Raw genomic sequence first — 56,958 nt, forward strand, 5'->3', positions numbered from 1 at the left:
CAGCTTCGAGTTGCTGCGGCACTCCTTGGTGACCCGGCTCATCAGCTCGCGGGCGAGGACGAGCCGGTCAAGGTCCTTGTGGGCGAGGCTCAGCGCCTCCTCCAGCACCTGGCAGAAGCCCTCCAGCTTCGCCTGAGCCCCTTCCCTGCCCTGCGGCCGGAACTTCGACTGCTTGAACCCGGCGGCCAGCGGCAGCAGATGGCTCGTCAGACCTCGGGCGCGCAAGATGGCGGCGGCCATAATCAGCCCGAGCCACGGCAGGCGGGTGTAGAGGTTGAGATCGAGCCACGCGTTCCACGCCACCGCGGCTGCGGCGATGGCTGGCCACGAGCTGGTGCGCTTGACCACGTCAAGCCACAGGTCCTCGGCCTCGGCTTCATCCTGATCCGGGTCATAGACCAGATGCGAGCGGCTGTCCGCAGCGGGGTCTCGCCAGCAAGCACCTGGTTGGTGCGATCCAGCAGGGCATCGATCTCGGCAAAATGCGCCTTCCACAGATCAGCATCGTTGGCATAGAGCAGATACGCCTCCTCATCGTCCGGGTTCGGCTTCCTGACCTTCGAGCGCACGCTGGTGTCCTCGGCCACACCGCCGAGACCGCGCAGGGCGGCCAAGCCGTCAATGGAGACCGGCCACGGTGCCTTCCTGGCCGTGGCGGTACGCCGCGCGCGCAGGGCGGCCGCGGCCCGGGTGAGCTCGTGGGTCGGATGGCGCACGTCCATGCCGGCATCGTGCAGCACCAGGTCGCCGACATCGACGAGGTGTCCGTCGAGAAGGAGAGCGCGCACGGCCTCCGTCATGTCGCAGCGCGACTGCCAACCGGCAGCCAGGCCGGAGGCCTCCAGGCGGGCATCGAAGCGGAGAATGGCGATCGTGAGCTGCTCCAGACGACCGGCGATGCTCTCCCACGGCAGTTCCAGCACCGGAAGGGCAGGCGCGTCCAGACGCTCCAGGTCAGTGAATTCCATCGGATTGCCCCCTCGCCCTGTCCGGCCAGCCACGCTTGCGCCCCCCAAGCTAAGTGATTGATCTAAGAAGCTATAGCTTAGCCGAGAGAAGCGAAGCAAGGTTTGGCTACGACGTAGGGTGAGACATTCCAGCATTCTGCAAAGCGGCATCCGCCCAGTTCAGGAGAGGTGTGTCGAGCGAGCCGTTCTGGAGGCGCTTCCGCGAGCCTTGATAGCACTGAAGGGCTCGAAAAGCCCTTAGTTTAAGCCATTTTGGCAGGCTGGTGGGAAGTCCTTCCTTCCCGGGCTGGTTAACAAAATGGCTTGAGAAACGTTTGCAAACGATCGTTAGTACACACCATATGAAATTGTACAAATCGTCTTCCCGTCGCTTGAAAACGGCGCCCTACACGTTTACATACACGCCATGGCACATGCGATTACGATGAGAGAACTCCAGAAACTGTCGGCGGCTTCGATCGAGCGGCTGCCGGGCGCTGTCCCCGTGCAGAGCGATGGGCGGACCGTTGCTCTGCTCGTCCCCCTGCGCCCCGCTTCCGAAGCGGCCCGGGCACGGTTTCGCCAGGCGCTGGCACAGGCGCAATCCCAACGCTCTCCCGAGGAGCAGGCTGCCCTTGACCGCGAGTTCGGCCCTTGAGCCGACCGCGCGGCGTTCCAGCCGCCTTGGTGGTCGACGCCAATATCCTTGTAGCCGCGGTCCTGGGGTCAATGACCGGTGCACACCTGGACCTGATCTCAGGTCGGCGGAGCCTGCTCATCAGCGAAGAAGCCTTTGATGAGGCCTATCGGGTAATCGGGCATGTCAGGCCCAGCGATCTCGCCGTTCTGGAAAGCCTGCTTGAGCTCGTGACCATTATCGCCCGTGAGGACGTCGCCGACGAGGATAGGACAGCAGCTGCAACTGCGCTCAGCAACGGGCCGGCGTCCCGTAACGGCAGCGTCACCGATGCCCACTTGCTGGCTTTGGCGTGGACCCTCGATGCCGACGTATGGAGCCACGATCGTGATTTCGCGGGGACCGGCTGGCCCTCATGGTCGACCGCCAATCTGTTGTCAGCCATATAAGCTTCGAACATCATCTTCTCTATAGTAAGCCCGAGAACCGAACCAGATTAGCGACTCTGATGGCCCCCTCCCCTGCTCCGAAACGGCGCCTGATCGGCTATGCCCGCGTGTCGACCGAGGACCAGATGACGGACGCCCAGCTCATCGAGCTCAAGGCGGCCGGGTGCCTGATGATCCATCAGGAGCAGGGTTCAGGTGCGTCTCGGGCCCGTCCGGTTCTCGCTCAGCTGCTCAAGGAGATCCGGGCCGGGGATGTGCTCGTCGTCGTGCGCCTCGACCGGCTGGCACGGTCAGTGAGCCACCTGCTCGAGGTCATCGAAGGGCTGGAAAAGAAGGGAGCGCATTTCAAATCGCTCCAGGATCCGATCGATACGTCGACTCCCCAGGGCATGTTCTCGCTACAGGTTCTCGGTGCGGTGGCGCAGCTCGAGCGATCGCTGATCTCCGAGCGCACCAAGGCCGGACTACGGGCTGCCAAAGCCCGCGGGAAGGTTCTCGGCAACCCCGGGGTTCGCGAACACCGCCCGGAAACTATCCGCCGGCTGACACTTGCCCGAGAGAAGCGGTATCTCGACCCGCTCATTGCCTCGGCCGATCGCTGGATGCCCACGGTGAAGCGCATGCGGCCGAGGCACTCGTGGACCGACGTCGTTCGGGTTCTGAATGGATGGGGCCAGGACTGGACGGAGGAGCGCCTTCGGCGTGCGGTTCGAAAACTAGTCTCGCAGCGAATGGCTGATCCGGTGCTCCTTCAGAATTCCCCTCGCCGCTCCTCTGACGATCGCCTCTCGATGCTGATTGCTGGCATCGCCATGGCCGATCCGGATCTGTCGCTGCGGGAGATTGCGGTGCAACTCGAACGCATGCGAGAGCGAACCCCGCGAGGTGGGACGAAATGGAACGCCTCTTCCGTCAAACAGCAGCTCGATCGAGCACGAAAGGCCGGGATGGCTCTACCGACGTCGCTGGAGGGGGTGGTTTAGCACCGCGGATGATCCGGTTAATCTGTGAAATTGCTCCCCGACTGGGCCAACAGGCGCGGGTTAACTGCCAAAGATTGGGTCTCAAGCTGGGCTTATATTCATCCCTCACCAATCCGCATCTGACCCATCGAAGCCTGACAGTTCGGCCGCGAGTTCCTGCAGCGCCCGATCCAATGGGCTTCGCCGTCCGCCGGTTCTAATGGAGCGCCCAGCCCCCTGCCCTCCCCGTGTTAATCGCCGCCTGACGGTCCTTACCCCTCTCACGATCAGGTGGGCAAGCTCATCGTCGCCGAGCTCGTTAACCATATCTTCGATCTCGTGGCGGCTTGCCCGCTTTGCCAAAGACGTAAGTGACACGGCCTCTACAGGCTCCTCCTCAAGAGTGTTCCTCGGGATAGGAGGGGCTGGACGCTTGGCGGCAGCAGGTTTGGGTGGGGAGGCTCCGAATAGGTCCCCCTGCCTCTCGTCCCAGGATTGTCGCCGCATCGGCCCCGTCCCAAAGGTTGGCGTCCCCTGCCCTGCAGGATGGTAAGGCAGACAACCCGTCTCTGGATCCACGATCCACCCCGTCCTCTTGGTCCTTACTATAACCGCACGGGGCAGATCATCGATCCAGCTCCGCAGCGGCCAACGACGCGACCTCTAGATCAATAGCTGCCAACGGATTACCGTCGCCCAAGAACCACACAGCCGATAGCCCAGTCCAGGCTAGGATCCAGCGTAGTAGCCGTCGCTGCTCCAGCCCTGCGGCAGAGGTGACGAGTTCCAGACGACGCGCGAAGCGGCCGGGCATAGTTGCGACCGGGTGTGTAGGATCCGCCAGATCGGGGTTTGTAAAGATGTTGGCGAAGTCGAAGCCGCGCTCCCCGACCAAGCGCTTCGGATCAATGGCGACCCAGCCGCGTGCTCCGAAGTCCAGCACGTTGTCGTGGTGCAAGTCACCATGCAGGACCCCGACCTCACGGGGTTTAGCCAGCAGCGTACAGGCCGCCTCAGCGCAATGGACCAGAATGCCCCCATGCGTGGCGGCTGCCGGCTCCAGGTCGCGAAACCAAATCGCCAGTGGGATCAGGTCACGACGCGGATTCGGCCTGGGGGCGTGCAGCCGGGCAGCGGTAGCACATAGAATGCGGCAGGCTTCGTCATCGTGCCCTGATCGGGCCATTTCAGCGAGAGAGTCAGAGCCGGTAGCGCGCTCCAACAATAGGGCCTCATTATCCCGAGCCAGAACCCGCGCTGCGCCTTCTCCGTCCCACCATTCCATCAGCACGCCGCCGAAGCGCTCGTCCTCCTCATGGGATATCTTGAGCATGGCGGGCTCGCCATCCTGTGTTACTGGCAACAACCGAGCGGCTGGGGTGGTGATAGGATCGCCGTCGGGAACCAGGTTCCAGAGAGTCAGGGAGGGCTCAAACCTCGGTCAGACATATCACAGCGTATGGCCGCTTAGGAGACGCGGACCGCTACGGTTGGTGGGTGCGAAGCGCCAGATTTTGTCCAGGAAGAGTGCAGGTGAGGACTTGATCGGTTGTCCGCGGACAACTAGGCGCCGGACCTCAAGTTCGTCCCGCTGCAACAAGCACGCCCGAGATTTTTATTTCGAGGGTTGTCCGCGGACAACCCATGGCTCCGACCCGTTCCACACTGGGTCCGCCCTTTAAGAAATGGCGGACCCCACACGGCTCCTTTCAGTCGGTTGTCCGCGGACAACCGATCTCCCGGTCGAAAGTTGGCAAAGTTACTGCACGACGGATCCTACACAGGACAAGATCATTCCGTTAGCTTAACTCTCGTTTTGGGACGGCGATGGAATAGGGTAGGGGGCCGCCGGCGCCTCGATTGATGGGTTGTCCGCGGACAACTACACTGTCCCGCCGATCTCACTCCAAATCGGACCTACGACCGAAAAGGCTCCCAGACGTTCCCCTTAAGAGCCTCAAGATCGTGTTCTGCGGACTGGCTGACGGTAATCGCTCTGCCGCGTCGGGTGCCAACTACGCGCAACCCGGCAATCGCTTTTGGTCGGCCCTCTCTCAGGTAGGGCTGACATCTAGGCAGCTCCAGCCCCTCGATTTTTGGAATTGCCCAAGTTCGGCATTGGCTCCCGCCGATCTCGCAAAAGGCGTCCGAAACCGCCACCGGTCTCGCGGATAGCGAATACCACATTAGGTCTTTCGCATGACGGATGGCCCAGCCCGGATCCAAGTTCATTGCTTTCAACGGGAATGAGGCCGCAGCCAGATTCCTCAAGCGCCGAACTGGGAAGAAACCTACTGGATTTCAGATAGAACGGGTTGGGAAATCGCGTATCTACGTCGTTCGATAAGCGTCAGGGCTGGCATCACGTTACCGGCAGATTGCGCCGTGGCGTGAGCTAGCACGGGCATCCTCCATGCTATGCCACCTGAAGGAAACGGCTCATTAACCATATATCTGCACTCTCATTGAGCCACGCCGCTATGGCGCAATCACACAGTTGCCCGCACCGCGAGTAGAACTGCACTTGACAACCCAAGACGGGTTGTCCGCGGACAACCGGCGGCTGATGTTCAACCGGCGCATTCGATGCGGATGCCTCCAGCAGCTTGGCCGGCGCCTTTCTGAGAGAGGCCGTGTCTGTCAAAGAGGGGAGGGGGCGGTCACCGCTGCTTCCAATGCTTCGCTTCCGTCGAGGATATTTCGACCTATTCAGCTCACTTGAGCAAAATTCGAGCGTGCTATTAACCGGTTTTTAACATCCCAAGGGCGTACTGAGGTCAGCGCAGATTTACCGATCTAGGGCCAATTCCGCGCGGAAACGCAAGGAACCGTACATGACAGCAGTTCAGCAGCCTTCATCCATTCCTGTAATCCCACCGGCTCTCGACACCGCTTCCAATAAACAGCAGATCGTCCTTGACGCCGACATCCTCGCGAAAAAGCTACAGGAACACACCCAGAGGATCTTTCCTCCAGTTGCGAAGAAGGCCATCCGCCGCTTTACCTCAAGCGAAGCCTCGAAATTCTTAGGCATTCATGAGGGCTATCTTCGGCAACTTGCGGCTGAGGGCAAAGCTCCCCTCCCAGAGATGCAGCCAAATGGCCGGCGGACTTTCTCGATCGAGGAAGTGAACGCAGTCCGAGAGTTCCTCGAAGGGGCAAAGTCCAACCGCCGTTATATCCCTCATCGAGTTGAGGGCGAGAAGCTCCAAGTCATTTCGGTCATCAATTTCAAGGGCGGAAGTGCGAAGACGACAACGACGGCCCACTTAGCTCAGTATCTTGCTCTTCGCGGCTATCGCGTGCTTGCTATCGACCTGGACCCGCAAGCCAGCCTTTCGACACTCTTCGGGAACCAGCCGGAACTCGACGTGCGGGACAACGAAACGCTGTATGGGGCAATCCGGTTCGACGAGCATCGCACCCGGATTGAGAACATCATTCGGTCGACCTACCTCCCGGGCCTCCATTTCATCCCCGGCAATCTCGAACTCATGGAATTTGAGACAACCGCGCCTGCCGGAAGAAACTCCAAGATCTTCTTCATGCAGATCCTGGAAGCTCTGGAGTCGGTGGACCAGCACTACGACGTTGTTGTCATGGATTGCCCACCGAATCTCGGTTACCTGACCATGGCAGCTCTATGTGCTGCAACATCGCTTCTTGTGACAGTTCATCCGCAAATGCTTGATGTGCTGTCCATGGCTCAATTCCTCAGGATGGTTGGCGAAGTCACGACCACTCTTGGAAGGCACCGCAACGACTATGACTGGCTGCGCTACCTTGTTACTCGATACGAGCCAAGCGATGGACCTCAGAACCAGATGGTCGGGTTCATGCGGTCTCTGTTCGGACATCGCGTGCTGCAGAACAGCATGCTGAAGAGCACCGCGGTTGCGGATTCCGGGATCACAAAGCAAACCTTGTACGAAGTCGATCGGACCAAATTCAACAAGGGTACTTACGACAGAGCTTTGGAGGCCTTGGACCTCGTTAATGGCGAAATCGAAGATCAAATCCGTAAGGCGTGGGGGAGGCAGTAATGGCGCGCAAGAATCTTATTTCCTTTGGGAACGATGATGCTGATGGCTCCCCCAGCGCGAACCTTGGGACTGCCGGAGCACCTGCTCCCAACCCTGTAGGGGAACTTCAGGCCGAGGCCGCTGCTGCAATTACCGGTGATCGTCCTCTCGCCGACCGGCCACTTACTGATCGGCCACTAGCTTCTCGTCCCCTCGCAGACCGTCCTCTTGCAAGCAACGTTGCTAGCGAGCAGATCGCCGTGCTCCCAACCAAGCTTCCATCTCTCAAGACCTCGCCTCTTCGAGCAATGAAGGAAGCTGTCGACTCTGTTGGTCGCGTTGAGGAACTCGAGGAGCAGCTTAGAGCTGGTCACACGATTATCGATCTCGATCCTTCCGAGATTGATGCGTCGTTTGTTCCTGATCGAATGGCCTACTCAGACGAAGCCCATAAAGAGCTCGTTGCAGCCATCAAGTCTGAAGGGCAGCAAGTTCCGATCCTGGTGCGGCCACACCCTGAGCACTCTGGGCGGTACCAGGTAGCCTACGGCCACCGCCGACTTCGAGCGATCAAGGAACTCGGCACAAAGATCAGAGCCGTCGTTCGCGAACTCACCGATGAGCAACTCGTCGTTGCTCAAGGCCAAGAGAACAATGCCCGCACAAACCTGAGCTTCATTGAGAAGGCCCGTTTTGCATCACGCCTGGAAGAGCGCGGCTTCCGGCGGGAAGTAATAATGCAGGCACTTTGCGTCGACAAATCTATGCTTTCAAAGATGCTCTCAGTCGCAAACTCAGTTCCCGGTCACATCATCGATACAATCGGCCCTGCACCGAAGATCGGCAGAAGGAAATGGGAAGACCTTTCCGGATTGATCAAGCCACGCACCATTGACAAGGTTCGCAGTGCAATTGAGCGTGCCGAGAAGGCGGGCAGGGACAGCGATGCCATTTTCGAAGCTGCGTATAGGGCACTCATTACAAAGGAACCTGGCTCAAAACCTGAAACATGGACTGCTCCCGACGGCGCCCGTCTCGCGAAGATTTCAGTTACGGAAGACAGGTTCTCTCTTGTCATTGATCGGAAGGTATCACCAGAATTTGGGGACTTTCTCAAATCGCGACTAGAAGATCTTTACGACGAGTTCCAAGGCGCCAAGCAAGCTTGATCCCTGCATTCTTGAGGGCAGTTGCGTTCGACTGCCCTCACTCATGAGCGGGCAATTATCGACCGCACTCCCAGAAGGATTGGAGCAATCAGAAAGTGGGCTCGTGGTATACCGACCAAGGCGGCAGCAGGGGAGGGTGCCGAACTTGGAGGGCTTGCTATCGACAAACGGGTTTTTGTACAAAGTCATAAGTCAGGTGCGAAGGATCGTTTGATGACGTGGTTTGGGAGACTTCCTTAACCAGCCGGGGAGGGGTGGGCTTTCCTCGAACGAGCGGAAATGGCTTAAAACAAGGGCATCCGAGGCTACACAGCAGTGCTTTGCTCTGTAGACCCGTTCGTCAACGGGCCTCAGCTGGCGATTTCTGACGCTCTGCCCGATTGCAGCCTCTCGCAGCCGCCGACGGACGTCGCTCAAAGCGTAGCTAATGCTTGCTTCCCTTTACGCACGCAAGCTATGCTGTGTTCTCCCAATAACTTAGCCGTGGGGCGCAGCCAGGAATGGTCGTAACCGGGGCATTTTCGGGGGCAGGGATTCCTCCGACCGGGCATTCATGATTCAATCCAGGCATGACATCGCGGCACGGTAGGTCCAGCAAGCCTCTGTCCTCGACGGCCCTGCGCCAGCTGGTCTCGGATCTGGCCGGCAAGATCGATCGACTGGAGCAAGAGGTCGAACGGTTGCACCTCGACAACAGCAACCTGCGCCTCGACAACCAGGCCCTGAAGGATGAGATCGCCCGGCTCAAGAACCTGCCGCCGCGCCCACCGTTCAAACCGTCCGGCATGGAGAAAGCCACCCAGCCGCGGCCTGCCAGTCCAGGCCGGCGCCCTGGACGCGGTGCCAAACGCGATCAGGTCACGCGCGAGGTGGTGCTGCGGGTCGAGGCTCCGCCCGGCTCGCGCTTCAAAGGCTACAAAACGGTTATGCACCGAGAACTGGTGCTCACCGCCGAGGTGGTGCGCTACAAGCGGGAGCGCTGGGTGACGCCCGAGGGCGAGACCCTCATCGCTCCGATGCCGATCGGCGTCAGCGGCGGGTTCGGACCTAGCGTGCGGCGCTTCTGTCTCGCCCTGCATATAAAAGGCCAAGTGACCACCGAGCGCCTCACCGATCTGCTGAACGGCATCGGCCTTGCGATCTCTAAACGGCAAGTCGTGCGCCTGCTCACCACTGATCTGGAGACCTTCGCGCAGGAAGACCATGCGGTCCTGGAAGCCGGCCTCGTCTCCTCGCCTTACATCACCGTCGATGACACCGGCGCGCGGCATGCCCGTCGTCCCGGCGTCACCACGCAGATCGGCGGCGAGCGCTTTACCGTCTTCCGCACGGGGAAGTCGAAGTCGCGGCTGAACTTCCTGTCGTTGCTGCGTGCGGGTCATGAGGACTACGTCGTCAACGAGGCGACGCTGGAGTATCTGCGCCGCCAGCCTGTCGAGGCCACCGTGGTCGCCCGGTTGACCAAGCTCCAGGGCCAAGTGTTCAGCTCGCAGATGGACTGGCTGGAGCATCTGGCGCGGTGCTCGATCAATACGTGCAGGACAATGGTGCAAAGTTCGGCGCGCCTCGGGTGGGCCTGAGACGCCGGGGTCGACCCGGAAGATCACCCGAACAACATCATCGGCCACCTCGATGCGCTTGACGAGAGTACAGATAATGTCGCGCTTCGTTGCCCAATCCGCACTGGCAAGCCGGTCATGCACCATCTCGGCAAACAGCTCGAGTTTCCCCACCACGAGCTGGAGCGATCGGATCTGCTCAGCGGCCTCCTGTTGGGCCTTGGCTTCGGCTTCCAGCCGGGCTGTCCGGCGGCGCAACTCAGTGAGGCGCGGTTCGAACTCGGGCTTCTCGATCAAGCCCTCCGTGTAGCTGTCGATCAGCCGCTCGATGGCGCGGCGCGCCTTCGCCAACTGACGGCCGAGAGCATCGAGTTCGAGTTGGTGCGGGGTGGCCTGGATCGCATCCAGGCGGCGCTGATACTCTTCGATGACCCGTGTCGGGTTGTCGAGCAGCCGACAGACCTCGCTCCATACCGCCTCATCGAGCCGATCGACCGCAACCAGGCGGGCATCGCATCGCCGCTCGCCGTGGAACCGGGTGCGGTCGGTGCCGCAACAGCGATAGTAACGCCAGGGTCCACAGGGATGATACCCGGTAAACCCATAGCCACACTTCTGGCAGACGAGCAGACCTCGCAGCAGATACTGAACGCCTGAAAGCCGCTCACGATTGCGCTTTCGGTTGTCCTCCAACCGCTCTGCGACACTCGCAAAGAGTTCCTCGTCAACAAGGGCGGGCACCGCGATGCTGATGTGCCGTTCGGCCGCGGCTGGCACTAAGGTCTGTGGGGATTTGGGCTTCCCGTTCGGGCGCGACTGTGATTCACGCTCTGGATGGACCGCTTTGTACTGACGGACGCCCAATGGGCGAAGATGGAGCCGCATTGTCTTGGGAAGCCGAGCGATCCTGGGCGCAGCGGCACGGACAATCGGCTGTTTATCGAGGCCGTGCTCTGGATTGTGCGCACCGGCAGTCCGTGGCGTGATCTGCCTGCGCTCTTCGGCAACTGGAGCACCGTGTTCCGGCGCTTCAGCGACTGGCGCAAGGCCGATGTTTTCAAACGGATCTTCGATGCCATGTCCGAGGAGCCGGACATGGAATATGCCATGGTCGACGCCACCATCGTCAAGGTTCACCGCCACGGGCAGGGCGCAAAAGGGGGACTCAGAGCCAGGCCATCGGCCGCTCCAAGGGCGGCATGACGACCAAGATTCTGGCCCTGACCGATGCCTTGGGCAACCTCGTGCGCTTTCGCCTGATGCCGGGCCACCGGTTCGACAGCATGGGCGTTGCCCCGCTGATCGACGGCGTCGCGTTCGGGGCCCTCATCGCGGACAAAGCTTTCGACAGCAACGCCATCGTCGCCGATCTCAACGTGCGCGGCGCCAAGATCGTCATCTCTCAGCATCCGCGCCGGGCCAAACCCATCCCGATGGACGCCGAAATGTGCAAATGGCGCCACCTCATCGAGAACTTCTTCTGCAAACTCAAAGAGTTCAAGCGGATCGCCATGCGCGCATGCAAAACCGATCAAAGCTTCGAGGCCATGATCTACCTCGCCGCCGCCGTCATCAACTCACGATGAATCCCCACAGGCCTTAGTCGATAGGGCTTGCGCGGCATTCCATCGTGGCCGCGCGGCGGATGAAGCGGTGGCTGCCACGGCACACACTGGCGGCGGCCATAAACGGCCTGACCCACATAGGCCGGATTGCGCAGCATGGTGTGGATCACGGCCCGGGTCCAGTGCGGTTGGCCGGTCGGGCTTGGAATCCCGCTGTCGCGCAGGCGCCGGCAAACCCCGGCCAACGTCAATCGCTCGTGCCCGACCCAGGTAAAGATCTGGCGCACAATCCGCGCCGCCTCCTCGTCGATGTCATAGCGGGCGTCCCCTCCGCCAGCCTCACGCGTGATGTAGTGGTAACCAAAGGGCGCGCGGGTCAGGACACTGACGGCGCCGGTTTGGGCGCGGTGGCGCTTGCCGCGCCGGCTGCGCTCCAGCACCTTGGCTCTCTCGTACTCGGCGAACATGCCCTGCAGTTGCAGCAGCAAGCTGTCCTCGGGCGTGGTCCCGATCGGGCGATTGAGGAAGACCACCTGGGTGCCGGCGTGGGCGAATTCCTCGATCAGCAGAAATTGATGGGCATAGCTGCGGGCGAGACGATCCGGAGCATGAATGTAGACCAGATCGATGGCCGACAGCGCCACGAGGTCGCGCAAACGCTCCAGAGCGGGACGGATCAGGCTAGCGCCGCTGTGGCCGTTGTCGATGAACCGCAGATCGTCCCGGACGCAGTGGCCGTCCTGCGCCACTCGTGCGGTCAACTCGGCCAGTTGGCTGTCGGTGGTGTGATCCTCAGCCTGCTGGTCGGAGGAGACGCGGGCGTAAAGGGCGACCTGCAGGGTCTGCGGGGCCGAAACGGCTCTCAGGTGCTGAGTTCTCATCGCATGCTCCCTCAGAAATGGGTGTCAGCGGGCTTGATGGCAGGGAACGGGTACGCAGGGGCAGGAGGCGCTCGTAGGCGCGTCCCAAAGCGTCGCGACTGCCTCGCCTGACCTCAAAGCCGACCTCAAGGCGCAGGGGGCGGCGCCTCTTGCTAAGCTTGGCCATCGTGGTCTTCTTCCTTCAGCCTGATCTGGTGCATCCAGATCAGGCTGAAGACTTCAACGTCGGTCCCGTCGAGCGATGACGCAGGGCCTCGCGAGCAATCGTATGGACAAAGCTGATCGCAAACTTTGCACCATTGTCTATTGATCCGGTCCTCATTGTCTTGAGCATGCGGCGTAGCGGACGGGTTTGTGGCTGAAATAGCTTCGGACGCGCCGGGGCGATTTCGAGAGGCGACGCATATGGCTGACCGTTGCCCGCTTGAGCTGCTGTTTGCTGCGCGCGGGCGCCTGGCGGGTGACAACCTGCTTCAGGTCGGCGTTCAGGCACTCCTCCGGGTTCAGCTCCGGGCTGTAAGCCGGCAGGTAGAAGACCTCGATCTTCGCCCGATGCGCGGTAAGCCAGTCGCGGACCCGGGCGGCGCGATGCACCCGCAGCCGGTCCAGGATCAGGAACACCTTGCGCTTTGCCTCGCGGATCAGGCGTTGCAGGAAACGGATCAAGATTGCGGCATTCACCGCCGCGTCGACAATCATCCAGCGCAAGGCGCCGCGATTGCTCACCGCCGCGATCAGGCTCAGCCCGGCGCGCCGATGGCAGACCCGGATCACCGGCGTCCGGCCCCGGGGCGCATAGCCGCGGCCGCGCACGTCGTCGGCGCGCAGACCGGTTTCGTCACCCCAGAAGATGGTGCCCCGCGCCTGCCGGGCCGCCGCGACGATGGCCGGGTACTCCCGCCGCAGCCAGTGCCGCACCGCGGCCGGGTTCTGCTCGTACGCCCGCCGGAGCGGCTTCTGCGCGGTGAAGCCCCAGCGCGCCAGATACTTGCCCACGGTTCGCACGGCCAGCGCAATCCCACAGCGCTGCCAGATCACCGCACGCACCGCCGCCCGGCTCCACAGGGCGAACGGCAGGTCCAGTTCGTCCGGGGTGTGCCGGCAGATCAGGCGCTGAATCTCGGCCTCCTGGGCGGCATCCAGCAGCCGTTGCTCATCCGGCTTGCGCCCGCGTGGCTTGCTCACCAGCCCCTGCGCGCCCTCGGCCGCAAACCGCTGGCAGATGTCGAAGACCCCGGTTGGCGACAGCCCAACCTGGGCCGCGATCGCCCGGTAGGTCAGCCCGCGCTCCCGGAGCCCAATGACTTGCCGCCGGCGCTCCTCTTGAGCCGCCGCCGGCAGCTTGCGCATGTCCACGTGCTTCATGCTGATGAAGCTGGAGCCAACCAAGACCCTTTCAAGACAATGAGGACCGGCTCAATAACACGTCAACATCTTCGACCGGCCCCTGCTCCAGCTGCTGAACGAAGCCGCCACGTGGGGTGCGCTCCGGCATCACGGGCTGATGGAAAACACCGTCGTGGTCTCCGACGATGCCGGCCAGTTCCGCGTTGCCACGCATGCTCTATGCTGGATTCATGCCGAGCGCCACCTGCAGAAGCTGATGCCAGCCTCGCCCAAGCAGGCCAAAGCGGTGGAATTGGTCCGCCAAGCGATCTGGTGCTTTTACCGCGGTCTGAAGCTGTGGAAGCAGAGTCCCGCACCGGGCAGTGAGCGGGGGTTCCGGCGCCAGTTCGACAAGATCTTTGGCTTGCGCACGGGCTACAAGGACCTCGACGCGCTGCTGGCCCGCCTGGCGCGACGCAAGAACGAACTGCTGCGGGTGCTTGAGCGGCCGGAGATCCCGCTGCACACCAACGCATCCGAGAACGACCTGCGCGCCTGCGTGATCAAGCGCAAGGTCTCCGGTGGCACGATGAGCGCCGATGGTCGCGTGGCGCGAGATGTCATGCTGGGCCTGCTGAAGACCTGCCGCAAGCTCGGGCTGTCGTTCTTCGCCTATCTCGGGGACCGTCTTGGACTGAACACGGATCAGCCGAGGATCCCGCCACTCGCCGTCCTCGTGACCCAAGCGGCACCGTCAGGTTAACGGGCTGAAGTCACCGAGCCTCACGGGATCGGCGTATCAGAAACCAGCAGCGAGACCAGTCACCTCGGCCCAAGTCACCTCGGCCCAAGTCGTAAAGGCTTGAACTCGGGACTTGCGATAATCAGCGGCATTGGTGTTGGCGGGACGGCGGAAGAGGTTTCCAACCTGATCGTGAACCGAGAGAAAGCGCTGGGCCTGTCCGGCTGATTTGAAGCGCTTCATCATGCGTTCGCGTCGTCGGGTTGGCGGATGACTATTCTCTGCGCGGTTGTTCAATCCTCGCTGCTGCCGATGTTCGACGCCCGGCATGATCTCTCGCTTCGCGGCGGCATAGCTGGCCAGCTTGTCCGTGATCATCACACGCGGCGCCGCGCCCTGCCTCTTGAGCAGCTTGCGCAGCAGGCGCTTGGCAGCCTTTGCATTCCGGCGACTTTGAACCAGGATGTCGAGCACGACGCCATGCTGGTCGACCGCGCGCCAGAGCCAATGCTTCCGGCCCGCAATGCTGATCACGACCTCGTCGAGGTGCCACTTGTCCCCAGGCGCGGGCAGACGCCGCCGGATTTGATTGGCATAACCCTGCCCGAATTTCAGCGCCCACTGCCGCACGGTCTCGCGGCTGACCTCGATGCCGCGGGCCGCGAGCATCTCCTCGACCATGCGCAGGCTCAGGGGAAACCGGAAATAGAGCCAGATCGCGTAGCTGATCACTTCAGCCGGGAAGCGGTGGCGGGCGTAGCGAGGATGACGAGCATTTTTCATCCCTCACATATGCCTCAATCCGGTCACCCACCGGTTAACATGACGGTGCCGTCAGGCACTCTGTATGTACATGAGAATAGTAGCACTTGCAGATAGAAGCAAAGCGATAATCCAGCTAAGAAATACCCCTCTCAAGCAGGTTGTTAACTGGTCGTTGGCTGTCTTTGAATTTAGGATGAGGGCGAACTGCTCATCGACGGAACTTGGATATGCTGGTCGATCCGGGGATTTATGATCATCATAAGCCATGATAGACAATTCGGCACCGTCAACTTGAGCCGAGAAACGCGCTTTCAGGCCATTCTGGCCAACCCTAACCCATTGATGAGGACGTCGCCGGCTCCCGGCCGATATGTTCAACAAGGCACGTAGAGCTCGTTAAGGCGACGGTGCCGTCCTGACATGTTGCTTTCCTTCGTTCGTTCCATTCATCGCGGGTACCCGCGACATGAATGCCGGTCGGCAGCTCCTGCCGCCGTACGACGAGGAAGTTGCAAAAGGCGTGCCAACGGCGCCGCAAGCGCCTCAGAAGAAATGTTGTGGAGATTATTCAAGGGCTTCCATGAGAGTGCGGCAGGACGCTGGGCCGAAGGCTACCGTGTCGCGGATCTGACAAACCCGACAGCAGGCGTCGGTTGCCCGACAGTTATCCAGGACTGGCGGACAGGTTTTCTCCGTGGGAACAGCGCAATTCGCGCGTCATTTAACCGCGTTCGGCTATGTCCGATGTCCGACACTGTCAGACATGCAACATAGCCGTATGAGAGGCATCATGCTGTTGTGAAATCATTCTCTCCTTTGGCACGGTATATGCTGAGCAATCCACGCTGAGCTGCGAACGCGGCACAGACTGAGGAGAAATCGTCCCATGATCACGCTGACCGACAATGCCGTCGCCGTGAAGACAGTGCTTTCCCGGGCCGCCGAGCCGGCGTCAAGGTGTTCGTGGACGCAGGCTCTCAAACCGGCGATGTCACGGGTAACTTGGTGTCAGGACGTTCTGCGGTAGATCCAGCAGCATGACCCTGCCCGCCATCAGCTATAAGCGCCATCGGTTCCCACCTCAGATTATCGCTCACGCGGTGTGGCTCTATTTCAGGCTTCCACTGAGCTTGCGGCTTGTCGAGGAGATGCTGTTCGAGCGCGGTATTCTCGTCTCGTACGAAACCGTCCGGCGGTGGGCCCGGAAGTTCGGGCCGGATTACGCTCGCCGCCTCAAGCGCAAGAGACCGAGCCGCTGTGATATCTGGCACCTCGACGAGGTCGCGGTCACCATCGCCGGCCAGAAACACTGGTTGTGGCGGGCTGTGGACCAAGACGGATATGTCCTCGACGAAATCGTCGAGACGCGGCGTGACACCAGGGCGGCCAAGCGATTGCTGACCCGGCTGTTGAGAAAGCAAGGCGTAGCGCCGAAGCGTATCATCACCGATAAGCTGCCCTCGTACGGAGCGGCCAGGCGACAAATCATGCCTAAGGTCGACCATCGCTCACACAAGGGATTGAACAACAGGGCCGAGAACTCGCATGTCCCACTGCGGAAGCACGAGCAAATGATGCGGGGCTGGATCTGTTGCAAATTCGGTTTCTTCTTGTCTTTTGCAACTGAGCTTCGAAGGCTCGTGACTAGAAAATCAACCACTTACGGTGACAACCAAAGCGCCAGAATGGACCCTGAAATGGCTATACTCGAAGTTTGCAACAGATCCTGCGCAGGATCGGTCGCGGGCACTGCATGCTGCAGCAACCGGGAGGGACAGGCGAAGTCCGTCTCGTGAACCAACTCTTCGGTCTTGCCGCCTGAGCGATCCACTTCGCCTGGGTTCGTTATGCTCTTTCCAAGGTCATGCAACAAAGCCGGCTGAGGGCATTCTCCACCGGATCCGTGCAACACGGTCGCAACAAGGCGTTCAAAAATTCATTGCAGTTCCGCATTGTACGCATTGTATAAGCGCACTGTTGAAGTCGCTTTGTGCAATGATAATTCGATCCTCGAGTTGCTGAAGTGCTCTGACCTGCCCCATAAGTCTGCTATCAGTGGTGACGCGAGGATAACGTTTGATCATCTCGTAGAGCCGGGCAGTCGCCGCTGAAGGCCGGAGCTCGGCCCTTACACAAGTTCTGCAACGCTGGCCGTCTGCTATAGAGCCGCCATCTGCCATGACAGCAAGAATGCCGTCTCGGGCGGCAGCAACTTCATCCAACAATTCGCGTTCTGCTGGGAGCCTCTCCCTCATGACCTCGACCAGAGAGTCAACCTGGTGGGAGCGCTCCAGATTTAGGCTCAGAACTTGTCTCCATGCCAAGCGCGCGCGCTCACAAGATAGCCGAACATCTGAGTCGCAACCTGCCTGAAGGAGGCCGATAAGGCTGATCACTCCAACCAGAACCGAGCGCTTGATCACTGGCAGTTTCCAATCAATTCATCGACTCGTGAGTTGCCAGCCTGGGCACCAATTGCCACCTGCCGACGGAGGGCGCTGATCATCGAGCCAATCTGTCTTCCAGAACGCTAGAACTTGGATGACTTCGACCTACTCCCGCGACACCTTCGAGCGCCGAAAGGATCGCCGCATTGTCGCTTTCGGTCCCGCCCGAGGTGAAGGCGATCTCATGGGCGAACGCTGCGCCGATCCCCGCTTGCAAGGGCTGCTCCCGAATGGCCTTGATCCATTGGCAATGGTCGGGATCTGAGATCGAACGGGATCCGAGGTTGAGGATGAACATCCGGCATGGAGCAGCACCCGTCAGGTCATCGCCGTTCATGGGGTGGAGTGAACACCCGAGTCCCTCTGCCCATGGAGTCAGGAACGCCATCAAGCCCGTTCGCCTGAGGTTCAACGAATCGACAATCGCGACTGCCGAACCTTGGGTGTCGTCTGGTTCGGGAGTATCCATTGCCTGCATCCTTCTGCTCCACGTACTTATCGCTGGCTTGGATCATGATGCGCAAGCCTTCCGCCGGCTCGGCGGCCCGGGAAAGCACTGTCTTCACGGCGACGGCATTGTCGGTCAGCGTGATCATGGGACGATTTCTCCTCAGTCTGTGCCGCGTTCGCAGCTCAGCGTGGATTGCTCAGCATATACCGTGCCAAAGGAGAGAATGATTTCACAACAGCATGATGCCTCTCATACGGCTATGTTGCATGTCTGACAGTGTCGGACATCGGACATAGCCGAACGCGGTTAAATGACGCGCGAATTGCGCTGTTCCCACGGAGAAAACCTGTCCGCCAGTCCTGGATAACTGTCGGGCAACCGACGCCTGCTGTCGGGTTTGTCAGATCCGCGACACGGTAGCCTTCGGCCCAGCGTCCTGCCGCACTCTCATGGAAGCCCTTGAATAATCTCCACAACATTTCTTCTGAGGCGCTTGCGGCGCCGTTGGCACGCCTTTTGCAACTTCCTCGTCGTACGGCGGCAGGAGCTGCCGACCGGATCTTGAGGCCCGAGAGCGGTGAGACGATCGATGCCGCGTCCATAGGGGAGGTTTGCATGAAAGCCATGTTTGTCGCGGGGCTCGTCGTCCTGCAACTCGGTGCTGCGCCGGCAATCGGTGCCGCTCCGCCGCAGGAACCAAGCGCGCCGGTTGCGAGCGCGCGCGAGATTGTGGCGGGCGTAAAGATTCCCTATCAGAGCTTCACCCTCGACAACGGGCTGCGCGTCCTCGTCCACACCGATCGCAAGGCGCCGGTGGTCGCCGTGTCGGTCTGGTACAACGTCGGCTCCAAGCACGAGCCCAAGGGCGAGTCCGGCTTCGCGCACCTGTTCGAGCATCTGATGTTCGGCGGCTCGGAGAATGCCGACGCCAGTTTCTTCGAGCCGATGCAGCAGCTCGGCGCGACAAACCTGAACGGCACGACCTCGTACGACCGCACCAACTACTATGAGACAGTCCCAACCGGCGCACTCGAAAAAACGCTCTATCTCGAGTCCGACCGGATGGGACACCTCCTTGGCGCAATCACGCAGGCCAAGCTCGATAACCAGCGCGGCGTTGTCCAGAATGAAAAGCGCCAGCGCGACAATCAGCCATACGGCCTCGTCCAATATGCCCAAGCCGCAGCCCTGTTCCCGGCCGATCATCCCTACGGTCATCCGCCGATCGGGTCGATGGCCGATCTCGATGCCGCCAGCCTGGACGACGTGCATGGCTGGTTCCGCCAGCACTATGGGCCGAATAATGCGGTCCTCGTCCTTGCCGGCGATATCGACCTTGCGACCGCAAAGCCGCTGGTCGAGAGATATTTCGGGCCCATCAAGCGCGGCCCCGACAGCAGCCCGATCGCAGTCGCCTTCCCAACCTTGCCCGCGCGCAAGGACGAGACGCTGCAGGATCGGGTGGCGACGACGCGGCTCTACCGCACTTGGGTGGTGCCGGGGCTCAACGACCCTGATGCGGTGCCGCTTGCGATCGGCGCATCGGTGCTCGGTGGCCTTGCCAGCTCCAGACTCGATAATGTGCTGGTGCGCGACGAGAAGCTCGCGGTCAGCGTTTCGGCCGGCTTGCAGACGTTTGCTCAAGTGAGCCTGTTCGCGGTGAGCGCCCACGTCAAGCCTGGCGTCGATCCCGCGGTGGTTGCGAGACGTCTCGACGCAATCATCGCCGATCTGATTGCTGAAGGCCCGACTGCTGGTGAAGTTGATCGTGTTGCGATCCAGAATGCCGTCGACACAATCAAGTCGCTCGAATCCGTCGGCGGCAAGGCAGGAACGCTGGCCGAAGGGCTGCTCTATTCAAACGATCCTGATCACTATGCCCAAGATCTCGATGCGTACGCCGCGGCCACGCCCGCGACGGTCAAGGCAGCGTTGGGCCAATGGCTGTCCCGCCCGGTCTATGCCCTGACTGTGACGCCAGGCGCGCGCCCGGCCGATCGCGAGGCCCAGGCCGTCACGAAGGCGAGCAAGCCGGCTTCGGCCGTGTCACAGACCCAAGTCCCGGTCGTGAAGCGCGCGCCGGCCCCTGCGGTTGGCGAGATCGCCGACCTGACCGTCCCGCCGGTTACGCGGGCGCGGCTCTCGAACGGGATCGAAGTGGTTTACGCGCAGCGTCGCGCCCTTCCGACGACGCAGGTCGCGCTGAGCCTCGACGCCGGCTATGCCGCCGATCCCAAAGCCAAGCGTGGCACGGCGGCCTTGACCACGGCGTTGCTCCAGGAGGGGACCACAACCCTCAGTTCGCTTGGGATCGCTGAGCGGCAGGAGACGCTGGGCGCGTCGATCACCGCCGGGTCGTCGATGGACCGCACCCGCATTACCCTATCAGCCCTGACCGCCAACCTCGGCCCGTCGCTCGACCTGTTCGCCGATGTCGCCCTGCATCCGGCGTTTGCCCCCAATGAGGTGGACCGCGGCCGAACTCAGATGCTTGCCCGGATCGCCGAAGAAAAGACCGAGCCGGGGACGATTGCGGCGCGTTATTTGGCCCCCGCTCTTTATGGCCGCGATCATCCCTATGGCATGCCGGGGACGGGCGATGCGCAGGCTGTCGCGACGATGACCCGTGATGATGATCTGGCGGAATTCCACCGCGCCTGGTTCCGGCCCGAAAAGGCGAAGCTGTTCGTTGTCAGCGATCTTCCGCTCGCCACCCTGCAGCCGCTGCTCGAAGCCCGCTTTGGCACCTGGAACGGGACCGGCCCCGCCGGGACCAAGCGTTTCGATATCCCAACCCCGGCGCCGCGCCCGCGGATTGTGCTCGTCGATCGAAAGGATTCGCCGCAGTCGCTGATCACGGCCGCCGTCGTCCTCGCCGTCAAAGGGACCGATGACACGCTGGCGCTCGAGAGCGCTGCCGAGGTGGTCGGTGGCAGCTTCCTGTCGCGCATCAACATGGACCTGCGCGAGGAAAAGGGGTGGTCCTATGGCGTCTGGGCAGAACTTGAGCAGGTGCGTGATCGCATGACCTACACGATCAGCGCGCCCGTTCAGGCTGACAAGACCGGTGCGGCCATCGCTGCGCTGCTGGCCGACCATCAGGCGTTTCTCACGGGCAAAGGCGTCACCGCAGAGGAGCTGGAGCGCACCCGGTCCGGCATGATTCGCGCGCTGCCTGGAGCGTTCGAGACGGCAGGTGCGGTGCTGGGTGCGATGCAGGAGAACGATCGCCTCGGCCGGCCTGACGATTACTACCAGCAGCTCCCAACGCGGGTCCGTGCGCTGGATCCGGAGCGGCTCGACGCTGCCATGCGCGGAACGGTCGACCCTGCGCGGATGACGTGGGTCGTCGTTGGCGACGCTGCCTCCGTCCAGCCGCAACTCGAGAGCCTGGCATTGCCGGTGGAGGTGGTTGCCGCGCCCTGATCTGCACGGCTTCGCGTCACCTGTCAGTTCCCATCACGTTCTACAATCCCATCCTCTATGTTGAGTTCAGGAAAGATGGCAGTTCAATTGACCCAGGTCCTTGGTGGGCGAAATCGCAAAGCGAAAAGGTTCGCAAATAATGCGCAAACTCTCCCTATTGATTCTCGGTGCAGCCATCGGCGCGGGCGGCGCGACCATGGTGTCAGACCAGCCTGCTGTCGGGCATGAGCGCGGTTGCCGCCTCGGCTGACACGTACCGGCAGCTGAGCCTTTTCGGAGACGTTTTCGAAAAGGTCCGCACGGATTACGTCCAGAAGCCTGAAGAGTCGAGGCGGTTCTGTTGCAAATCCGGATCAGAGACGAGAAAGGATCAGGTGCTTGTGGAGAGCTCATGCGGCGAGCAGATCGAATTGCTGGCGAGCCGCACGTCGACGAGCTCTTTGATCAGGCGGTAGGGCACCGAATACCAGTGGCCGTCGACCTCGACATGATAGTCAGGGGCCACCCGGCAGCGCTTCCAGCGGGCGAAGGCATAAGGCTCGTCGGGCAGAGGGCTGCCGAGATCACGGCTGACTACACCGCCATGATCTATGCCGCCACAGTCGAGGAGATTGCGGAGCGGCGCAGGGCCTTTCTGCGCAAATGGCGGCTGCGCCACCCGGCGGTGGCCAACAGCCTGGAGGAAGCGGGCGAGGCGCTGTTTGCCTTCACGCAGCTGCCGCCCTCGCAGTGGAAGTCGGCCCGGACGACGAATGCCATTGAGCGGCTGCACGAGGAGTTCAAGCGGCGGATCAAGACCCAGACCGTGCTGCCCTCGGATGCCACCGCCGCCATGTTGTTCTGGGCTCTGCTCGCGTCCGGTCAGATCACGATGCGCAAGGTTGACGGCTGGAAGACGCTCACCCAAGCATCAGCCCCCCAGGAGGCGATTGACCTCGCCGCCTGACCCAATACGATGTTCATACCGGAGATCGCGCCACCTAAATTTCTACACAACTCGCGACGGCACCCGTCCCTATCCCATGACAAGAATCCGCTGGCCGCTGGGCGATAAGTCGCGTATCCGGAACGTCTCCAATTGGTCAGAGGCGCTCGGAGAGCATCTTTATACCAAAGCCGATAAGCAACGTTCCCGCAAACCTGTCGATCCAGGCCCTGGACTTCCTGTATGCCGCTTGAGCGGGAGGAGACGACATCAGCATGGCTACGAATCCGTACCACACCATCTCCAGTACAAAGCCGCCAAGCAGGACGATGAGCTTTACAGATGTGTCCGCATCAGCGGAAATTGCAACGGCATACAATCCGAGGAAGAACACGATGCCCTTTGGATTGGTCAATTCCACCAGTGTCCCTACGCGAAGACCGGACCAAAACGTCCTACTGGAGGGAGGCACGCTGTCATCGCATGCTGCCGACGATGACCAATTGGAAATGCCAAGATATACTAGATACGCGCCTCCAACGATCTGAATAGCCGACGCGACCCAGTCCACACGCACGATCAGCACGGCAAGCCCAGTCATGGACAGAACTGCGTAAAAGGTCGCTGCGAGCGATAGACCTAAAGTGGCCCCCAAAGCCGATGGCAAGGCGCCCGACATCGCCAAGCGCGATACCAAAGCAAAATTTGGGCCTGGGCTTATGATTACGCCAGCATATATACTCAAGGTTGTAAGAGTTGTCCAAACATTGTCTTGCATTCTTCGCCCCGTTCCTTGTTAAACATACGATCGCTGTGGCTGTTCAGGTTTCCCAGAATTCTTGAGAATGACCGACAGCTTCTCCAATGCTGTCGTAAGATCGGGCAGTTCGGGACCGCCCACGCAAAGCCGCACCCCGCCGTCATTGGCATTGGGATCTACCTTGGTGGCTGTCGGCGGTGTCACGCGGATTCCAACCGCGAGGTTTGCTGCCACGAAGCTCTCGGCTTCGTGATGGGACATTGGAAACCAGATATGAAAACCCTCATGATCAGGGAAAACGGCCACCTCGCCCAGATAGGATCTAGCCAGATCCAATCTCCTTGACGATTCAACCTTGATGGATGTCCGAACAGTTTGAGCTATTCCGCTCACGAGCCATTCGGTCATCACCGCGCAAGAAAACGGCGACATCGTCGACGAGGTCGCCGACAAAGCGGCTTCAGCCTTGTCAATATGGCTAGGTGGAGCGACAAGACAGCCAATACGCAAGCCTGGACTGACCGTCTTTGAGAGACTGTTTACATAGAAGGTCCGTTCAGGAGCTAGCATAGCGAGGGGCGGAAATCCTGATGAACCGAGTGAATACACGTCGTCCTCGACAATCAGAGCCTCGTGTTTTCTGCAGACGTCTGAAATCTCAAGCCGACGGCGTTCTCCCATGGTTGCTGTCGTGGGATTCTGCATTGTGGGAGTCACGTAAACAACCCCGCCGGATGCTCGATCCAGCGCATCATCGAGGGCTTCTGGCCGCATTCCCTCACGGTCGGTTTCAATGCCTTTTAGTTGATAAAAGGTATGGCGTGTCAGGGCAATTGCGCCAGGATAGGTCTGAGACTCGGTGATGATCGTTCCACCCGGCTTGCTTGCCACGGCAAAAGCAACCGCCAATGCTTGTTGAGCACCGTTGCATAGCAGGAGTTGCTCCACCTTCACATGCATCCCAAGCCCGGTAAGCCATTGAGCCATCTGCCTGCGATGTTCGATGTGTCCAGCGTCAGGGGGGTATCGAGCGAACAAGTCGACGTCTATATCGCGTGCAATATTCATCAGTGTCTTCGCAAGCATCCGCTCGCCAATCAATCGCGGTGGCGTGTTTACACTGAGGTCGATCATCGCCTCCGTTGTCCTGGGAATGGTGGTGACGAAAGTCCCTCGCCCTCTTTCGCTGCGTATCAACCCACGGCGCTCAAGGATGGCATAAGCCTTGGTCACCGTTCCCACGCCAATACCAAGGCGGTAGGCGACATCACGGTGTGGCGGCAGGCGGTCGTTTGCTGCGAGCCGGCCCTCAAGAATGTCATCTGCCAAGGCTCTTACCAACCGTCCACTTGGCTGGGCATCCATAGCAACGAGATACGGCTCCCACGGGGATTTGAGAAGCATATCACCTCCATAAATAGTGTCGCACGACACTTTTATAATAGCGAGAGAAGTGTCTCATGCACTACTCAGTTGCGCAACGTAGCGAATCTATAACGACTGCAGTGGGCCTGAGTCGTTAAATTTTGCGATCTGAAAGGTGAGAAAGGTCGGGGCCGATTGGTAGGAAGTTCTGTCAACTTTTAACAGGGAGGCGTTGTTCTGTGCACGAAACGTGTCTTTTCACACCTGGGCCACTGAGTCTTTCCTTCGATGTAAAAGCGGCTATGAAGGTAGACTTGGGGTCGAGAGATGAAGCATTCAAACAAGTCACGCAACGCGTGAGAGAACGGTTGCTATTTGTTTCCGGCGGGCAGACAACTCACTCGGCCATACCTATACAGGGTAGCGGCACCTTTGCGATGGAGGCGTCCCTCACCACTTTCCTGGGTCAGGACGACAAAGCTCTTGTGTGCGTCAACGGGCTTTATGGCGAACGCATTGCAACAATTCTTGCAAAGATCGGGATAGCCTTCCAGGTGGTTCGCTTCTCTGACGCGGCGCCCGTAGATCTGACGGTTGTGGAGCGCACAATTAGTCAAGACAAGGGATTTACCCATTTGTGCATTGTCCACTGCGAGACCACGACCGGCCTCGTCAACCCACTTCACGACCTCGTGGAGATTGGTCGACGACATGGCATGGTTACAATCGTCGATGCGATGAGTTCGTTCGGAGGACTCCGACTGGAGGACGACATTGGCGGTATCGACATCTTAGTTTCCTCGGGGAATAAGTGCATAGAGGCTCCTGCAGGCGTTGCCTTTGCGATTGTGTCTAACCAGCTGCTGAATTTGGGAAAATCCTATGCACGTTCATATTGCCTCGACATTCTGGACCAGTGGCGGAGCTTTGAAGAGCACCGCGAATGGCGGACAACTCCTCCGACCCACGTGGTACAAGCCTTTGACAAGGCGCTCGAGGGACTTATCGAGGAAGGTATTTCTGCAAGAAACGCTCGGTACTCAGGAGTTAGAGGGAAGCTCCTTTTCGGGTTGAGGCCTCTCGGTTTCCGGACGGTGATTCCGCCGGAATACCAATCTCCAATATGCTTGGCGTTCTGTTCAGCTGAACTCGTACCTGACGAGGCATCCTTCGCTGCCTACTACCGGGCGCTCGCTGACAATAGAATCTACATCTACGCAAAATTCCATGAGGCAACGACCACATTCCGCATCGGTTGTATCGGGCAAATTCGAGATTCCTGGATCGATCAACTGCTGGCGGTAACGACCAAGCACTTTCGCATTTCGCCTTCTATTCGCCGCATAGGTAAGCTGCAGGAGCATCGCAATGCTGAAGAAGAATGATGAGCAAGCGCGTTGGGCCCATCCCGCAACCGCATCACTCCATGCAGGCTTCAGGAGTGATCCTACAACAAAAGCAGTGTGCGTACCGATATATCAAAATACCGCATACGAACTCGAGGGAGACCTTTCCAAGATCGCTGACGTCTACAATGTAAAAGAAGACGGATACACTTACACTCGGATCATCAATCCGACGACGAGGGCGCTTGAGGCACGATTTGCCGCTGTTGACAATGCAGCGGATTGCTTGGCTGTCGCCTCAGGTCAGGCCGCGACCTTCACTGCACTGGCAAACCTATGCAGTGGCCAACCAGGTGATAACGTCGTTGCCTCTCCCTTCCTCTATGGAAACACATGGAACCTGCTTCACAATACGTTTCGCAGGCTTGGTATTGAAGCGCGAACTGCCGGGAATTCCGACCCTGCCGAGTTCGAAAGACACATTGATGACCGCACCATTTGCTTATTCGGTGAGTGTGTCTCCAATCCGATCCTCGATCCGCTGCCATTGCGCAATCTAGTCGAGATCGGGCGAAAAAGAGGCATTCCGGTTGTGGTGGACAACACGACCACCCCCCTCGTCTGCCGCCCCGCGAGGCTCGGCGCGAATATGGCAACGTATTCTGCGACCAAGTACGTTTGTGGACACGGCACTACCCTTGGCGGCTTGATTTCGGACTACGGAAATTTCCCTTTTCATCAGTTTCCCAACCGCTTTCCCTTGTTTTCAGGGCCCGACGAAGCGCACGGCGGCATCCTCTGGCCCCAAGCCGTACAGGAGGTCAATGATCTCGGAAAGAGTGCAGCACTCCTGAAGGCACGAATGACGTGGCTACGCGATGTTGGCGCTTGCGCGAGCCCGTTCAACAGCTTTCAGCTTTTGCAAGGACTGGAAACATTGCATCTACGGATGCGCCAGCATTGCGAAAGCGCCGCAGCGGTCGCTGAGATGCTGGAAGACCATCCGAAGGTTGTACGGGTGACGTATCCATCACTGTTCACTGGGCGGAAGAAGGAACTCGCGGACGACCTGTTCGACAAGAGCTATGGCTACGGGGCCATGCTCATGTTCGAAGTCAGTGACGCTGCAAATGGACGCGCGCTCATCGAAAACATTGAGATGCTCTACCACGTCTCGAACGTTGGAGATGCACGCACCCTCATCACGCATCCGGTGTCCACGACCCACACGACGGTGCCTCGAGAAACGAGAATGGCCGCCGGTATCAATGATGGAACGATCCGCCTCTGTATTGGCCTCGAACATACAGAGGACATCATACGGGACTTGGAGCGAGCGCTTTCAGCCGTCAATTAATTGCCAATTACAAAAATTTCGAGGAAGTCATGATTGCTCAAGAGGCCTGGCCGCTGAGGGATGCTCGTTTCGAAAGCGTCAGCTTTCCCTCCGACATAAAGAGAGCACTCGCCACGTTGCGAACGGACAATATGACGGGTGCACTATACATCGCGAAAGATTATGCAGTAATCGTTGCTTTTGCTGCACTTGCATCGCAAGTCTCGTGGTGGTTCTATCCTCTGTCGGTTTTGTTCATCGGAGCGCATCAGCGTGGTTTGACCACTATTGCCCATGATGCGGCCCACAAGACCTTGGCGAGGAATGTTAAATTAAACTACTTTCTTGGCATTGTGTTCGCCGCCTATCCACTTTTTCAACGGCACTGGGCCTACCGGATTTCACATGTTCATCTGCACCATCCACATTTGGGAGATCCGGAGAAGGATCCAGATCTGAAGTTCTTCCTGGAGAGCGGTGTGTATGATGTACGTCACCCAAAGAAATACCTTTGGGATATTGTCATTTTTCCTTTGGTTGGCGGCGCAACGTTTGGCTACTTGAAGTACCTTTTCACTTATAGATTCAGTGTTAAGAACTCTGACAGCGGTGACGTTGATAAGACTGGAGTTCTTATCGATAAGTGGGGTTTCACGGTGTTTTGGCTGGCTGTATTCAGCGCATGCATAGCATTCAGTTTGCTCGACGAACTCATACTCTTTTGGATCATACCCTATCTTACGACATTCCAGATTATAGGTTGGTTCACCGAAATCGCTGAGCACTCTCCGATGTGCGAAGTTGAAGATACAAACCTTTATCTAACCAGGAATCGGAAGGGGAACTTTCTTGAGCGCATGCTCTTCGGCGTAAATCTGGATGAATATCACCTGGAGCATCACCTCTCGCCCGGCATACCTTTCTGGCTGCTCAAGAAAGCCCAGGAAATTCGGATGGCCGATACTGAATATCGGAATGTAGCAGCCACTTGGAGTGGACTCTTCTGCAAGGGCCCTAAAGGACAGCCGAGCGTTATCTCGCAGCTGATCGATCGCAACCGTCGACTTTATGAAGCCAAACGGCTGACAGATCACGCTGTCGCCACGATTACGTAGAGAGAACAATGCCTCTGGTTGGAGTTACGGCAAATCGTCTCATCGACGACGGGGACCAACGAGAATGGGTTCGGAGGCGATACATTGATGCACTTGAGGCGTATGCGAAGGTCGAGATCGTCGTCCTGCCAACCCGCTCTATTGAAGACAAGAACGGAATTTGGCGATTGGTCAGTCGGTTAGACGGACTTGTCCTGACAGGAGATGAGTCGAACATTGACCCAGAATACTTTGTTCGATCGAACACACCACGGCCCGCTCCGACAGAAGGTGCTTACCGTCGAGCAGAGAGGGATCCCTTTAGAGACATGATGGTGAGTTTCGTTCTTCCTGCCGCTCTGCAGAAGGGATTGCCAATCCTGGGCATTTGTAGGGGCTTACAAGAACTTAATGTGTTCTTTGGAGGGGAGCTCTACGAGAACATTTCTGCGGACAGAAATATGCTTTGCCATAAAGAGGATTTGTCTCTGCCACGCGATCGACAATACGACCCCGTTCATGAGGTTTCCGTTCAATCCGGAGGGATGTTGGCGCGGATTCTCGGCAGTAGCGGGCCGATATTGGTGAATTCGCTTCACAGCCAAGGGATTCGGTGGTTGGCATCCGGGCTTAATTGCGAAGCGGTTGCCCCTGACGGCTTGATTGAAGCTGCGAGCGTCTCTAATGCGGGAACTTTCCAAGTTGGCGTTCAGTGGCATCCCGAGTGGCATATCGCTGACGACGCAGTATCAAAAATGTTATTTGCCGCATTTGGGAAGGCGTGCTCGGATTTCGAGTCAAAGCGACTGATTGCGGATCGCGCGGAATAGTAGGGCGGATACGTCTGGCGCGAAGCCGCTTTGTTACATGGATCGGATTATGCACGCATTGATGGCCCTCATGCCCGCATTCAGGCGATACGGACGGACTTCGGGCGTCCAAGCTCAAGCATGCGGTTCAAGGCAAGAACGGCAATGGCGACCTCGGTCCTGCGACGGCGATCTGTCCGCGAGCGTAAGCCGTCCCCCATCACTCGTTTGAAGCGGCCTACTACGGTCTCTACCTGATGCCGTACTTGCAGGACCAGCGCACGCACAGAAGAATGATCTCGCCCGGAAACTGGCGGCGTTTGAACAGAGACAACAGAGCGATTCCCCGACTGGCCGCCTTCGTCCAAACCGCCAAGGTTAATGCAACGGAATTCCAGAGAGGGTACAATGCAGCCAAGACAAGTAAATACAATCGAAGACGCCCGCCAGATCCTAAAAGACCGTGACCTTAGCCACGTCAAAGTTGGGGTGATTGATCTCGACGGAATTGTCCGTGGCAAGTATATGTCTCGCGACAAGTTCTTCTCAGCCTTAGAATCTGGCTTCAATCTTTGCGAGGTGATCTTCGGCTGGGATTCAAGCGACCAGCTTTATCCCAACGCTCAGTTTATACCAACTCCCATTGATCAGAACCCGTGTGCCCAGTCGCGCAGGCCGATGGACATGATGGTCCAAGGTTGATCGGTGAGCTTGGTCCAGGCCGCGCAGCAATGATCGAGAATGTCCGGGTAGGATGTGAAGATCCGGTTGGAGAGCCAGTTCTCCCTCATGTACTGCCAGATATTCTCCACCGGGTTCAACTCAGGGGCCTTGGCGGGCAGCGGCACCAGGGTGATGTTGGCCGGCACCTGCAGCTTGCGTGAGACATGCCAGCCGGCCCGATCCAACAGCAGCACCGCGTGCGCCCCGGGCGCCACCGCCTGCGCGATCTCCTTCAGGTGTTCATTCATCGCCTGCGTGGTGCAGCGGGGCAGCACCAGGCCAGCTCCCTTGCCTTCCGCCGGGCAGATCGCGCCGAAGATGTAGGTGGAAGCGGTGCGCAGATCCCGGGGCGCGGAGGGCCGCGTGCCGCGCTTGGCCCAGCGCCGGGTGATCTTGTTCTTCTGACCGATGCGGGCCTCGTCGGCAAACCAGATCTCTAAAGGCTTGCCATCGGCCTCATGGGTCGCGATTTCCGCCACACGCGTGGAGAAGTAATGGCATGGACCGGCCGTGCTCCCGGATGGAGCATAGGAGGACGGGACGGTCCCGCAGCGAAGGAGCTATGCCATGACCCAGCAGACCCAACCCGAGAGTATCACCACCATCGGCATCGACCTGGGTAAGAACACCTTCCACCTGATCGGCATGGATGCCCGCGGAAGGATCGTGCTGCGCCGCAAGGTCTCGCGCGGGCAGCTGCTGCCCTGCCTGGCCAACCTGCCGGTCTGTCTGATTGGGATGGAGGCCTGTGCCGGGGCTCATCACGTCGGGCGCCAACTCGCGACCCTCGGCCATGACGTGCGCCTGCTGCCGGCCCAGTATGTCAAACCCTTCCTCAAGGGACACAAGAACGACTATCGCGATGCCGAGGCCATCGCCGAAGCAGCCCAGCGGCCGACCATGCGTCCCGTGCCGCTGAAGTCGGCCGAGCAACTCGACTTGCAAGCCCTGCACCGGGTGCGAAGCCGACTGGTCGGGCAGCGCACAGCGGTGATCAACCAGATCCGCGGCTTCCTCCTTGAATGCGGCATCCCGGTGCGTCAGGGGCCAGCGGGCTTGCGGGAGGCGCTTCCGACGCTCCTCGCTCAGCGCACGGACGTGCTCTCGCCGCGCATGATCCACCTGATCGAGGATCTCGCCGGGGATTGGCGCCACCTTGATGAACGCATTGAGACGCTCACCCAAGACATCACGGCTTTGGCCCGGCAGGATGCGGGCTGCCGGCGGCTGATGGGGATCCCGGGCGTCGGCGTGATCACCGCCAGCGCCATGGTAGCAGCGGTGGGAACAGGAGCCGCGTTCGCCAAAGGCCGCGACTTCGCCGCCTGGCTCGGTCTGGTGCCCAAGCAGATCTCGACCGGGGATCGAACGATCCTGGGCGGCTTGTCCAAGCGCGGGAACCGCTACTTACGCACGTTGTTCGTGAGTGGAGCGCGAGTTCTCCTGCAGCGACCGGGCCACTGGGATGGGCATGGCTTCGGCCGCTGGTTGGCCGCGGCACGGGCCCGGCTGCACCGGAATGTGCTGGCCGCCGCCTTGGCGAACAAGCTCGCCCGCCTTGCCTGGGGCGTGCTGAACCACGAACATGGCTATGATCCGGAGTACACGATCCGCGGAGCCTGAGCCGCCTGCAGCACTCAGTCGTTCAATAATCGGGTTTCCCCCCGAGGTTCGCGAGAAGGATGTGACAGGATGGACGAACGGTTGCCCGGCGCACCGTAAGCCTGGTTTAAAAAATGGCCCGGTGAGGCCTTGAAAGTAAGCAGGCTCAGTGCACGCGGATTCCCATGATGGCCCGGAGCTCAAGCTCCAGATCGAGGCCGGATAGATTGATGCGAACCGTCTCTCCCCCATCGGCCACAGCCCTCTTGCAACGCACGGCCGGTCCATAGATTTTAAAAGCAGCCACGGCCGCGTCGCTCTTGGCATAATGCCGCAGCCGGGCCGAGAGCTTGCGATAGCCCAGCGCCCGCACCTCCCGGCTCAGCGTCTGTTTCGCAATCGGCACGCGGTACTCATCCCAGAGCCACTGGATCAGATCGACCAGGCGCCAGCGCACCACCCCGTGCACCGCCGGAAGGGGGCCACTCTCGACCAGGGCCAGCAAAGCCTCGCGATGGTGGGCGCTCAGCTTGCAGACATTCCCCGGTGCCTTGCCGTCGACCAGGGCTTCAGGTCCATGGGCGTTAAAGCGCATCACCCAGTCCCGCACCGTCTGCAACCCGACCCCGCCGACCCGCGCCGCCTTGCTCCGCGTGCCGCCATCGTAGATCTCGGCCAGCGCCAGCAAGCGTCGGCTTTGCCCGGCATTCCGCGTGGCCTTGGCTAAAGCCCGCAGCCGGGCTGCATCATAGTCCTGGCGAAGCTCAATCCCTGGGCGCATGGCGAACCTCCTGCTCGCCAGCATGGAATCAGACATGTGCCCGCCTGAAAACCCCAAATGAGTCAGCCTTCATGCCGCTTGGTATTACTGGTGGGTCTGACCGGATTTCAGGCATGTCTTCCCCGCCTCCGAGCTGTCGGCTTGGCGGATGAGGGCGGCGGGGTTGTTGGCGGACGGGACAGGGCTCGGGTCAGGGGCGTGTGCGCCCCTTCGATCAGGTGACAAGGCGCGGCAGACGGCCAAGAACCACCCGCAGGATTGTCTGGTCAGGACAGGCGCTCGGCAAATGCAGCTGGATCTGGGTTTTCCGTTCCACCACCCGGGCGGCAATCTTGATCAGACGCAGCCGCAAGGTATCAAATTGCGCGATGCGCCAGAGCGAGCGCTTCGGCATCCTCGCCCGCAGGCCCCACATCAGCCAATAGGCGCCCGCGTGCAGGAACAGCCGGAACTGGTTTGCCGTCGCTTTGGTGCACGACGTGCGGTCGGCCGAGAGATGCGCCTTCCAGGCCTTGATGTGGTTTTCCGCCATGCCGCGCCGGCAGTAGATCCGCTCGTAGAGGGTTTTGGCGCGGCCGCCGGGGAGATTGGTGACGATGAAGCGCGTGTCGCTGCCCTGCGCGCCGGCCTCGACCCGGGCGATGATGCGCTCAACCCGGCTCCAGCTTGCCGCACCGTCGAAGAACTCCGTGAAGCGCCGCACCTTGCCGTTCAGGGGAGCCGCGGCAAAGCGTGAGGATACCGACGAAGCCGTCCACTTCGTCCAATCTGAAGCCGTCCAGGCATTCCGATTTCAAGCCGTCCATGGGTCCGAGGTGAAGTCGTCCACCTGAGCGCCGCTCTTCGGGTCAGTGATGGATGGTGGTTGAGGTGGTGACGCTGGTCAAGCGTCGGCTGGCGTGTGGCGGGTCTTGCGCAGGCTCTCGCCGGTCAGATTAATCCGGTAGGCGTTGTGCACGACCCGATCGAGGATGGCGTCCGCCAGCGTCGGAACGCTGCCGATCATCGCGTACCAGTTCTCGACCGGCACCTGGCTCGTGATCAGCAGCGAACCGGCATCGTAGCGGTCCTCGACGATTTCCAGCAGATCGCGCTGCTGCTCGCCGGTGAGCGCCTCAGGACCCCAGTCGTCGAGGATCAGCAGCTTGGCCCGGGCAAGACTGCGTAACAGGCGAGAGTAGCGGCCATCGCTGCGGGCGAGATCGAGCGCCGCAAACAGCCGTGGCACACGATGGTAGAGCACCGACAGGTCCTCCCGGCAGGCCCGGTGTCCCAGGGCGCAGGCGAGCCAGCTCTTCCCGACCCCGCACGGGCCGGTGATCAACAGATTGCGCCGCTCGCGGATCCAGTCGCAGGTGGCCAGCTTGAGAAACAGCGCCCGGTCGAGGCCGCGTGCGGCCCGGAAGTCAACATCCTCGACGCTGGCGGGATGGCGCAGTTTGGCCGTTTTGGCCCGGGTCTCGCAGCGCTTCTGCTGCCGCGTCGTCACTTCATGATCGAGGATCAGGCCGAGCCATTCGGCATGGCCGAGCGCGTCAGCCTCGGGAGTGGCGCTGAGCGCCTTGAAGCCTTTGGCCATGCCGTGCAGGCCCAGCGCGTGAAGCTGGTCGAGGGTGGGATGGATCAACATGGTCGGTCTCCTGTCAGTGGAAATACCCCGGTCCGCGGACATTGGGGTGGGTGAGAACGGGCGTATCGGCGGCGGGAGCGCGCTCGCGGTAGGTGTCGAGAAGCGACACGATGCTCTTGTAGGTCAGCGCCTGGATCGCCAGGGCTTTGGCCGCGACCGCCTCGACACGCTCCTGCGGGATGCCGCGCATGTGCTGCAAAACCCCGATGCAGGTGCGAAAGCCCTGCTCGGGATGGCGGCGGGCGGACAGAATGGCGGCAATCAGCCCCTCGGTGTTGGGGCCGATCGACGCCGCCCAGGAGCGGAAGCGCTCGGGCGACCAGGCGGCATAGCGGCGATGCGAGCTCGGCATGTGCTCGGCCTGCGTGCCATGCGCCCGTCCCGCATAACGCCGCGCGTGGGCCGCGACGCGTCCGCCTTTGTGGAAGGCCTCGATCGTGCGCTGGGTGACGCGCACCTCGACCTGCTGGCCGATGAGGCCAAATGGCACCGAGTAGAAGAAGCCCTCGACCTCGATGTGGTAGTCGAGCCCGACCCGGGCGAACTGCCACTGCGCGAAGACGTAGTCCTCGGCCGGCAGGGGTGCGAGGGCCGGCTTCTCGATCGTCTCGAACAACTGGCGCCGGCTGACGCCGAGCCGGCGCATGGGTACGCTGTTCATCCGCTCGACGGCCTCGGCGATCGCGGCATTGGCCTCCTGGAGCGAGAAGAAGGTGCGGTGGCGCAGGCGACCGAGAATGTAGGATTGGGCGAAGCGCACCCCGGCCTCGACTTTGGCTTTGTCCTTCGGCCGGCGCGGTCGGGCTGGCAAAATGCCGACCGCGTAATGGGCCGCCATCTTGCCGTAGCTGCGGTTGATCTCGGGATCGTAGAACGAGGCCTTGTGGACGCCGCTCTTCAGGTTGTCCGGCACGACGAGCTTGGTCACGCCACCCTGGAACCGGAACATGCGCACATGCGCCTCGATCCAATCCGGCAGGGTCTGGGTCCAGGTGGCTTCGGCATAGGTCAGGTTGGAGGCGCCGAGCACCGCGACGAAGATCTCGGCCTGGCGGATCTCGCCGGTGAGTGGATCGACGATCGGCAGCTTCTTGCCCGAGTAATCCACGAACACCTTGTCGCCGGCGACGTGATGCTGACGCATGGTCGGCGTCAGGCGGCGCTCGAAGGAGCGGACCAGGTCGCAGAAACGCGAATAGCCGTAGCCGTCCGGATGGTCTGCCCGGTACTCCTCATGCAGGATGGCGATGCTGACGCCGGGCCGCTTGAGTTCCTGGACCAGGTGAGCCCAATCCGGCTCCGGCCGGCGGCGCGTTCCGACCCGGGTGCCCGCCCGGGCGAACAGCTTCTCCTCCAGGGCCGCGTCGGTCAGGTCCTCCGGCAGGGGCCAGGCCAGCCCGGCCGCCTTGGCCCGCTGGATGGCATCGCGCACGGTCGAGCGCGCCGCACCGACAATCCGGCCGATCTCGCGATCGCTGGTTTGGCTGGCGTGGAGCCGCAGCACTTGCCGCATCTGTCGCATGGTCATCTCTCTGTTTGCTGGCATCGCGTCCTCTCTGGTGGAGAGGTCGCAATGCCCCAATCGGATGACCCGGTGCAGCAGGGTTCTTCAGACCGATCCCTGGACGGGATCAAATCGGAAGGAGGGACGGCTTCAAGTCGGAAGGGTGGACGGGATCAAATCGGAACCGGGGACGACTTCAAGTCGGTACACATGGACGGATTGCGTCGGTATCCGCAAAGCGCGCCGCGGCGCTCGCCTCCAGGCCCGCGATGGGCCGGCGCAGAGTGGAGGTCGTCGCCACGCCGAGAATGAAGTCGACGCCGTTGGCGCGGCACCAATCGATCACCAGCGGGCCGCAGTAATGGCTGTCGGCCCGGATCAGGATGCGGGTGCTGGGCCAGTGAGCGCGGATCGCCCGGATGAGCCGGCGCAGGTGAGCTCGGATCTCGCTGCCCTTGGGTCGCTTGGCCGGGCGCAGCACGGCCGTGACGAAACGGCCTTCACCATCGAACACCACCATGGGCTGGAAGCCGTATTCGTCGTAGTGGCCATTGAACAGGCGCAGTTGCTGATCGCCATGGACGGCATCGAAGGTGTCGTCGAGATCGAGCACGATCTGCTTCGGGGCGTGTCGGAACGAGGCGCAGTACAGCTCGACCAGGGCTCGCCCCATGCGCACCAGAGCGCGAGCATCGGGCATGTTCTCCAGGCGCGAGAGGGTCGGCTGGGAGGCGAGATGGCGATCGGATGGCAGCACGTCCTGCGCCATCTTGAAGATCGGGTCGGAGCGCAGGCTGATGGCATCGTTGCCGTCCGCGTAGCCTGCGGCAATCATCAACAGGCGGAAGCGGATCAGATCGGGCAGGCGATGAACGACCTGATCCTGCGATCGCGGGTCATCGATGCACGCGGCGAGCCGCTCGGCCACCCTGAGCTGCTGGTCCACCTCGCGCAGGGCGAGAACGCCGGCGTCGGAGGACAGCATACCACCGTCGAACCGAGCCACAACGGGTTAAGAGCCTGAGCGGCTGAAAGAGAGGTTTCGCGCGGAGGCCAGGGCCGCGATTGCCGTCCTCGATCAGCATGACAGGGAGGCTGCGCCTTCAGGTCAGCTCGACCGCTCGCGCCGCGCGGCGCTGGGTTCAATTGAACCATCGCCGCCGATTCCACGGAACCGCAACACGCTCAAAGGGCGGGTCTCGAAGCGTCAGCAAGGGCCTCCTTCGCGTCCAATTGTATTGGAGTCATGGATGAGTGCTATCCAAACAGTGAATTTTACTACTTCCACTGCCACATTTAGAAAGCGTTGAATTGGAGTGGAGGCGAGTCCTGCAGGATCCGACGCCGCCAACCCGACCGGCGGTTTGGTTGATCGATGACGAGATTGTCGTGGTCGACACGCAGAAGCTGGATTTGACGCGGCAAGAGGAGGTCCAGCAATTTCTGTCACAAATAAAAAACGCTTGCGGTCGTAGTGGCGGCAGCGAAGGTGGCCAGTATCCTAGCAAATGACACTGCGCCTGCCGACTTCATCTATCAGAACCTGATGGTCAAGGCCAACGTGAACAAAGTGTCATTTAGATCTGGCGTTGAAAAGCTTCTCTTCCTCGGATCGAGTTTCATCTATCCGAAATTCGGTTCGGGCAGCAGAAGAAATTAGAATGCGCATCTCTTAAGTTTTGGCTGTGTGCCACAGTAGTCGGGCGGGCCAGTATACATTTTTGCTAGTTCGCCTCGCCTGGGTGTTGGCATCCGCCGTTTTTGCGGTGCCAGGTGCGTACAAGCGTGAACTCAAACCGTACGCTGGGGTGATGATCGGGCGGATGTCGCCATGATCCAACTCAGATCAAGAAGGTGGCATGCGAATGGTGGGAATGCTCGAGTGAAGGTCTGACTCTCTGCATGAGCGGTGAAATGTCAGCAGTTCCGATTCGGTGGTGAGTCAATGATCTCATAGATCCTTCTTGAACGGCGGCGCTTCGGACGCAGAAGCTTCGCGTGCACGAGTGGGCAAGTGATCGAAAGCAATTGTCAGACGAAACGCAGGCGAGCGCTCGAGAGACAAGCTGTTGGTTTCAGCTGGGGAGCGCCCATTCGACCTCTGCCTTTAAAGGAGATGTCATGTTGAACCGCATTATGAACGATCGGCCGGGAATGGTCCTTGATCTATGTCTCATGACCTCTGCCGTTTCATCTGCGCTCACGGCCGTCTACCTCTGCTCTCAACTGCCATAAGCAGGCCTAGTAGCATGCCAGCATGTCGTCACGGACCGCCAGATAGGGTGGAACGGAGGTATGAGATCAAGGCCAAGGCGCAGGTCCGGTCTAGGTTCGCACTCGACGGCAAGCTGTCCGATGCCGACGGATGGAGACGTCAATGACGCAATTCCGATTATCCTCTGGAGGGCACCCTCGCACGAGGGGTTGCGATACCGGCTCGTTCAAGCGCACCATTCCTCGTGCTTGTGTTCAGCTCACCGCCGTGCGGGATCTGGCCAGCGGTGTGAAAACGGCCACGTTATTGAGACGGCTTGGGTGATCTTGAACTGTGCCAGAGCCTAGCCGGTTGTCCGGCCCTATCCATGACCGCCGATCTTTCAACTGCACCCAAGCCGTCTCAGTAGTACGGTTTGGATCGGTCGAGGTGAGGCTAAGCGAGCTGACTCAGATACAAGACGCGGTGCCTCGGTTTCCACCATTCTGGCTGGAGGTTTACTTCCTTGCCACCGGTACAATTCTCGATAGCTACGGCTACTTCACTCTTGATGAGCCCGCGCTGGCTGCTGCTGCCGATCTCATCTGCGAGGCCAAGCGGATCGCTGCGTCCATGGCTGGGGCTCATTGCTTCGCTGCGGCAACACTCATGGAGCCCCAAGGCAGCGCAAGGGTGCGAGCGTGAGCATGTCGGGCAGAATTTGTCTCCAGTCTTGTGAATCGCAGGCCAGCGGCCTGCGCCGGCCTCCCTGTCGGCCCCGACGGCAGCGGAGGAGGTGGCCTCCGTCTCGGTCACCTTGTCTCCCTCTGATAGGGAGATGCCGTCCGAGACGGTCCTCCCAACTTGGGCTCGCTCGGCATCGCCGCAGCGAGCCCCTTTTGGGTTGCAGAGGAGGGGCACGCCTCGCGAGGACGACCCAAGGCACAGGCTGCTCACGGATTAAAGTCGGGACCGTGAGCTTCCCGGGCAACCGCCTTCCGGACCAAATCAACTCGCCGTGTCTGGAGCATGGGGTACATTCCGCTCGTGATGGCAACAGCCTAGAAGGGCAACTTCGGTTACCGCATCGCTCGCCAAACTGTTGTGCACGACCAGATGAGCCGGGCGAATTGTGTCGGAGCCTGTCGACCCCCGATCACACCCTAGCGACATCTCCGATCAGCATCAGCGCATGACTGCCAAGATGCCGACGCTCAAGGTCATAGGATTCTGATATGTCACTTTCCTCTCGCCGCTCATGCCATCGGGCCAATCACCTACTGTCAACGCTGCTATCGGACGACTTTGCCTTTCTTGAGCCACACCTTCAACTGGTCGACCTGCACCGGGGCACGGTGATCTATGATGTTGGCGACCGCATGCCCTTTATCTACTTTCCTCACGAGGCGATTGTCTCGCTCGTGACCGTTCTGGCTGATGGCAAGACCATCGAGATGGCGAAGCTAGGGGGAGAGGCCATGTTCGGGCTCGCCAGTGCACTCATTACGCGCCGTTCGCTGGGGCGCTTTGTCGTGCAGAGCACCGGCAAGGCCTCGCGCGTTGACACCGAAGTCTTGTATCGGGCGTTTGTGGCGCGCCCGACGCTCCGTGACCACGTCCTTCGGTTTGCGGAGGAACTGCTGGCGCAGACGCTGCACTCTATGGCGTGCAATGCTCTGCACAGTGTGGAGGCGCGTTGCTGCCGTTGGATCCTCACGATGCAGGATCGCACGAGCCAGACCGTCTTGCCACTCACTCATGATCAACTGTCGCGCATGATGGGTGTGCAACGCTCAACCATCAGCGCGGCAATGCACGCCCTCCAATCCGCCGGTGCAATCCGCCAGGGGCGCGGGGCCGTCACGGTCATTGATCGGCGCGGCCTCGAACAGACCGTATGCGGGTGTTATGAGATCATCCGTAAGCAGTCAAAGCGGGGGCAGTGCCCTGAAGTTCGAACCTAATCACGCGAGAGCAAGACGGTCTTCATGATGACAAGCATCATCGGGCGCGCTATGAACACCCCTCCACCGGATCTCCGCTTCAAAATGAAGCGCTAAGTAGGTCGCCAAAAGTTCTGCAACAGCTTTCTGAGCCAGAAGCGTTTGGACAGCATGCCGGCCTTGCGGAACGCTTGTTGCGGCGTCAGCGTCAGCACCCAGGCTGCGGCCTCGGCGGCCAGAGCATCGATGGAAGCCGCCTGCCGGTTGGCCGCGATCAGCCGCTTGAGCTCGCGCCAGAGTTGATCCATCGGGCTCAGTTCGGGCGCCTGCCGGGGCAACCACACGAACCGGATGCGCAGCCGGTCGGCCAGGGCTTGGGTCTGCGGGGCAGTGTGGGCGCTCGCCCGATCGGTGAGCAGCCAGAGCCAGCCAGCCTTGCGGTAGCGGCGCCGCAGCGCACGCAGGAACGCCTGGGCATCGGCCTGACCGGCACGGGTGCGGATCAGCACCACCCGACGCGCGCTTTGCAAGTCGATCGCCCCGAACAGCACCCGCTTGGCATTGCGGCCGGTGATCGGCACGAGGGCCTGCGTGCCCTTGAGCGCCCAGGTCGCGCGCAGCGGCGGAAACAGCCGCAGCAGCGTCCAGTCGAGGCACAGCAGCCGATCGCTCCTGTGCCAGCCCGCCTTCAGGCGTCGGGTGATCCCCCCTTATATGGGCCGATCCGTCAAGCGCTGGCAGGCGGTGTGCCGGATCGAAGTCAGAGTTTGACCTGGCCGACAGGGTCGAACCAAAGGAAGCCGAGTTCAAAGCCTGCCATTCTGGCATGGCGGCTCTCAGCTTGGGCGAGGCGGGCGGTCAAGTCCCGCAGCCGCTTCGCGGTGCGCCGCAGGCGCAGGGCTTGAGGGCCGGCCGAAGCTCCAAGCCATCCTGGAGACTGCCCGAGGGCAACTCGCTCCGACACTGTCCGTCTACTCAAGGGCGGGATTCGACAGTTTGCGGTGACCTCCGAGGCTGAGCCCGATGGCGCTCATGCGAACCGTTCGTCCGCATCACCTTATATCCGGTTGGGCCCAAGCCCTGACCATAATCCCGCATGCGTCGGGAACGGGCTCCGGGGTGAGCGCGACCATTCTTTTTCGCGGCATTGTTCCAGCCAGGGGGGACAACGCGGTCGCACTCCCCTCAGACATCACGCGCTGACACTCCCGCGCCAGTGCGCAAGCGGGTTCAGGGCTTCACGGCCACATCGGCTGGCAGGGCGCCTGTTTCGACATAGCGCCACAACAGGATCAGCAGCTTACGGGCGAGCGCCACAATTGCAATGCGTCTGACCCGCCCGGTGGCCGACCCCACACGGCTGCGGAACCAGACCGCGAGTGCACTGTCAGGCTGGTTGCGCAACCACAGCCAGGCGAGTTCGATCAGCGCCTTGCGGGCGCGGGCGTTGCCCGCCTTGGTAATCCCTTGCTCGCGCGAGCGGCGGCCGCTCGCAAACGGGCTGGGGGTCAGTCCCGCATAGGCAGCCACGTGGCGCCGGCTGGCAAAGCATCGGTAGAACACCTCCTTGGCGAGGACAGTTGCAATCTCAGAGCCGATCCCCCTCAGATGCAGCAAGGTCCCAAGCTTGGACGAGGACGCGGCTCGTGCCGCCGCCGCGTCGGCATCGCGCCTCGTCTCGACCTCGGCCAGGTGCCGCAGGACCAGTTCGAGCCAGTCGAGCTGACGCGCGATCTCCGCCGACAGCCGCGGCGGCAGCGGCCGGCCATCCCCCGTGATCAGCTGCGCCAGGCGCGAGCGGCGATCCGGCCGCAGCGGCTCGTAGTCGTCGATCCCTTGCGTCGCGCACAGCCCCTTGATCCGGTTGACCAGGCGAATGCGCTCCTGCAGCAGCGTGGCCCGCTCGCGGCTCGGACGACGCGCATCCTCCTCGTCCGGGGACGGTGGGCGGACCATGGAGCAGACCTTCGGCTCGCCGCGGGACCAGGCCATCAGCGCCCGCAGCAGAGCCTGGGCATCCAGGCGGTCCGTCTTGGCCCGCCGGGCCCGGCGGTCGACCTGCAGCGAACTCGGGTCCATGACATGGCTGCTGACGCCGTGCGCCTCGAGAAGGCGGTGCAGCCAGAACCCGTCGCGGCCGGCCTCGTAGCAGCACGATACATGTGGGCTCACGCCGGTGCGTCGTTCCACGCGGGTCCGGATGCGGGCAAGCAGGTCGAGCACCGCCTGTCCATCACCGGCGGGAAGCCGATGCAGCTCGATCTTCGCGGCATCGGGGGCATGCAGCGCCACCAGCCAGGAGCGGCGGCTGAGTTCAAGGGCGAGATAGATCGTGTGGGTGCTGTCCGAGACTGAAGCGTCGGCTGAGGGAGAGGAGAACATGAGCGGCCTCCAGGGTGAGGTGAGGTGACCGCCTTACTTCACCAGTTCGGCGGTCGCTGGCCCATGAGATCTTTTTCTGCGGCAGGTGAGCCGCGCGCGCGACATAGACATAGCGCGGCCGCTTCCAACGATAGCCGGCTTCGTGCAGCCGCCGCCGCAGCGTCTGGCGGCTGACCGCGAGGCCCTTCGCGGCCAGGTCGTGGGCCAGCAGCGGTTTCAAGCGACATTCGGAACTAGACCCCTGGCGACAGATAGAACTAGACCCTCCGCATTAAGCTGATCCCTTCGGATCGGATATGGCAGCAGCCTTCAACAGACCGCTGCGACGTTTCTCCCGCAAACGATAGCTGTCGCCCCGGATCATGAGCACGTGGCTATGGTGAAGCAGGCGGTCCAAAATCGCCGTCGCCACAACCGCGTCCCCAAAAACCGATCCCCATTCGCCCACAGCGCGGTTGGACGTCACCAGCATCGCCCCCCGTTCATAGCGCCGAGAAGATCGTCATTCATAATGATGCTTCCTCTTCTGGTCACGTCAAACCGCCGGCCCGGGTAAGCGTCGTAGGTGCCACTCCCAAACTTGGCCATGCGGCACCCGGAAGGCTTGATAGTCTCTGTCGCGAACCTTCGCCCAAAGCGCATCCCGCGACAAATGCTCATCCGCCATCACTTGGGCAAAGCGCGGCAGGCGATAACCGATCGGGCTCGTGCCATCGAGGCGAGCCAGATCGTCTTCATTCAAGCGAACCCAGACCCGCGATGCCGTCTGATGTTGATCGAAGTCCAAGACGCCGTGACGTACCCACACATGCAGCAAGGAGGGCGAGACGCCAAGCCGCTGCGCGGCCGTCCTGGCCGGCATCAATCCATCCGCACGCTGGACAGCCCCTTGCGTTTGCAGGGGACACAACGTGGGAATGCCATGCTGCTTGCGCATCGAGTGAACCCGGGCATAGGTCCAGATCTTGCCAGTCCGCGTGCGGAATCCTTCAGTGTTCAGCCACATTGCGATCTGATGGTCAGGGTATTTCTCTGCCAGAACGCGCAGACGCTGTCGGCCGAACTGAGAAACTGATCCCCCCTGTTGCCTCACCGAAGAATGTTACCAGGCGTTGCGATGGAGTGAACAATCTCTCCTCCCGCAGCTGAAGGGTAGGTGGGCATCCGCTTGATCCAGTCGCCGTCGAGAATGATCCGCCCCATCACCTCAGCTCGCCAAGGCTTCACGACCCTTTGCACCATCCTCAGGCTCCTCGTCCGGAAGTGCGACGGATCGGCATCCATGAGACGCTGGAGCACCGTTGCCGCTGGGATCGCGGGCTCGGCCTCAAGCCACGCCTTGATCTGGGCCTCATGCGGCTCAAACATGCTCGGCCGCTTCGGATATGGCTTGGCCCGCCGATACGGTCGTCGATGCGTCGGTCGCGTCTCGCCGGCCTGCCAGGCCGTCTTCAAGCTCGCCGCGAAGCGCTGAAGATCAATGGCGATCGGTTCCTCAAGCGTGCTGTTCAGGCCACGACGATCGACTCGTCTGCCGAGCTCCTCCTGAGCCACGCGGATCCCGGTGAACAGCATCACCGGATCCGATGCTTCCATCAGGACCCGTAGCCGTGCTTTGTCTGTCTCGCTCACGCCGGAATGAGCCAGCACGCGGGCGGCAGGCGGCACTGGCGCATGATAGCGCTTGATCACGCGGGCCCCGATCCGGGTCTTTTCCTGCAGCTTGAATGACGGCTGGTACAAATTGCCGTGCAGACGCACCACAGCAAAGAGGCGAGATAGTGAGGCCGTCGCTTCCGCTCCGACGAACCTGCCATAGCCCACCAGTCTGCGCACGATGGCGCCGTTCTTCTGCTCCACCCAGGCCTGGTCATTCTTGCGGTAGGCGCGCGACCGCGTCACCTCCAGCCCCTGACCTCGGCACCAGCAGACCACCAGTTCGTTCATGAAGGCGCTGTCATTGTCGAAGTCCACGCCGAGCAGCGGGAAGGGAAACAGCGACCGGGCCTGCTGGATCGCCGCGATCACCAGACCGCCATCGCGCGTGCGCACCGGCACGCACTCGGTCCAGCCCGTGGCAATGTCGGTCAAAACCATCGTCTGAACGAAGCTGCCGGATGACGAGGTGCCGGAATGGGCCACGAAGTCGACCTCGACATAGCCGGGTGGAGGATCATTCCAGTCGCCGAAGGTGCGCACCGGAACCGAGCGGCGCACCGCCGAACTCATTCCGGCGCGGCGGCGCTGACCACCCCGCGCCACAACGCGCACCTGCGACAGCAATCGGTCCATCGTGGCCGCGCTAACCGTCAGCAGCTTGCCGCGCAGTTCGTCATCCACGTCGAGCCGGCCATGCCGCTCCAGGGCCGGCAACAAGATGGGGATCATCGGCTTCAGGCGTTTCGAGCAGAGACGATCGGACGCCTCCCACAACACCACCAGGGCCTCGCGGACCTTGCCATCATAACGGGTAGCATATTGCTTGGTAGCGGGTGGCTTCTTCTCAGGTCGGCAGAGGATCCGGATGGCATGCTTGCGGTGATAGCCGGTGACCGCAATGAACTCATCCAGGATGCGCTGCTTGTCCGCCCGGCCACTTGATCGGTAACGCTCGATGATTGCTTCAACCAGTTCCGAGCGTGTTGCCATGCTGAGATGCCTTGCCATCCACCATCCCCGCAACAGGATGACAAAAGATGGCGCATCCCGTCCGGGACAGCGAGCCTACCGGTAACATTCAACGTGAGGCAATGCGTCCCCTGACGAAATCAAGACCTGACCCCTGCTCGGCAAAGGAGGAATGGATGTCGATCGGGGATTTGGCAGATCCTGCATTGTCGCGGACGATGCGGGGAGACGAGATGCTTCAGGCTGAAGAGGTGGCCGCGATGCTGCGGCTGCATGGGCTTGGCTGGGGAGCCAAGCGGCTGGCCAAGGAATTCGGATGTGCGCGCAACACGGTGCGGCGCTATCTGCGCCAAGGCGGTGCTATTGCTTTCCGCAAGCCCGTGCGCCGGACAGCTTTCGACGGCCTGGATGACTGGCTGCGGGAGCGCTTCTTCCGGCATGGTGGCAACGCGGACGTGGTGCGCCAGGAGCTGGCGAGCGAACAGGGCATCGTCATCGGGCTGCGCTCGGTCGAGCTTCGGGTGCAGCGCTGGCGCCGGGAGTTGACGGCGCAGATGCGCGCAACCGTGCGGTTTGAGACGGCCCCCGGCCATCAGATGCAGATCGACTTCGGCGACACGCGGGTCTGGATCGGCGGTGAGCGGGTTCGGGTGCACCTGTTTGTGGCAACGCTGGGCTACTCGCGCAGGCTGCATATCCGACCCTCGCTGCGGGAGCGCCAGGCGGACTGGTTCGAGGGCATGGAAGGGGCCTTCCTGCGCTTCGGCGGAGTTCCAGCCGAAGTGCTGTTCGACAATCCCAAGGCGCTCGTCGAGCATCACGATGCGGCCACTCGGGAGGTGCGGTTCAATGGGCGGCTGCATGCCTTTGCCCGCTACTGGGGATTTGCACCCCGCGCCTGTGCGCCCTACCGGGCGCGCACGAAGGGAAAGGACGAACGTGGGGTCGGCTACGTCAAGAAGAATGCCATTGCCGGCCGCCGCTTCGAGAGCTGGGCGGCCCTCGAGGCGCATCTGGACCGGTGGACGCGCGAGATCGCCGATCAGCGGGTGCACGGCACCACCGGCGTGGCTCCGGCAGAGCGCTTTGCGGACGAGGCCGGGGCGCTTCGTCCCCTCGGCGCCCGGGCGCCGTTCGGGCAGCTGCGGGATCTGGTGCGCAAGGTTCAGGCCGACTGCGCGATCGACCTGGACACGAACAGCTACTCGGTGCCGTGGCGGCTGATCGGGGAGAGCGTCCAGGTCGTGGTGCTGGGCGGACGCGTGATCGTACGTCATGCGGGTGAGGTCGTGGCCGACCATGCCCTGTGCCGCGGCCGTCGCCAACGGATTGTCGAGCGTGCGCATCTGGCCGGTGTGGTCGGCGCTGCGGGGCCGGTGCGGTCGGCGCCGACGGACATCGTTGTGCCGCCCGCCCTGCTGCGGCCGCTGGCCGAGTATGAGGCGCTGGTGGGAGGAGGCTGGTGATGACGGCCATCGATCACGAGACCTTGGTGGCGATGCTCGATCGGCTCAAGCTGACGGCGATCCGCGACCAGCTCGACACGCTGCTGGACGAGGCAGCCCGCTCAGACATGACCTTGCGCGAGGCCTTGGCGTTCCTGGTCCGGCGCGAGATCGCACGGCGCGACGAGCGGCGGATCGCCATGGCGAGCAAGATCGCCCAGTTCCCATTTGTGCGCGAGCTCGATGGCTTTGACTTCGACGCACAGCCGTCGCTGGATCATCGTCAGATCCGGGAATTGGCCACATGCCGCTGGGTTGCCCATGGTGACATGGTCTTGTTCCTGGGGCCGCCGGGCACCGGCAAGACCCATTTAGCAGTGGCTCTCGGACGCGAGGCGATCCGGCAGACCTATAGCGTGCAGTTCGTCACGGCCGCGACCCTGGTGGCGATGCTGGCCAAGGCCCATGACGACGGCTTGCTCGACAAGCAGCTGACGATCCTGGCACGACCGAAGCTGCTGATCATCGACGAGCTCGGCTATCTGCCGTTCGAGGCGAATGCGGCGCATCTGTTCTTCCAACTGGTGTCAGATCGTCATTCATAATGATGCTTCCTCTTCTGGTCACGTCAAACCGCCGGCCCGGGTAAGCGTCGTAGGTGCCACTCCCAAACTTGGCCATGCGGCACCCGGAAGGCTTGATAGTCTCTGTCGCGAACCTTCGCCCAAAGCGCATCCCGCGACAAATGCTCATCCGCCATCACTTGGGCAAAGCGCGGCAGGCGATAACCGATCGGGCTCGTGCCATCGAGGCGAGCCAGATCGTCTTCATTCAAGCGAACCCAGACCCGCGATGCCGTCTGATGTTGATCGAAGTCCAAGACGCCGTGACGTACCCACACATGCAGCAAGGAGGGCGAGACGCCAAGCCGCTGCGCGGCCGTCCTGGCCGGCATCAATCCATCCGCACGCTGGACAGCCCCTTGCGTTTGCAGGGGACACAACGTGGGAATGCCATGCTGCTTGCGCATCGAGTGAACCCGGGCATAGGTCCAGAACTTGCCAGTCCGCGTGCGGAATCCTTCAGTGTTCAGCCACATTGCGATCTGATGGTCAGGGTATTTCTCTGCCAGAACGCGCAGACGCGCGAGCACCTCGGGCTCAGTGCAAGCATGCCACCCCACTGGCGGACAGTGCACCTCGTGCCGGCTTGTCGCTCCACCGCTCCACACAATGACGACCTCCGCCCGGCGGTGCTGGGGATCAACAGAGACGACAACCTCTGACATGACCAGGCGCAGCAAGCGCTTGCGGTCCACAGCAGTGGTCGTGCCGGCATGCCAGAGGCCTGGCAGATCTCCGGCCAGATGCCGAACGGCTTGTTGCTCGGCCCCATCCAGAGGCAGCAGTTCCGTCCGCCGGATGACGGCGTAGTCCTGCTCCAGCTGCTCGAGCGTTTCCAAGGCCGCATTCCACCGTGTCTCGAGCGTTCGGGCGACCAAGCGGTTCTCGGGCTCGATCGCATCGTATTGTCGCTGAGCGCGCTGGACATCGTAGCGGGCGCGTTCAAGCCTGAGCTGCCACTGCCGGTCGAGAGCCTGACGCTCGTGTTCGAGCACGGCGAGCGCCTCCAAGGTCGTCGCAAGGGCTGCCGGCTTGACCGCCTCCAGGAAAGCCTCTCCCGCCGCCCGATCGAGATGCGAGATCGGGAAGGCCTGACACAGCGGGGCGCCGTAATCAATCTGCGCCCGCCGGCACTCATAGCGCAGACGATCGCTGCCATGGCTGACGCTCATGCGCCGGCCACAGCGCCCGCAGATCACGAGGCCTTGCAGCAGAGCGCGTCCCTCGCGCGGGGCGCCGTGCCGTTTGGCAGCGAAGTTGTAGAGGTTGTCCTGCAGGGAGCGCCGGTTCAGCAGGTACTGATCATAGCTGAGATAGGCCGGATAGACGCCTGGGATGACGATATCCCACTCATCCACGGGGCAGCGTCGGGTGGTCACGACAGGAGGATCCCCGGGGCTGATCTCCTGCTTGCGGCGCCCGTAGACGAAGACTCCGGCGTAAACTGGGCTGGTCAAAACCTGCTGGATCATCTGGTAGGTGGGCCGGACCCAGACGATGCGGCCAGCCTCGGCGCCCTGCTGGATCAACCGCGGCATTTTGAGGCCGTGATCCGCCAAGTAGCGCTGAACCGCGCGCCCGTTGCGCAGCAGGGCGAAGCGCTCGAAGATCCGGATCAGCACGGCCCGGACCTCGTCGTCGGGATCGAGCACGACGGTGCCGTCCCCCAGCCGCCGATAGCCGACCGGCAGGCGCAGGGCCAGCTCGCCGCGCCGGGCCTTGTTGAGCAGATTGCCGCGCATCCTGGCATGCAGGATATGCAATTCCGCGGCAAATAGGGTGCCTTTGACGCCCAACAGCAGTCTGTCATTTGGATCCTGCGGGCAGTACACGCCGTCCTCGTCCGCAATCAAGGTGCGGAAGACGGCACACAATTCGATCACGCGATGCCAGTCACTGTTGCGGCGCGACAGGCGAGAGACCTCCGTCACCAGAATGATGCCGACCTCTCCCAGGCCGATTGCAGCGACCAGGCGTTGAAAGCCCGTCCGCAGGTGGCTGCTGGCGCCAGACTGTCCCAGGTCCTCGTCAATGACTTCGACCTGGGGTGCGGCCCAGCCCATCTGGCACGCTCGCTCGGCCAGCTGATACTGCCGGCGGGTGCTCTCCTGGTTGTTCTGGACCTGCCGCGGCGTCGACTGGCGAATGTAGACGATGGCGCGTCGCGTCAGGTGACGGGGTTCGATTTTGGGGAAGATCGCAGTCATGGCACGGCTTTCCTTGCGCGTGCGCGTGTCCCGGGGCGAGGCGAAGCTGGCGCTGCACGAGGTCGGTCCAGAGGGCGACCATGAGCTGGCGGATCTCGGGCTGGAGGGTGCTCCACACCTGGAGGGGTGGGGTCTGACGGTGCAGGCGCATGGCGGGCCTCGGGAGCAGGAAACGGCGCATTGCGTAAACCAGCGACCAGGCTGGCCAGCGCCCGGAGACTGCCGGGGGTGAAGGTGAGAGCCGGAGCGGCCACCCTGGGCAGCGGAGCCGCTGCCTCCACGTGGCGAGCCGGTAGAACCTGCCGCCCGCCATCCGAGCCTTCAATAACCAAGTGCGGTTCACCGTTGTGGCGCTTGCGCCGTATCACGCGGACCAGTTGGCCAAACAGGGGATGGTGTGAGGCTGTAATCCGAACCCGTTCGACCGAACGGGGATCCAACTCATCAGTTTGGTGGTCGTTGTGAGACAAGCTGGAAGAACAGGTGCGCTGCATCCGGTTCAAACGGCAGATACCCAAGTTCGTCGACAATCAGCAGCTTCGGTTTGGTATAGTGCATCAGCCGCTCCTCAAGCCGCCCCTCGGTATGAGCCTTGGCCAGCTGCGCCACCAGCGCGGGCGCAGGCACAAACAAGACCGTGTAGCCGGCCACGATCGCCTCCCGGCCGAGGGCCACGGCAAGATGCGTCTTGCCGACCCCGGGCGGTCCCAAGAGCAGAACAGCCTCGCCATTGGCAATGAACCGGCCCGTGGCCAACTCCCGGATCTGGCCCTTGTCGATGGAGGGCTGGGCCGCAAAGTCGAAGCCTGCCAGATCACGCACAAACGGAAATCGCGCCAAGCCAATGCTCATCTCGATCCGCCGCTCGTCCTTGCGCGCGATCTCCCGTTCGCAGAACAGTCCCAGGGCTTCCCGGATCGTCAACTCCCGCCGCCCCGCCTCGTCCACCAGGCTGTCGAGCTGGTCGCGGATGGCCGTCAGCTTGAGCCGGGTGAGCATCGCCACCAGATGATCGTGCGAGACCTCCATCAGAAGCCTCCCCCGGCTACGGCTTCGTATTCAGCCAGGGGCCGCAGCAACATCCCCGCGGCAGGCTCGGCGCGAACCACCTTGCCGCCAAAGCCGGCAACCCCCTCAAAGTGCGCCGGATCGACCAGGCGCTGCCGGCGTCCCGCTGGCCGGACATGTACCGCCACCTCCTGGCCGGCATGACAGATGCGCACGGTCCTGTCCGAGATCACCACCCGGACGGTCGCTCCAATCAACCGCCAGGGCACCGAATAGGCATTGCCATCCACCTCGATGGCACAGTCGGCATGGACCTTGCGCGTGACCTCCCGCAGAACCTGGAAGGATGGAATTCCATCCAGCGGCTTGAGGGCTTGGGCTTCCTGGCGGGCAAAGCGCTCGGCCGGCACCTCCCCGGTGGTGCCGTGCACCCGCTGATCAGCCACCTCGCGCTCCCACTGCGCGAGATGAGCCTCAAGGGCGGCGAAACTCTCAAAGGCACGTCCGGCGACCGCGTTCTTCTTCACATAGCCAACGCCGCGTTCGTCCTTGCCCTTGGTGCGGGCCCGGTACGGAAAGCAGGCCTGCGGCCGGAAGCCCCAATGCCGGGCAAAGGCGCGCAGGCGGGCATTGAACTCCACTTCCCGCGTTTGGACGTCATGGTGCTGGACCAGGCCACGGTCATTGTCGAACAGGACCTCAGCGGGCACCCCACCAAAATGCCGGAAGCTGCTTTCCAGCCCCTCGAACCAGCTCTCCTGGCGCTCGTTGCGGAAGGCACGGACATGCAGGCGGCGCGAATAGCCCAGAGTGGCCACGAACAGAAACACCTTGGTGGAGGTTCCGGCAATCAGGACGCGCCGCTCGCCGAAGTCGATCTGCAACTGGTGCCCGGGCGGGGTCTCGAAACGGACGGTGGCTCGCGCCTGTGCCGCCAGCTCACGCCGCAGACCGATGACGGCCCGCTCCACCGTGCGCAGGCTGATGTCAATACCCTTCTCAGCGACAAGCTCCTGGCGCACGACATCGGCATTGCCGGCATGGCGGTGGAAGCGCTCGGCCAGCCAGTCCTCGAGCCCCGTCAGCGTGCGCCGGCGGATGGGACGCCGATAGACCCGGTAGCCGCCTTCGGCCAGGTAACGACGAACGGTCATGGGACTGCACCCCAGTTCGCGGGCAATCCGCTTGATGCCCCAGCCCAGAGCCTTCAACCGCAGCATCGCCGTCACATCATCCGGCGTTCGCATCACCTCTCCCCGCGGGACCTCCGCCCGGGGAGAACTCTGACATTCCTGTGACCTCATCTCGTCCTCTCAAAAGTAGGCGCGATGGGTCCAGCTCTTCATGTCGTCAGGAATCTAGTTTTACATGTCGCCCGATAAGCGGCACCGTCCAGCTCGTAGCCTGGTAGCCGCAGCGGCGCGGGTCGCGCGCCAGGGCCGCCGCCAGCCGCTGCGGCGTGAGCCTCGGCTGACGGCGGGGACGTCCGCTGCGCGGCCGGTCGATCAGGGCCGTGGTCTGATGCTCGGCCCGGTACTGGACGAGCCAGCGGTGCACGCTGGAGCGGTTGACCCGGCAGCGGCGGGCCGCCTCGGCGACGGGATGGCCCTCGGCCACCAGCAGCAGCGCCTCGAGGCGGCGATACACCCGGGCCTCACGGGCACCAGAAAGCGCGGCAGTAAGCCGCTTGCGATCCGCCTCGTCGAGCCACGTTTCGGGAGAGTGATCATGGTGTTGCATGCTCTCCAGGGAACACCCGCAGTGCTTGCGTTGCAAGTCTTATGAAGACCTACTTAGGCTACATGAGGTACGCTTCCGAGGAAGGACGCATTGCGCTTGTGAGTGAGACTGTGGATGGTCTGTCTATATAGACGTCAATATAGACAGTGCTTTAGCCATGGACATGATGGGGCTTTGTTGCATTGACTTGAAAGGGACAAGACGAACCCCGTCGAATCGGTCATTCAGGCCGCAAGGCCGAAGAGCTGGTTCACAAGGCGGATTTCGCCTGTCACGTCACGCTGTGCCAAGCCGCAATGGCCGCGGCGGATCATCCGCATCACCTCGAAGCCTTTGATGGTGGCGGAGGCGGTTTTCATCCTCTGGAAGCCGCGGGTCGGCCGGATGACGCGCTTGAGTGCTCCATGGTCGGCCTCAAGGATGTTGTTCAGATATTTCGAGGTGCGGTGCTCGACATCTTTCGAGAGCAGGCCTTCCTTCTGCAGGCGCAGGATTGCCTTGGGATACGACGCCAGTTTGTCAGTTGTGATGGATGAGGGCGGCTAGGAGATAACGCCAGATTTTGGTGACGGCCTGACAGATCAGGCGGCGGGTTGAGCTTGAGATCCAGGTTGGGAAGCACCGACCTCAAGGCCGTCAGCGAACTTCACACCCTGGATCAGCTTTGGCAACTGGTTTGGTCCATCAAGGCGTCGCCAGCCCTTCTGAGCTCCCTCGACCAGCTTGAAGACCATGATCAAGGCAGTTTGGTTTGACAGACACCCCTTGGCCCGGATTGTTCGGTGCCGCACGGTGGCGAACGTACTTTCAATCGGATTGGTCGTTCTCAGGTGCTTCCAGTGCTCGGCGGGAAAATCGTAGAAGGCCAGGAGCGCATCGCGATCTTTGACCAGGCAGTCCACGGCTTTCTCGTACTTGATGCGGTAGGTTTGCGTGAAGGCGTCGAACGCGGCCAGAGCATCCTTCTTGGTCTCGGCCATCCAGATGGCCTGAAGGGCGGATTTGGCTTTGGCGTGAAGGCTCTTCGGCAGCCGGTTGAGGACATTGGCGGTCTTGTGCACCCAGCAGCGCTGCTCGCGCGTCAGAGGCCAGACCTCGCCGAGCGCCTTCCAGAAGCCCAGCGCACCATCGGCCACCGCGATTTCCGGCGCAGCCGCCAATCCCCGCCGTCTCAGGTCCAGCAGCAGGTCGCGCCAGGAGTGGGCGCTCTCGCGCAGGCCATCGGTAAAGCCTACCAACTCCTTTTTGCCTTCCGGCGTCGCCCCGATGAGGACGAGGATGCACTGGGCTTGGTCTTCCAAGCGTGCCTCCAGATGGATGCCGTCCGCCCACAGGTAGACATAGCGCTTGGCCGACAGATCACGCTTTTGCCAGCGGGCATGGTCCTCGCTCCAGACCTGCTTCAGGCGAGCGATGGTCGAGGCCGACAGCCCGGGCGCGTCCTGGCCCACCAGGGCCGAGAGCGCTTCGGCAAAGTCGCCGGTGGAGATGCCTTTGAGGTACAGGACCGGGATGAGCACCTCCAGGCTCTTCGAGCGCCGGGCATAGGGTGGCAGGATCGAGGGCCTGAACCGAACCTGCTCGGTCGGGCTCGCCTGCCGGTCACGCACGCGGGGCTGGCGCACGCCGACCGGGCCAATGCCGGTCAACACCTCGCGGGATGGCAGATAGCCGTGGCGCACCAGGCGCTGCAGTCCGTTCTCCGTCTTGAGTGTGGCGTGCTGGGCGAGGAAATCGGCGACTTCGGCCTCAATGGCTTGGGCCAGTAAGGCGCGGGCACCCTCGCGCAGGATGTCGGTCAGAGAGTCGGTAAAGCTCCCTGGCTGGGCGAGCTTGAAGACGTTATGATCAGACAAGGCGTATCCCTCCTTCGGTGGAGAAGTGGAGGCTCGAACACCCCCACGATACGCCGCTTCATCCCTTCATGCCGTCCCCAACTTACGACGCTATCTCGGCGGAAAGTTGCTCATCGTCCTCAGGGCTTTGCGCAGGAAGCGATAGGCTGCTTTGGTATTGCGGCGGTCTGACAGCATGAAGTCGATCAGCTGGCCGTGCTTGTCGACGGCACGGAACAGGTACTTCCATTTGCCGCCAACCCGCACGTAGGTTTCGTCGACCCGCCATGACCCGGATCGATAGCCCTGATATCGGCGAACTCGCTTCTCAATCTCTGGAGCGTAGCGCTGAACCCAACGGAAGATCGTGGATGGGTCAACGGCGACACCGCGCTCCTGCATCATTTCGGCCAGATCGCGGTAGCTGATGCCGTACTTGCAGTACCAGCGCACGCACAGCAGGATGATCTCAACCGGAAAGCGACGGCGCTTGAAAATCGATAACAGGACGGCTCCTCGACGGCCGCCCTTCATTAAACTGCCAAGGTTAATGCAACGGAGCCGCCATTGCGGCCTCCTCCGCGCGGAAGAGATGCTCGAGGGGCGCGAAGGACTGGCGTTGCAGGGCCTCCTCGAGGGCCCCGTCGAGCGCCTCGCGTAGGGTCATGAGCCTGTTCCTCGCCCTCAGCAGTTCCAGGCGTGTCCTGTCGAGGTCGGCGGCGGCCGCGTCGAGGGCTGGCCGGCAGACAAGGGTCGCTATCGCCCCATGGGCTTTGTCTCCGTGGGTGACTGGAAAACGATTGGCTCCCGGCGGAGCCTAGCACCCCGCGGCATGCTTCGGGATCGGGCATTCCCCTGAATTCGGTGGCGGGAATTCCGGATTGCCGAGCGCACGTCCCAGCGCGGAATGGCGAGACGGCTTCGCCCTGCAACGGCACCGTTGCAGTAACTTGAAAACGGCATAACGGACCCGGTTTAACGGGCCGCTCAGGCAGCAAGACCGAAGAGCTGATTGATGAGACGGACTTCGCCTGTCGCTCGACATCCCCGCTTGTTGTAATGACCGCGGCGGATCATGCGCATGGTTTCGAAGCCCATCAGGGTCACGGCGGCGGTTCTCATCGTCTGGAAGCCGCGCGTCGGCCGGATGACGCGCTTGAGCGCGCCATGATCGGCCTCGATGATGTTGTTGAGGTATTTCGAGGTGCGATGTTCGACGTCCTGCGACAGCAGCCCTTCGTCCTGCAAGCGTCGAATGGCGTTCGGATAGGATGCCAGTTTGTCGGTCGTGATGGAGGAGGGAGGATAGTTGCTCACTATCCTCAGAGCTTTGCGTAAGAAGCGATAAGCGGCTCCAGTATCACGCCGGCCGGACAGCATGGAGGCAATCAGACGACCGTGTTTGTCGACCGCTCGAAACAAGTATCGCCAGCGCCCCCCACGCGCACATAGGTCTCGTCCACCCGCCATGAGCCTGAGCGAGGTCCCTGGTTTGGTCGCACCCGCTTCTCAATCTCCGGGGCATAGCGTTGAACCCAGCGAAAGATCGTGCTTGGATTAACGCTGACACCGCGCTCGGACATCATTTCTGCCAGATCGCGATAGCTGATCCCGTACTTGCAGTACCAGCGCACGCACAGCAGGATGATCTCGACTGGGAAACGGCGGCGCTTGAACAAAGACAACAGGGCGGCTCCTCGATTGGCCGCTCTGGATTATACTGCCGAGGTTACCGCAACAGTGCCTTCAGGTCCGTGGCCGTGCCGGACCAGGCGCTCGCGGCCGTCCGGCAGCTTCAGATCGCGCATGCTGGCCAGATAAGCCTCGGCTTCGCTCTCGATGGCCTGGGCCAGCAGCTTGCGCGCGCCGGCTCGGAGAAGATCCGTCAGCGGATCGTCAATGATATCGGGCTGACGAAGGCGGACAATGCTGGTAGTCTCGTTCATGACGTATCGCTCTCCTGGAGAGGTTCTGGCAGGCTCGACACCCGCCTCGATACGCCGCCTTTCTCACACCGTCATCACCCATGTATGGATGCCCCCGTTCGCGCAAGGGATTTCTGAACAGCTTCGGCATGTGATCGGGTGCGGTCATGTATCAGGCCTTCTGTTGCGGCCATGATCATGCCGCTGGCCGGTATGGAGATACGCGGAGCAGGTGCAGATCAAATTCCCGAGCGCGAAGCTCTTTGGGTGATAATGCTTTTCCTGCTCCCGATCTGACCGATCGTTTTGCCCTTACTGTTCCTCGACCTCCTCACACGCCTGACGCACCGGCAGGATCGATGCCGGATCTCCCGATCACGACGCCGTTGCTGCCGGAACTCTGAAGTCCTCGCCTTTCGTCAGCATGGCCCAGGCGGACCGCGCCATCTTGTTCGCCAGCGCAATGGCCACGAGCATCCTCGGCTTGCGCGCCAGCATGCGGGCAAGCCAGGAGCCTTCCGGCGCGCTCTTGCGCCCTGCGCTCTTGACGACAGCCATCGCGCCGATGATGAGCAGACGTCGGATATCACGCTGGCCCATCTTCGAGGTGCGCCCGAGCACCTGCTTGCCGCCGGTGGAGTGCTGGACCGGGACAAGCCCGAGCCAGGCGGCGAAGTCGCGTCCGCGTCTGAAGCTCTCCATCGGCGGTGCGAAGGTTTCGATCGCCATTGCGGTGATCGGCCCGATCCCGGGCATGGTCTGCAGGCGTGACGTCGTCACCCCACGCGCGGCCTCGCGTTTCAACACCCTCTCGAGATCCGCGATCTTGCCGTCGAGGGCTGCGATCTGGTCGAGATAGAGGCGACCGAGTTCGACGACCAGTGGCTGAAGGGTCGTGTTGACGTCCTCGATCACATCGCTGAGCAGCTTCACTTTGGCTGTTCCCTGTGGCGCGACGACGCCGTGCTCGGCGAGATGCCCCCGCAGCGCATTGATCAGCTGCGTGCGTTGGCGCACGAGAAGATCCCGCGTGCGGAAGACCATCGCTCGCGCCTGCTGTTCCTCGGTTTTGACTGTGACGAACCGCATGGTCGGGCGTGCCGCCGCCTCGGCGATGGCCTCTGCGTCCGCCGCGTCGTTCTTCTGGCGCTTAACGAAAGGTTTTACATAGACCGGCGGGATGAGCCGCACTTCATGCCCGAGAACCTGAAGTTCGCGGCCCCAGTCATGCGCTGTGGCGCAGGCCTCCATCGCAACAATGCAACGTGGCTGCTTGGAGAAGAACGTCAGAACCTGCTGGCGGGTCAGTTTCCGGCGAAAGGCCACGCTCCCATCGGCGCGGGCGCCGTGCGCCTGAAAGACACGCTTTGCAAGGTCGAGACCAATGATGTTAACGTCTGTCACGGATGCCCTCTCCATTTGTGAATGATCCTCAGATCACCACCTTGGCACATTGTGATGCCGTCAGGAGGGGGCATCCACTCCATCAGGTTCCACCATAGCTGACCTCGAGCCCGCAGGCATCGCAGAGCTGTTCTTGCAACTGGGCTTTCCAAACTCGGGAGCGGCAACTGTTCGAGCCGCCCGCATCGGCCAGGACGAGGAGACGCCCGGCTTCTGGAAAGCGCTTCTGTCCTTCGCTCTCCCACCAGTCACTGATCGCCTCAACGGCAAAGCGCGGGGTGTCAAAGCAATCGCCGATGCACACATAGCCGCTGTTGGTTGTGATCTCGTAGATGCCGTAAGGAATGGCCTGACCGACTGCATCCTGCGGCCAGTCGTGCACCAAGACCGGCTCGGCTCTC

The 56,958-nt window shown here is 61.6% G+C and carries 45 protein-coding genes and 17 pseudogenes (2 of these 62 running past the window's edge); 24 read left to right on the forward strand and 38 right to left on the reverse strand.

The genetic code is table 11. From position 1 onward, the window contains the following. Together U0023_RS26515 and U0023_RS26520 are read right to left on the reverse strand one after the other, a co-directional pair. Positions 1 to 348: the 5' portion of a DUF1612 domain-containing protein gene (locus tag U0023_RS26515; RefSeq protein ID WP_245272822.1), read on the reverse strand. The gene continues 171 nt to the left of window position 1, outside the view; the window shows 348 of its 519 coding nt (coding positions 1–348); the start codon lies at positions 346 to 348; the stop codon falls past the left edge of the window. Then, positions 243 to 968, reverse strand: a complete 726-nt coding sequence (locus U0023_RS26520; protein WP_009488711.1) for a hypothetical protein — start codon at positions 966 to 968, stop codon at positions 243 to 245. Before U0023_RS26520 ends, U0023_RS26515 begins: the two co-directional genes overlap by 106 nt. A gap of 424 nt (positions 969 to 1,392) precedes the next feature. Here U0023_RS26520 and U0023_RS26525 point away from each other — a divergent pair, with 424 nt between their 5' ends. From U0023_RS26525 to U0023_RS26535, 3 genes are read left to right on the forward strand one after another with little or no spacing between them, the layout of a single operon-like run. Next, positions 1,393 to 1,605 (forward strand): hypothetical protein, encoded by a 213-nt coding sequence (locus U0023_RS26525; RefSeq protein WP_154660874.1) that lies wholly within the window; start codon positions 1,393 to 1,395, stop codon positions 1,603 to 1,605. Then, positions 1,602 to 2,033: a PIN domain-containing protein gene (locus tag U0023_RS26530; protein ID WP_009488713.1), complete on the forward strand. Its 432-nt coding sequence runs from the start codon at positions 1,602 to 1,604 to the stop codon at positions 2,031 to 2,033. The genes U0023_RS26525 and U0023_RS26530 overlap by 4 nt, the downstream gene beginning before the upstream one ends. Positions 2,034 to 2,092: 59 nt before the next feature. Further along, positions 2,093 to 3,016 carry a recombinase family protein gene (locus U0023_RS26535; protein ID WP_040637728.1) on the forward strand — a complete coding sequence of 308 codons (924 nt, stop codon included), beginning with the start codon at positions 2,093 to 2,095 and terminating at the stop codon, positions 3,014 to 3,016. A 604-nt stretch (positions 3,017 to 3,620) separates the two neighbouring features. On the opposite strand, the gene U0023_RS26540 is transcribed toward U0023_RS26535, so the two are convergent. Next, positions 3,621 to 4,418, reverse strand: a complete 798-nt coding sequence (locus U0023_RS26540) for an aminoglycoside phosphotransferase family protein (RefSeq protein WP_040637729.1) — start codon at positions 4,416 to 4,418, stop codon at positions 3,621 to 3,623. 440 nt (positions 4,419 to 4,858) lie between these two features. On the opposite strand from U0023_RS26540, the gene U0023_RS35465 reads away from it, so the two are divergent. The 4 genes from U0023_RS35465 (at position 4,859) to U0023_RS26555 (ending at position 9,766) form a co-directional block, all read left to right on the forward strand. Then, entirely contained in the window at positions 4,859 to 5,170 is a 312-nt protein-coding gene (locus tag U0023_RS35465; protein ID WP_083861244.1) for a uracil-DNA glycosylase family protein, read from the forward strand. 659 nt (positions 5,171 to 5,829) lie between these two features. Next, positions 5,830 to 7,038: a plasmid partitioning protein RepA gene (gene repA / locus U0023_RS26545; RefSeq protein WP_009488716.1), complete on the forward strand. Its 1,209-nt coding sequence runs from the start codon at positions 5,830 to 5,832 to the stop codon at positions 7,036 to 7,038. Next, complete coding sequence (gene repB / locus U0023_RS26550) at positions 7,038 to 8,186, forward strand: plasmid partitioning protein RepB (protein ID WP_009488717.1); 1,149 nt, start codon at positions 7,038 to 7,040, stop codon at positions 8,184 to 8,186. Before repA ends, repB begins: the two co-directional genes overlap by 1 nt. Before the next feature lie 569 nt (positions 8,187 to 8,755). After that, the gene (locus U0023_RS26555; RefSeq protein WP_009488718.1) at positions 8,756 to 9,766 is read left to right on the forward strand and encodes a transposase; all 1,011 of its coding nucleotides are present in this window, start codon (positions 8,756 to 8,758) and stop codon (positions 9,764 to 9,766) included. A gap of 498 nt (positions 9,767 to 10,264) precedes the next feature. On the opposite strand, the pseudogene U0023_RS35670 reads toward U0023_RS26555, so the two are convergent. Further along, a pseudogene (locus U0023_RS35670) lies at positions 10,265 to 10,630 on the reverse strand (zinc ribbon domain-containing protein); the annotation flags it as partial. Here U0023_RS35670 and U0023_RS26565 point away from each other — a divergent pair. Continuing rightward, positions 10,580 to 11,331 (forward strand): IS5 family transposase gene (locus tag U0023_RS26565; RefSeq protein WP_154660876.1). Its coding sequence is split into 2 segments (ribosomal slippage): positions 10,580 to 10,910 and positions 10,910 to 11,331, totalling 753 coding nucleotides; the frame shifts between segments, so codons are not numbered across the junction. The pseudogene U0023_RS35670 and the gene U0023_RS26565 overlap by 51 nt on opposite strands. Here the strand turns inward: U0023_RS26565 and U0023_RS26570 are convergent. Together U0023_RS26570 and U0023_RS26575 are read right to left on the reverse strand one after the other, a co-directional pair. Next, complete coding sequence (locus tag U0023_RS26570; protein WP_009488722.1) at positions 11,298 to 12,191, reverse strand: recombinase family protein; 894 nt, start codon at positions 12,189 to 12,191, stop codon at positions 11,298 to 11,300. The genes U0023_RS26565 and U0023_RS26570 overlap by 34 nt on opposite strands. Before the next feature lie 318 nt (positions 12,192 to 12,509). After that, on the reverse strand, positions 12,510 to 13,556 hold the full coding sequence (locus tag U0023_RS26575; RefSeq protein WP_009488659.1) for an IS630 family transposase: 1,047 nt from the start codon (positions 13,554 to 13,556) through the stop codon (positions 12,510 to 12,512). A 61-nt stretch (positions 13,557 to 13,617) separates the two neighbouring features. On the opposite strand from U0023_RS26575, the pseudogene U0023_RS26580 reads away from it, so the two are divergent. Then, positions 13,618 to 14,280: pseudogene (locus U0023_RS26580) on the forward strand (IS66 family transposase); the annotation flags it as partial. Between the two features lie 36 nt (positions 14,281 to 14,316). Here U0023_RS26580 and U0023_RS26585 read toward each other — a convergent pair. Then, entirely contained in the window at positions 14,317 to 15,042 is a 726-nt protein-coding gene (locus tag U0023_RS26585; RefSeq protein ID WP_009488724.1) for an IS6 family transposase, read from the reverse strand. A 1,019-nt stretch (positions 15,043 to 16,061) separates the two neighbouring features. On the opposite strand from U0023_RS26585, the gene U0023_RS26590 reads away from it, so the two are divergent. Next, positions 16,062 to 16,820: an IS6 family transposase gene (locus U0023_RS26590; protein WP_009488727.1), complete on the forward strand. Its 759-nt coding sequence runs from the start codon at positions 16,062 to 16,064 to the stop codon at positions 16,818 to 16,820. Between the two features lie 132 nt (positions 16,821 to 16,952). Here U0023_RS26590 and U0023_RS35675 read toward each other — a convergent pair whose 3' ends face one another. The 3 genes and pseudogenes from U0023_RS35675 to U0023_RS26600 all read right to left on the reverse strand — a co-directional run. Continuing rightward, on the reverse strand, positions 16,953 to 17,447 hold the full coding sequence (locus U0023_RS35675) for a LemA family protein (RefSeq protein ID WP_040637730.1): 495 nt from the start codon (positions 17,445 to 17,447) through the stop codon (positions 16,953 to 16,955). A gap of 79 nt (positions 17,448 to 17,526) precedes the next feature. Further along, positions 17,527 to 17,940 carry a hypothetical protein gene (locus U0023_RS35680; RefSeq protein WP_040637731.1) on the reverse strand — a complete coding sequence of 138 codons (414 nt, stop codon included), beginning with the start codon at positions 17,938 to 17,940 and terminating at the stop codon, positions 17,527 to 17,529. A gap of 34 nt (positions 17,941 to 17,974) precedes the next feature. Further along, positions 17,975 to 18,067, reverse strand: a pseudogene (locus tag U0023_RS26600) (iron-sulfur cluster assembly accessory protein); the annotation flags it as partial. A 470-nt stretch (positions 18,068 to 18,537) separates the two neighbouring features. Between U0023_RS26600 and U0023_RS26605 the strand changes: the two are divergent. Further along, complete coding sequence (locus tag U0023_RS26605; RefSeq protein WP_009488731.1) at positions 18,538 to 21,348, forward strand: M16 family metallopeptidase; 2,811 nt, start codon at positions 18,538 to 18,540, stop codon at positions 21,346 to 21,348. Between the two features lie 139 nt (positions 21,349 to 21,487). Continuing rightward, positions 21,488 to 21,680: pseudogene (locus U0023_RS26610) on the forward strand (S41 family peptidase); the annotation flags it as partial. 71 nt (positions 21,681 to 21,751) lie between these two features. Here the strand turns inward: U0023_RS26610 and U0023_RS35685 are convergent. After that, a pseudogene (locus U0023_RS35685) lies at positions 21,752 to 21,904 on the reverse strand (Mu transposase domain-containing protein); the annotation flags it as partial. A 3-nt stretch (positions 21,905 to 21,907) separates the two neighbouring features. Here U0023_RS35685 and U0023_RS26615 point away from each other — a divergent pair. Continuing rightward, positions 21,908 to 22,294 (forward strand): annotated as a pseudogene (locus tag U0023_RS26615) (transposase); the annotation flags it as partial. 136 nt (positions 22,295 to 22,430) lie between these two features. Here U0023_RS26615 and U0023_RS26620 read toward each other — a convergent pair. Beyond that, the gene (locus tag U0023_RS26620) at positions 22,431 to 23,051 is read right to left on the reverse strand and encodes a LysE family translocator (protein WP_009488737.1); all 621 of its coding nucleotides are present in this window, start codon (positions 23,049 to 23,051) and stop codon (positions 22,431 to 22,433) included. An 18-nt stretch (positions 23,052 to 23,069) separates the two neighbouring features. Then, positions 23,070 to 24,437 carry an aminotransferase-like domain-containing protein gene (locus tag U0023_RS26625; RefSeq protein WP_009488739.1) on the reverse strand — a complete coding sequence of 456 codons (1,368 nt, stop codon included), beginning with the start codon at positions 24,435 to 24,437 and terminating at the stop codon, positions 23,070 to 23,072. A gap of 263 nt (positions 24,438 to 24,700) precedes the next feature. Between U0023_RS26625 and U0023_RS26630 the strand changes: the two genes are divergently transcribed. The 5 genes and pseudogenes from U0023_RS26630 to U0023_RS26650 form a co-directional block, all read left to right on the forward strand. Further along, positions 24,701 to 25,783, forward strand: coding sequence for a 2-aminoethylphosphonate--pyruvate transaminase (locus tag U0023_RS26630; protein WP_245272824.1), 1,083 nt, complete (start codon positions 24,701 to 24,703; stop codon positions 25,781 to 25,783). Further along, complete coding sequence (locus U0023_RS26635) at positions 25,767 to 27,101, forward strand: O-acetylhomoserine aminocarboxypropyltransferase/cysteine synthase family protein (RefSeq protein ID WP_009488743.1); 1,335 nt, start codon at positions 25,767 to 25,769, stop codon at positions 27,099 to 27,101. The genes U0023_RS26630 and U0023_RS26635 overlap by 17 nt, the downstream gene beginning before the upstream one ends. Positions 27,102 to 27,130: 29 nt before the next feature. Next, positions 27,131 to 28,195, forward strand: coding sequence for a fatty acid desaturase family protein (locus U0023_RS26640; RefSeq protein ID WP_009488745.1), 1,065 nt, complete (start codon positions 27,131 to 27,133; stop codon positions 28,193 to 28,195). An 8-nt stretch (positions 28,196 to 28,203) separates the two neighbouring features. Further along, positions 28,204 to 29,004 (forward strand): gamma-glutamyl-gamma-aminobutyrate hydrolase family protein, encoded by an 801-nt coding sequence (locus U0023_RS26645; protein ID WP_009488747.1) that lies wholly within the window; start codon positions 28,204 to 28,206, stop codon positions 29,002 to 29,004. A gap of 387 nt (positions 29,005 to 29,391) precedes the next feature. Beyond that, positions 29,392 to 29,613 (forward strand): annotated as a pseudogene (locus tag U0023_RS26650) (glutamine synthetase); the annotation flags it as partial. A 17-nt stretch (positions 29,614 to 29,630) separates the two neighbouring features. Here the strand turns inward: U0023_RS26650 and U0023_RS26655 are convergent. Beyond that, positions 29,631 to 30,155 (reverse strand): annotated as a pseudogene (locus U0023_RS26655) (IS630 family transposase); the annotation flags it as partial. 118 nt (positions 30,156 to 30,273) lie between these two features. Here U0023_RS26655 and U0023_RS26660 point away from each other — a divergent pair. Then, positions 30,274 to 31,329 carry an IS110 family RNA-guided transposase gene (locus tag U0023_RS26660; protein ID WP_009488753.1) on the forward strand — a complete coding sequence of 352 codons (1,056 nt, stop codon included), beginning with the start codon at positions 30,274 to 30,276 and terminating at the stop codon, positions 31,327 to 31,329. 145 nt (positions 31,330 to 31,474) lie between these two features. Here the strand turns inward: U0023_RS26660 and U0023_RS26665 are convergent, their stop codons facing one another. From U0023_RS26665 to U0023_RS26685, 5 genes and pseudogenes are all read right to left on the reverse strand, one after another. Then, complete coding sequence (locus U0023_RS26665) at positions 31,475 to 32,089, reverse strand: helix-turn-helix domain-containing protein (protein WP_009488755.1); 615 nt, start codon at positions 32,087 to 32,089, stop codon at positions 31,475 to 31,477. A 214-nt stretch (positions 32,090 to 32,303) separates the two neighbouring features. Then, positions 32,304 to 32,834, reverse strand: a pseudogene (locus tag U0023_RS26670) (transposase); the annotation flags it as partial. Between the two features lie 138 nt (positions 32,835 to 32,972). Then, the gene (istB, locus tag U0023_RS26675; RefSeq protein WP_009494081.1) at positions 32,973 to 33,719 is read right to left on the reverse strand and encodes an IS21-like element helper ATPase IstB; all 747 of its coding nucleotides are present in this window, start codon (positions 33,717 to 33,719) and stop codon (positions 32,973 to 32,975) included. Between the two features lie 13 nt (positions 33,720 to 33,732). Then, positions 33,733 to 35,241 carry an IS21 family transposase gene (gene istA, locus U0023_RS26680; protein WP_195904271.1) on the reverse strand — a complete coding sequence of 503 codons (1,509 nt, stop codon included), beginning with the start codon at positions 35,239 to 35,241 and terminating at the stop codon, positions 33,733 to 33,735. Between the two features lie 217 nt (positions 35,242 to 35,458). Then, a pseudogene (locus tag U0023_RS26685) lies at positions 35,459 to 36,229 on the reverse strand (IS1380 family transposase); the annotation flags it as partial. Positions 36,230 to 36,712: 483 nt separating this feature from the next. Between U0023_RS26685 and U0023_RS26690 the strand changes: the two are divergent. Both U0023_RS26690 and U0023_RS26695 read left to right on the forward strand, forming a co-directional pair. Next, a complete protein-coding gene (locus tag U0023_RS26690; protein ID WP_280940645.1) occupies positions 36,713 to 36,883 on the forward strand; it encodes an NAD-dependent epimerase/dehydratase family protein in 171 nt (56 codons plus the stop codon). 1,769 nt (positions 36,884 to 38,652) lie between these two features. Next, positions 38,653 to 39,381, forward strand: a complete 729-nt coding sequence (locus U0023_RS26695) for a Crp/Fnr family transcriptional regulator (protein WP_009489218.1) — start codon at positions 38,653 to 38,655, stop codon at positions 39,379 to 39,381. Positions 39,382 to 39,473: 92 nt separating this feature from the next. On the opposite strand, the gene U0023_RS26700 is transcribed toward U0023_RS26695, so the two are convergent. The 7 genes and pseudogenes from U0023_RS26700 to U0023_RS26730 all read right to left on the reverse strand — a co-directional run bounded on the left by U0023_RS26700 (position 39,474) and on the right by U0023_RS26730 (position 44,409). Next, on the reverse strand, positions 39,474 to 40,064 hold the full coding sequence (locus U0023_RS26700) for a transposase (protein WP_322883854.1): 591 nt from the start codon (positions 40,062 to 40,064) through the stop codon (positions 39,474 to 39,476). Between the two features lie 56 nt (positions 40,065 to 40,120). Beyond that, positions 40,121 to 40,324 (reverse strand): hypothetical protein, encoded by a 204-nt coding sequence (locus U0023_RS26705; protein ID WP_154660886.1) that lies wholly within the window; start codon positions 40,322 to 40,324, stop codon positions 40,121 to 40,123. 266 nt (positions 40,325 to 40,590) lie between these two features. Then, complete coding sequence (locus U0023_RS26710) at positions 40,591 to 41,742, reverse strand: IS110 family RNA-guided transposase (RefSeq protein ID WP_009489212.1); 1,152 nt, start codon at positions 41,740 to 41,742, stop codon at positions 40,591 to 40,593. Continuing rightward, entirely contained in the window at positions 41,675 to 41,962 is a 288-nt protein-coding gene (locus U0023_RS26715; protein ID WP_245272859.1) for a winged helix-turn-helix domain-containing protein, read from the reverse strand. Before U0023_RS26715 ends, U0023_RS26710 begins: the two co-directional genes overlap by 68 nt. Before the next feature lie 51 nt (positions 41,963 to 42,013). After that, positions 42,014 to 42,238, reverse strand: a pseudogene (locus U0023_RS26720) (ATP-binding protein); the annotation flags it as partial. A 39-nt stretch (positions 42,239 to 42,277) separates the two neighbouring features. Further along, positions 42,278 to 42,679, reverse strand: coding sequence for a hypothetical protein (locus U0023_RS26725; RefSeq protein ID WP_322883788.1), 402 nt, complete (start codon positions 42,677 to 42,679; stop codon positions 42,278 to 42,280). Between the two features lie 152 nt (positions 42,680 to 42,831). Further along, on the reverse strand, positions 42,832 to 44,409 hold the full coding sequence (locus tag U0023_RS26730; RefSeq protein WP_009489210.1) for an integrase catalytic domain-containing protein: 1,578 nt from the start codon (positions 44,407 to 44,409) through the stop codon (positions 42,832 to 42,834). A gap of 137 nt (positions 44,410 to 44,546) precedes the next feature. Between U0023_RS26730 and istA (U0023_RS26735) the strand changes: the two genes are divergently transcribed. After that, positions 44,547 to 45,836, forward strand: a complete 1,290-nt coding sequence (gene istA / locus U0023_RS26735; protein ID WP_009489209.1) for an IS21 family transposase — start codon at positions 44,547 to 44,549, stop codon at positions 45,834 to 45,836. Continuing rightward, a pseudogene (gene istB / locus U0023_RS26740) lies at positions 45,836 to 46,414 on the forward strand (IS21-like element helper ATPase IstB); the annotation flags it as partial. The gene istA (U0023_RS26735) and the pseudogene istB (U0023_RS26740), both read left to right, overlap by 1 nt. Positions 46,415 to 46,443: 29 nt before the next feature. Here the strand turns inward: istB (U0023_RS26740) and U0023_RS26745 are convergent. After that, the gene (locus U0023_RS26745; protein ID WP_009495314.1) at positions 46,444 to 48,645 is read right to left on the reverse strand and encodes a recombinase family protein; all 2,202 of its coding nucleotides are present in this window, start codon (positions 48,643 to 48,645) and stop codon (positions 46,444 to 46,446) included. On the opposite strand from U0023_RS26745, the gene U0023_RS26750 reads away from it, so the two are divergent. After that, positions 48,644 to 48,877: a hypothetical protein gene (locus tag U0023_RS26750; protein WP_040639775.1), complete on the forward strand. Its 234-nt coding sequence runs from the start codon at positions 48,644 to 48,646 to the stop codon at positions 48,875 to 48,877. The genes U0023_RS26745 and U0023_RS26750 overlap by 2 nt on opposite strands. Positions 48,878 to 48,890: 13 nt before the next feature. Here U0023_RS26750 and U0023_RS35690 read toward each other — a convergent pair. The 11 genes and pseudogenes from U0023_RS35690 to U0023_RS26800 form a co-directional block, all read right to left on the reverse strand. After that, positions 48,891 to 49,139, reverse strand: a pseudogene (locus U0023_RS35690) (hypothetical protein); the annotation flags it as partial. Then, positions 49,102 to 49,674 (reverse strand): annotated as a pseudogene (locus tag U0023_RS26755) (ATP-binding protein); the annotation flags it as partial. The pseudogenes U0023_RS35690 and U0023_RS26755, both read right to left, overlap by 38 nt. Further along, on the reverse strand, positions 49,674 to 50,900 hold the full coding sequence (istA, locus tag U0023_RS26760) for an IS21 family transposase (protein ID WP_009489112.1): 1,227 nt from the start codon (positions 50,898 to 50,900) through the stop codon (positions 49,674 to 49,676). The gene istA (U0023_RS26760) and the pseudogene U0023_RS26755, both read right to left, overlap by 1 nt. A 103-nt stretch (positions 50,901 to 51,003) precedes the next feature. Continuing rightward, complete coding sequence (locus tag U0023_RS26765) at positions 51,004 to 51,393, reverse strand: helix-turn-helix domain-containing protein (protein WP_322883789.1); 390 nt, start codon at positions 51,391 to 51,393, stop codon at positions 51,004 to 51,006. 224 nt (positions 51,394 to 51,617) lie between these two features. Beyond that, on the reverse strand, positions 51,618 to 51,923 hold the full coding sequence (locus U0023_RS26770) for a DDE-type integrase/transposase/recombinase (protein WP_322883861.1): 306 nt from the start codon (positions 51,921 to 51,923) through the stop codon (positions 51,618 to 51,620). Between the two features lie 51 nt (positions 51,924 to 51,974). Further along, entirely contained in the window at positions 51,975 to 53,249 is a 1,275-nt protein-coding gene (locus U0023_RS26775) for an IS256 family transposase (protein ID WP_322883790.1), read from the reverse strand. Positions 53,250 to 53,351: 102 nt separating this feature from the next. Beyond that, a pseudogene (locus tag U0023_RS26780) lies at positions 53,352 to 53,762 on the reverse strand (IS6 family transposase); the annotation flags it as partial. 453 nt (positions 53,763 to 54,215) lie between these two features. After that, positions 54,216 to 54,913, reverse strand: a pseudogene (locus U0023_RS26785) (IS6 family transposase). Between the two features lie 51 nt (positions 54,914 to 54,964). Next, positions 54,965 to 55,174: pseudogene (locus U0023_RS26790) on the reverse strand (IS256 family transposase); the annotation flags it as partial. A 354-nt stretch (positions 55,175 to 55,528) separates the two neighbouring features. Next, on the reverse strand, positions 55,529 to 56,557 hold the full coding sequence (locus tag U0023_RS26795) for an IS110 family RNA-guided transposase (RefSeq protein ID WP_040637926.1): 1,029 nt from the start codon (positions 56,555 to 56,557) through the stop codon (positions 55,529 to 55,531). Positions 56,558 to 56,639: 82 nt separating this feature from the next. Continuing rightward, positions 56,640 to 56,958, reverse strand: the 3' portion of a protein-coding gene (locus tag U0023_RS26800) for an ISAzo13-like element transposase-related protein (protein WP_322883791.1). Its footprint extends 41 nt past the window's final position; the window shows 319 of its 360 coding nt (coding positions 42–360); the start codon falls outside the window, past its right edge; it ends in the stop codon at positions 56,640 to 56,642.

This window comes from Microvirga lotononidis (assembly GCF_034627025.1).
GTDB classification, from domain to species: Bacteria; Pseudomonadota; Alphaproteobacteria; order Rhizobiales; family Beijerinckiaceae; genus Microvirga; species Microvirga lotononidis.

Excerpts from the sequence above, each read along its gene's own strand:
- U0023_RS26520 (WP_009488711.1), bottom strand. The coding sequence starts at position 968 with ATGGAATTCACTGACCTGGAGCGTCTGGACGCGCCTGCCCTTCCGGTG.
- U0023_RS26525 (WP_154660874.1), top strand. The coding sequence starts at position 1,393 with ATGAGAGAACTCCAGAAACTGTCGGCGGCTTCGATCGAGCGGCTGCCG.
- U0023_RS26535 (WP_040637728.1), top strand. The coding sequence starts at position 2,093 with ATGGCCCCCTCCCCTGCTCCGAAACGGCGCCTGATCGGCTATGCCCGC.
- U0023_RS35465 (WP_083861244.1), top strand. The coding sequence starts at position 4,859 with ATGGGTTGTCCGCGGACAACTACACTGTCCCGCCGATCTCACTCCAAA.
- repA (WP_009488716.1), top strand. The coding sequence starts at position 5,830 with ATGACAGCAGTTCAGCAGCCTTCATCCATTCCTGTAATCCCACCGGCT.
- repB (WP_009488717.1), top strand. The coding sequence starts at position 7,038 with ATGGCGCGCAAGAATCTTATTTCCTTTGGGAACGATGATGCTGATGGC.
- U0023_RS26555 (WP_009488718.1), top strand. The coding sequence starts at position 8,756 with ATGACATCGCGGCACGGTAGGTCCAGCAAGCCTCTGTCCTCGACGGCC.
- U0023_RS26570 (WP_009488722.1), bottom strand. The coding sequence starts at position 12,191 with ATGAGAACTCAGCACCTGAGAGCCGTTTCGGCCCCGCAGACCCTGCAG.
- U0023_RS26575 (WP_009488659.1), bottom strand. The coding sequence starts at position 13,556 with ATGAAGCACGTGGACATGCGCAAGCTGCCGGCGGCGGCTCAAGAGGAG.
- U0023_RS26585 (WP_009488724.1), bottom strand. The coding sequence starts at position 15,042 with ATGAAAAATGCTCGTCATCCTCGCTACGCCCGCCACCGCTTCCCGGCT.
- U0023_RS26590 (WP_009488727.1), top strand. The coding sequence starts at position 16,062 with ATGACCCTGCCCGCCATCAGCTATAAGCGCCATCGGTTCCCACCTCAG.
- U0023_RS35680 (WP_040637731.1), bottom strand. The coding sequence starts at position 17,940 with ATGGATACTCCCGAACCAGACGACACCCAAGGTTCGGCAGTCGCGATT.
- U0023_RS26605 (WP_009488731.1), top strand. The coding sequence starts at position 18,538 with ATGAAAGCCATGTTTGTCGCGGGGCTCGTCGTCCTGCAACTCGGTGCT.
- U0023_RS26620 (WP_009488737.1), bottom strand. The coding sequence starts at position 23,051 with ATGCAAGACAATGTTTGGACAACTCTTACAACCTTGAGTATATATGCT.
- U0023_RS26625 (WP_009488739.1), bottom strand. The coding sequence starts at position 24,437 with ATGCTTCTCAAATCCCCGTGGGAGCCGTATCTCGTTGCTATGGATGCC.
- U0023_RS26630 (WP_245272824.1), top strand. The coding sequence starts at position 24,701 with ATGAAGGTAGACTTGGGGTCGAGAGATGAAGCATTCAAACAAGTCACG.
- U0023_RS26635 (WP_009488743.1), top strand. The coding sequence starts at position 25,767 with ATGCTGAAGAAGAATGATGAGCAAGCGCGTTGGGCCCATCCCGCAACC.
- U0023_RS26640 (WP_009488745.1), top strand. The coding sequence starts at position 27,131 with ATGATTGCTCAAGAGGCCTGGCCGCTGAGGGATGCTCGTTTCGAAAGC.
- U0023_RS26645 (WP_009488747.1), top strand. The coding sequence starts at position 28,204 with ATGCCTCTGGTTGGAGTTACGGCAAATCGTCTCATCGACGACGGGGAC.
- U0023_RS26660 (WP_009488753.1), top strand. The coding sequence starts at position 30,274 with ATGACCCAGCAGACCCAACCCGAGAGTATCACCACCATCGGCATCGAC.
- U0023_RS26665 (WP_009488755.1), bottom strand. The coding sequence starts at position 32,089 with ATGCGCCCAGGGATTGAGCTTCGCCAGGACTATGATGCAGCCCGGCTG.
- istB (WP_009494081.1), bottom strand. The coding sequence starts at position 33,719 with ATGTTGATCCATCCCACCCTCGACCAGCTTCACGCGCTGGGCCTGCAC.
- istA (WP_195904271.1), bottom strand. The coding sequence starts at position 35,241 with ATGCGACAGATGCGGCAAGTGCTGCGGCTCCACGCCAGCCAAACCAGC.
- U0023_RS26695 (WP_009489218.1), top strand. The coding sequence starts at position 38,653 with ATGTCACTTTCCTCTCGCCGCTCATGCCATCGGGCCAATCACCTACTG.
- U0023_RS26710 (WP_009489212.1), bottom strand. The coding sequence starts at position 41,742 with ATGTTCTCCTCTCCCTCAGCCGACGCTTCAGTCTCGGACAGCACCCAC.
- U0023_RS26725 (WP_322883788.1), bottom strand. The coding sequence starts at position 42,679 with ATGCGCAAGCAGCATGGCATTCCCACGTTGTGTCCCCTGCAAACGCAA.
- U0023_RS26730 (WP_009489210.1), bottom strand. The coding sequence starts at position 44,409 with ATGGCAAGGCATCTCAGCATGGCAACACGCTCGGAACTGGTTGAAGCA.
- istA (WP_009489209.1), top strand. The coding sequence starts at position 44,547 with ATGTCGATCGGGGATTTGGCAGATCCTGCATTGTCGCGGACGATGCGG.
- U0023_RS26750 (WP_040639775.1), top strand. The coding sequence starts at position 48,644 with ATGGCACGGCTTTCCTTGCGCGTGCGCGTGTCCCGGGGCGAGGCGAAG.
- U0023_RS26745 (WP_009495314.1), bottom strand. The coding sequence starts at position 48,645 with ATGACTGCGATCTTCCCCAAAATCGAACCCCGTCACCTGACGCGACGC.
- istA (WP_009489112.1), bottom strand. The coding sequence starts at position 50,900 with ATGCGAACGCCGGATGATGTGACGGCGATGCTGCGGTTGAAGGCTCTG.
- U0023_RS26765 (WP_322883789.1), bottom strand. The coding sequence starts at position 51,393 with ATGCAACACCATGATCACTCTCCCGAAACGTGGCTCGACGAGGCGGAT.